Source organism: Enterobacter sp. BNK-14 (genome assembly GCF_047456095.1).
Taxonomy (GTDB): Bacteria; Pseudomonadota; Gammaproteobacteria; order Enterobacterales; family Enterobacteriaceae; genus Enterobacter; species Enterobacter kobei.
Genome location: NZ_CP179897.1, coordinates 3,032,797 through 3,090,467, shown reverse-complemented (window position 1 = coordinate 3,090,467; position 57,671 = coordinate 3,032,797). Strand labels below are relative to the sequence as shown.

At 55.3% G+C, this 57,671-nt stretch carries 47 protein-coding genes, 1 tRNA gene, 3 rRNA genes and 1 riboswitch (1 of these 52 running past the window's edge); of the genes, 15 read left to right on the top strand and 36 right to left on the bottom strand.

The features are described from left to right. Positions 1-41 precede the first annotated feature (41 nt). The 5 genes from ACMGGM_RS14705 to ftsY form a co-directional block, all read right to left on the bottom strand. On the bottom strand, positions 42-1,307 hold the full coding sequence (locus ACMGGM_RS14705) for a 4-aminobutyrate--2-oxoglutarate transaminase (RefSeq protein ID WP_045135384.1): 1,266 nt from the start codon (positions 1,305-1,307) through the stop codon (positions 42-44). A 136-nt stretch (positions 1,308-1,443) separates the two neighbouring features. After that, positions 1,444-2,301, bottom strand: coding sequence for an RNA polymerase sigma factor RpoH (gene rpoH / locus ACMGGM_RS14700; protein WP_014882115.1), 858 nt, complete (start codon positions 2,299-2,301; stop codon positions 1,444-1,446). Between the two features lie 251 nt (positions 2,302-2,552). Further along, positions 2,553-3,608, bottom strand: a complete 1,056-nt coding sequence (gene ftsX, locus ACMGGM_RS14695; protein ID WP_014882114.1) for a permease-like cell division protein FtsX — start codon at positions 3,606-3,608, stop codon at positions 2,553-2,555. Further along, positions 3,595-4,266: a cell division ATP-binding protein FtsE gene (gene ftsE, locus ACMGGM_RS14690; RefSeq protein WP_014882113.1), complete on the bottom strand. Its 672-nt coding sequence runs from the start codon at positions 4,264-4,266 to the stop codon at positions 3,595-3,597. Before ftsE ends, ftsX begins: the two co-directional genes overlap by 14 nt. A 2-nt stretch (positions 4,267-4,268) precedes the next feature. Then, complete coding sequence (ftsY, locus tag ACMGGM_RS14685) at positions 4,269-5,735, bottom strand: signal recognition particle-docking protein FtsY (protein WP_045281837.1); 1,467 nt, start codon at positions 5,733-5,735, stop codon at positions 4,269-4,271. 127 nt (positions 5,736-5,862) lie between these two features. On the opposite strand from ftsY, the gene rsmD reads away from it, so the two are divergent. Together rsmD and ACMGGM_RS14675 are read left to right on the top strand one after the other, a co-directional pair. Next, on the top strand, positions 5,863-6,465 hold the full coding sequence (gene rsmD / locus ACMGGM_RS14680; protein WP_045135381.1) for a 16S rRNA (guanine(966)-N(2))-methyltransferase: 603 nt from the start codon (positions 5,863-5,865) through the stop codon (positions 6,463-6,465). Next, on the top strand, positions 6,449-6,730 hold the full coding sequence (locus ACMGGM_RS14675) for a DUF1145 family protein (RefSeq protein ID WP_014882110.1): 282 nt from the start codon (positions 6,449-6,451) through the stop codon (positions 6,728-6,730). The genes rsmD and ACMGGM_RS14675 overlap by 17 nt, the downstream gene beginning before the upstream one ends. Before the next feature lie 60 nt (positions 6,731-6,790). On the opposite strand, the gene ACMGGM_RS14670 is transcribed toward ACMGGM_RS14675, so the two are convergent. Then, a complete protein-coding gene (locus tag ACMGGM_RS14670; RefSeq protein ID WP_014882109.1) occupies positions 6,791-7,147 on the bottom strand; it encodes a DUF2500 domain-containing protein in 357 nt (118 codons plus the stop codon). Positions 7,148-7,276: 129 nt separating this feature from the next. Between ACMGGM_RS14670 and ACMGGM_RS14665 the strand changes: the two genes are divergently transcribed. Both ACMGGM_RS14665 and zntA read left to right on the top strand, forming a co-directional pair. Continuing rightward, on the top strand, positions 7,277-7,903 hold the full coding sequence (locus tag ACMGGM_RS14665) for a lysoplasmalogenase (protein ID WP_014882108.1): 627 nt from the start codon (positions 7,277-7,279) through the stop codon (positions 7,901-7,903). A gap of 76 nt (positions 7,904-7,979) precedes the next feature. After that, entirely contained in the window at positions 7,980-10,151 is a 2,172-nt protein-coding gene (gene zntA, locus ACMGGM_RS14660) for a Zn(II)/Cd(II)/Pb(II) translocating P-type ATPase ZntA (protein ID WP_045135380.1), read from the top strand. An 88-nt stretch (positions 10,152-10,239) separates the two neighbouring features. On the opposite strand, the gene ubiA is transcribed toward zntA, so the two are convergent. The 5 genes from ubiA to malK all read right to left on the bottom strand — a co-directional run bounded on the left by ubiA (position 10,240) and on the right by malK (position 15,352). Continuing rightward, positions 10,240-11,109 (bottom strand): 4-hydroxybenzoate octaprenyltransferase, encoded by an 870-nt coding sequence (gene ubiA / locus ACMGGM_RS14655; protein WP_014882106.1) that lies wholly within the window; start codon positions 11,107-11,109, stop codon positions 10,240-10,242. A gap of 12 nt (positions 11,110-11,121) precedes the next feature. Further along, the gene (ubiC, locus tag ACMGGM_RS14650; RefSeq protein WP_014882105.1) at positions 11,122-11,619 is read right to left on the bottom strand and encodes a chorismate lyase; all 498 of its coding nucleotides are present in this window, start codon (positions 11,617-11,619) and stop codon (positions 11,122-11,124) included. Positions 11,620-11,799: 180 nt separating this feature from the next. Next, the gene (gene malM, locus ACMGGM_RS14645) at positions 11,800-12,744 is read right to left on the bottom strand and encodes a maltose operon protein MalM (protein ID WP_014882104.1); all 945 of its coding nucleotides are present in this window, start codon (positions 12,742-12,744) and stop codon (positions 11,800-11,802) included. 116 nt (positions 12,745-12,860) lie between these two features. Beyond that, positions 12,861-14,171, bottom strand: a complete 1,311-nt coding sequence (locus ACMGGM_RS14640; RefSeq protein ID WP_014882103.1) for a maltoporin — start codon at positions 14,169-14,171, stop codon at positions 12,861-12,863. Between the two features lie 71 nt (positions 14,172-14,242). Continuing rightward, the gene (gene malK / locus ACMGGM_RS14635) at positions 14,243-15,352 is read right to left on the bottom strand and encodes a maltose/maltodextrin ABC transporter ATP-binding protein MalK (RefSeq protein WP_023331782.1); all 1,110 of its coding nucleotides are present in this window, start codon (positions 15,350-15,352) and stop codon (positions 14,243-14,245) included. Between the two features lie 369 nt (positions 15,353-15,721). Here malK and malE point away from each other — a divergent pair, with 369 nt between their 5' ends. From malE to malG, 3 genes are all read left to right on the top strand, one after another. Further along, positions 15,722-16,912: a maltose/maltodextrin ABC transporter substrate-binding protein MalE gene (gene malE, locus ACMGGM_RS14630; RefSeq protein ID WP_045135379.1), complete on the top strand. Its 1,191-nt coding sequence runs from the start codon at positions 15,722-15,724 to the stop codon at positions 16,910-16,912. A 120-nt stretch (positions 16,913-17,032) separates the two neighbouring features. After that, positions 17,033-18,577 carry a maltose ABC transporter permease MalF gene (malF, locus tag ACMGGM_RS14625; RefSeq protein WP_014882101.1) on the top strand — a complete coding sequence of 515 codons (1,545 nt, stop codon included), beginning with the start codon at positions 17,033-17,035 and terminating at the stop codon, positions 18,575-18,577. Positions 18,578-18,591: 14 nt separating this feature from the next. Then, complete coding sequence (gene malG, locus ACMGGM_RS14620; protein ID WP_003860332.1) at positions 18,592-19,482, top strand: maltose ABC transporter permease MalG; 891 nt, start codon at positions 18,592-18,594, stop codon at positions 19,480-19,482. Between the two features lie 96 nt (positions 19,483-19,578). Here malG and psiE read toward each other — a convergent pair whose 3' ends face one another. The 6 genes from psiE to pgi all read right to left on the bottom strand — a co-directional run bounded on the left by psiE (position 19,579) and on the right by pgi (position 25,959). Further along, positions 19,579-19,989, bottom strand: coding sequence for a phosphate-starvation-inducible protein PsiE (gene psiE / locus ACMGGM_RS14615; protein ID WP_000202963.1), 411 nt, complete (start codon positions 19,987-19,989; stop codon positions 19,579-19,581). Positions 19,990-20,167: 178 nt separating this feature from the next. Then, positions 20,168-22,264: a YjbH domain-containing protein gene (locus ACMGGM_RS14610; RefSeq protein WP_014882099.1), complete on the bottom strand. Its 2,097-nt coding sequence runs from the start codon at positions 22,262-22,264 to the stop codon at positions 20,168-20,170. Further along, complete coding sequence (locus tag ACMGGM_RS14605; protein ID WP_196347746.1) at positions 22,261-23,001, bottom strand: capsule biosynthesis GfcC D2 domain-containing protein; 741 nt, start codon at positions 22,999-23,001, stop codon at positions 22,261-22,263. The genes ACMGGM_RS14610 and ACMGGM_RS14605 overlap by 4 nt, the downstream gene beginning before the upstream one ends. After that, on the bottom strand, positions 22,998-23,636 hold the full coding sequence (locus ACMGGM_RS14600; protein WP_047028145.1) for a YjbF family lipoprotein: 639 nt from the start codon (positions 23,634-23,636) through the stop codon (positions 22,998-23,000). Before ACMGGM_RS14600 ends, ACMGGM_RS14605 begins: the two co-directional genes overlap by 4 nt. 63 nt (positions 23,637-23,699) lie before the next feature. Next, positions 23,700-23,942: an exopolysaccharide production protein YjbE gene (gene yjbE / locus ACMGGM_RS14595; RefSeq protein WP_003860341.1), complete on the bottom strand. Its 243-nt coding sequence runs from the start codon at positions 23,940-23,942 to the stop codon at positions 23,700-23,702. Positions 23,943-24,309: 367 nt separating this feature from the next. After that, positions 24,310-25,959, bottom strand: a complete 1,650-nt coding sequence (gene pgi, locus ACMGGM_RS14590; RefSeq protein WP_014882096.1) for a glucose-6-phosphate isomerase — start codon at positions 25,957-25,959, stop codon at positions 24,310-24,312. A 373-nt stretch (positions 25,960-26,332) separates the two neighbouring features. Between pgi and lysC the strand changes: the two genes are divergently transcribed. The 3 genes from lysC (at position 26,333) to ACMGGM_RS14575 (ending at position 29,034) form a co-directional block, all read left to right on the top strand. Then, positions 26,333-27,682 (top strand): lysine-sensitive aspartokinase 3, encoded by a 1,350-nt coding sequence (gene lysC, locus ACMGGM_RS14585; protein WP_023331779.1) that lies wholly within the window; start codon positions 26,333-26,335, stop codon positions 27,680-27,682. Positions 27,683-27,775: 93 nt separating this feature from the next. Further along, on the top strand, positions 27,776-28,720 hold the full coding sequence (gene panS, locus ACMGGM_RS14580; RefSeq protein ID WP_045135510.1) for a ketopantoate/pantoate/pantothenate transporter PanS: 945 nt from the start codon (positions 27,776-27,778) through the stop codon (positions 28,718-28,720). A gap of 41 nt (positions 28,721-28,761) precedes the next feature. Further along, positions 28,762-29,034, top strand: a complete 273-nt coding sequence (locus tag ACMGGM_RS14575; protein ID WP_045135511.1) for a DUF3811 domain-containing protein — start codon at positions 28,762-28,764, stop codon at positions 29,032-29,034. Here ACMGGM_RS14575 and rluF read toward each other — a convergent pair whose 3' ends face one another. The 5 genes from rluF to metH all read right to left on the bottom strand — a co-directional run bounded on the left by rluF (position 29,035) and on the right by metH (position 36,099). Further along, a complete protein-coding gene (gene rluF, locus ACMGGM_RS14570) occupies positions 29,035-29,907 on the bottom strand; it encodes a 23S rRNA pseudouridine(2604) synthase RluF (protein ID WP_032637776.1) in 873 nt (290 codons plus the stop codon). It abuts the gene before it with no gap. Positions 29,908-29,961: 54 nt separating this feature from the next. Continuing rightward, positions 29,962-30,279, bottom strand: a complete 318-nt coding sequence (locus ACMGGM_RS14565; protein WP_023331776.1) for a CcdB family protein — start codon at positions 30,277-30,279, stop codon at positions 29,962-29,964. Then, on the bottom strand, positions 30,279-30,572 hold the full coding sequence (locus ACMGGM_RS14560) for a type II toxin-antitoxin system CcdA family antitoxin (RefSeq protein ID WP_023331775.1): 294 nt from the start codon (positions 30,570-30,572) through the stop codon (positions 30,279-30,281). The genes ACMGGM_RS14565 and ACMGGM_RS14560 overlap by 1 nt, the downstream gene beginning before the upstream one ends. 95 nt (positions 30,573-30,667) lie before the next feature. Then, positions 30,668-32,299: a Na/Pi cotransporter family protein gene (locus tag ACMGGM_RS14555; RefSeq protein WP_014882089.1), complete on the bottom strand. Its 1,632-nt coding sequence runs from the start codon at positions 32,297-32,299 to the stop codon at positions 30,668-30,670. A gap of 116 nt (positions 32,300-32,415) precedes the next feature. Continuing rightward, positions 32,416-36,099, bottom strand: coding sequence for a methionine synthase (gene metH, locus ACMGGM_RS14550; RefSeq protein WP_045281842.1), 3,684 nt, complete (start codon positions 36,097-36,099; stop codon positions 32,416-32,418). A gap of 193 nt (positions 36,100-36,292) precedes the next feature. On the opposite strand from metH, the gene iclR reads away from it, so the two are divergent. After that, entirely contained in the window at positions 36,293-37,120 is an 828-nt protein-coding gene (iclR, locus tag ACMGGM_RS14545; protein ID WP_014882087.1) for a glyoxylate bypass operon transcriptional repressor IclR, read from the top strand. On the opposite strand, the gene aceK is transcribed toward iclR, so the two are convergent. The 8 genes from aceK to ACMGGM_RS14505 all read right to left on the bottom strand — a co-directional run bounded on the left by aceK (position 37,074) and on the right by ACMGGM_RS14505 (position 48,181). After that, a complete protein-coding gene (gene aceK, locus ACMGGM_RS14540) occupies positions 37,074-38,837 on the bottom strand; it encodes a bifunctional isocitrate dehydrogenase kinase/phosphatase (protein WP_023331773.1) in 1,764 nt (587 codons plus the stop codon). The genes iclR and aceK overlap by 47 nt on opposite strands. A 51-nt stretch (positions 38,838-38,888) precedes the next feature. After that, on the bottom strand, positions 38,889-40,193 hold the full coding sequence (gene aceA / locus ACMGGM_RS14535; RefSeq protein ID WP_014882085.1) for an isocitrate lyase: 1,305 nt from the start codon (positions 40,191-40,193) through the stop codon (positions 38,889-38,891). 31 nt (positions 40,194-40,224) lie between these two features. Next, positions 40,225-41,826, bottom strand: coding sequence for a malate synthase A (gene aceB / locus ACMGGM_RS14530; RefSeq protein ID WP_045281844.1), 1,602 nt, complete (start codon positions 41,824-41,826; stop codon positions 40,225-40,227). Between the two features lie 270 nt (positions 41,827-42,096). After that, positions 42,097-43,026 carry a homoserine O-acetyltransferase MetA gene (gene metA, locus ACMGGM_RS14525; RefSeq protein ID WP_023331771.1) on the bottom strand — a complete coding sequence of 310 codons (930 nt, stop codon included), beginning with the start codon at positions 43,024-43,026 and terminating at the stop codon, positions 42,097-42,099. A 176-nt stretch (positions 43,027-43,202) separates the two neighbouring features. Next, positions 43,203-43,318 (bottom strand): 5S ribosomal RNA (rrf, locus tag ACMGGM_RS14520). Between the two features lie 65 nt (positions 43,319-43,383). Then, positions 43,384-46,288: ribosomal RNA gene (locus tag ACMGGM_RS14515) — 23S ribosomal RNA — on the bottom strand. A gap of 192 nt (positions 46,289-46,480) precedes the next feature. Further along, positions 46,481-46,556 (bottom strand) — tRNA-Glu (locus ACMGGM_RS14510). Positions 46,557-46,641: 85 nt separating this feature from the next. Beyond that, positions 46,642-48,181: ribosomal RNA gene (locus tag ACMGGM_RS14505) — 16S ribosomal RNA — on the bottom strand. The 16S, 23S and 5S rRNA genes sit together here with 1 tRNA gene alongside, the layout of an rRNA operon. A 560-nt stretch (positions 48,182-48,741) precedes the next feature. Here ACMGGM_RS14505 and purH point away from each other — a divergent pair. Together purH and purD are read left to right on the top strand one after the other, a co-directional pair. Beyond that, positions 48,742-50,331 carry a bifunctional phosphoribosylaminoimidazolecarboxamide formyltransferase/IMP cyclohydrolase gene (gene purH, locus ACMGGM_RS14500; protein ID WP_023331770.1) on the top strand — a complete coding sequence of 530 codons (1,590 nt, stop codon included), beginning with the start codon at positions 48,742-48,744 and terminating at the stop codon, positions 50,329-50,331. A gap of 16 nt (positions 50,332-50,347) precedes the next feature. Beyond that, positions 50,348-51,640, top strand: coding sequence for a phosphoribosylamine--glycine ligase (gene purD / locus ACMGGM_RS14495; protein ID WP_047028107.1), 1,293 nt, complete (start codon positions 50,348-50,350; stop codon positions 51,638-51,640). A gap of 87 nt (positions 51,641-51,727) precedes the next feature. On the opposite strand, the gene ACMGGM_RS14490 is transcribed toward purD, so the two are convergent. From ACMGGM_RS14490 to nudC, 6 genes are all read right to left on the bottom strand, one after another. Further along, complete coding sequence (locus ACMGGM_RS14490) at positions 51,728-52,420, bottom strand: DUF1481 domain-containing protein (RefSeq protein ID WP_063944151.1); 693 nt, start codon at positions 52,418-52,420, stop codon at positions 51,728-51,730. An 11-nt stretch (positions 52,421-52,431) separates the two neighbouring features. Then, positions 52,432-52,704, bottom strand: coding sequence for a nucleoid-associated protein HU-alpha (gene hupA / locus ACMGGM_RS14485; RefSeq protein WP_002445246.1), 273 nt, complete (start codon positions 52,702-52,704; stop codon positions 52,432-52,434). 186 nt (positions 52,705-52,890) lie between these two features. Continuing rightward, positions 52,891-53,481, bottom strand: a complete 591-nt coding sequence (locus tag ACMGGM_RS14480; protein WP_014882079.1) for a YjaG family protein — start codon at positions 53,479-53,481, stop codon at positions 52,891-52,893. A gap of 41 nt (positions 53,482-53,522) precedes the next feature. Continuing rightward, positions 53,523-54,194 carry a deoxyribonuclease V gene (gene nfi / locus ACMGGM_RS14475; protein WP_023331768.1) on the bottom strand — a complete coding sequence of 224 codons (672 nt, stop codon included), beginning with the start codon at positions 54,192-54,194 and terminating at the stop codon, positions 53,523-53,525. Positions 54,195-54,203: 9 nt separating this feature from the next. After that, entirely contained in the window at positions 54,204-55,268 is a 1,065-nt protein-coding gene (gene hemE, locus ACMGGM_RS14470) for a uroporphyrinogen decarboxylase (RefSeq protein WP_023336588.1), read from the bottom strand. Positions 55,269-55,306: 38 nt separating this feature from the next. After that, positions 55,307-56,080, bottom strand: a complete 774-nt coding sequence (nudC, locus tag ACMGGM_RS14465) for an NAD(+) diphosphatase (protein ID WP_023338926.1) — start codon at positions 56,078-56,080, stop codon at positions 55,307-55,309. Positions 56,081-56,175: 95 nt separating this feature from the next. On the opposite strand from nudC, the gene ACMGGM_RS14460 reads away from it, so the two are divergent. Next, positions 56,176-56,673, top strand: a complete 498-nt coding sequence (locus ACMGGM_RS14460; RefSeq protein ID WP_063944149.1) for an Rsd/AlgQ family anti-sigma factor — start codon at positions 56,176-56,178, stop codon at positions 56,671-56,673. Positions 56,674-56,727: 54 nt separating this feature from the next. After that, positions 56,728-56,839, top strand: a riboswitch (TPP riboswitch). 79 nt (positions 56,840-56,918) lie between these two features. Beyond that, positions 56,919-57,671: the 5' end (the start) of a phosphomethylpyrimidine synthase ThiC gene (gene thiC / locus ACMGGM_RS14455; protein WP_023331766.1), read on the top strand. Its footprint extends 1,143 nt past the window's final position; 753 of the gene's 1,896 nt are visible here — the first part of the coding sequence; it begins with the start codon at positions 56,919-56,921; its stop codon lies beyond the right edge, outside the window.

The following is a 57,671-nucleotide window of genomic DNA, read 5'->3' as shown; positions in this document are numbered from 1 at the left end:
TATATGATAAGCCCGGCAAAGATTTCACCGGGCGCGCGGCTTTAACGTGTCAGCGAGGCGGAGATAATGTCCAGCGCTTGACGGAACTGCACTTCGGGGATTGTCAGCGGATAAAGGAAACGAATAACGTTGCCGTAAACGCCGCAGCTCAGCAGAAGCAGACCTTCCTGCAGCGCGCGTTCCTGTACCTTGCGGGTGAATTCCGGCGAAGGCTGGCCCGTTTGCGGGTCATTAAACTCTACCGCCACCATCGATCCTTGCGCGCGAATGTCGGCGATATACGGACAGTGTTCCTTCGCTTTGTTCAGCACCTCTACCAGGTGATGACCAAGATGCGCAGAACGTGTACAGAGATCCTCCTCATCAATCACGTCCAGCACCGCATGCGCAGCGGCAATCGCCAGCGGGTTCCCCGCGTAAGTACCGCCCAGCCCGCCCGGCGCAGGTGCGTCCATCACGTCGGCACGGCCCGATACCGCAGAGAGCGGCATCCCACCCGCGAGGCTTTTCGCCATGGTGATCAGATCCGGCTTCACGCAGTGGTGTTCCATCGAGAACAGTTTGCCTGTACGGGCGAAACCACTTTGTACCTCGTCGGCAATCAGCAAAATACCGTGGGTATCACAGAGGGCACGCAGCGCCTGCATAAAATCGGCAGGTGCAATATTGAAACCGCCTTCCCCCTGAACCGGTTCGAGAATAATGGCCGCGACCTGATCCGGTGCGATATCCGCTTTAAAGATGCGCTCCAGGCTTTTTAACGCCTCATTCGTGCTAACGCCGTGCAGATCGTTCGGATACTGCGCGTGATACACCGAGCCAGGGAACGGACCAAAGCCCAGTTTGTACGGCGCAACTTTGCCAGTCAGCGCCATGGTCATAAAAGTACGGCCGTGGAACGCGCCGCCGAAAGTGATGAGGCCAGGACGTCGGGTATAGGCGCGGGCTATTTTAACCGCGTTTTCAACCGCTTCTGCGCCCGTCGAGAAAAAGGCCGTTTTGGCCGGGCCATCAATGGGCACGCGCTGGTTGATACGCTCGGCCAGCGCCACATAGCCTTCATATGGCACAATCTGGTACGCCGTATGGGTAAAGGCGTGGAGTTGTTTTTCAATAGCGGAAATGACTTTGGGATGGCGATGGCCGGTATTCAGCACCGCAATGCCGGCGGCGAAGTCGATATACTCGTTGCCTTCTACGTCCCACACCGTGGCGTTTTCGGCTTTATCGGCATAGAAATTACACATGACGCCGATACCGCGCGGCGTCGCCTGCAAACGCCGGTCGTTCAGTTCGTTATTTTTCACCCTGTCCCCCTGAGAAAATCGCCTGCTTAGCGCATCAGTAAGTGTTTGCCAGGGGGGAGGAATTCGCCAGAGCGGGCGCTAAAAAAACAAAACCCCCGGACTCTCATCCAGGGGTTCTCAGTGTACTTCGCAGAAATTACGCTTCGATAGCGGCGCGAAGTTTTTTCATGGCATTCTTTTCAAGCTGACGCACACGTTCAGCGGAGACGCCGTAGCGGTCGGCCAGTTCCTGCAGCGTGGACTTGTTGTCTTCGTCCAGCCAGCGGGCACGGATAATATCCTGACTACGTTCGTCGAGGCCTTCCATCGCATGGGTGAGCTTATTCGCGGCCTGATCTTCCCAGTTATCCTCTTCAATGCCGTCAGCAAAGTTGGAGGTTTTATCCTGCAGATACAGAACCGGGGCCATTGGCTGGCTGTCAGAGCCGTCGTCGTCGGAGGACATATCAAACGTCATGTCCTGCGCGGCCATACGGGATTCCATCTCACGCACATCTTTGCTGGATACACCCAGCTCGCGCGCCACCATTTCCACTTCATCCTGATTGAACCAGCCCAGACGCTGCTTGGTTTTACGCAGGTTGAAGAACAGTTTACGTTGCGCTTTTGTCGTGGCGACTTTCACGATACGCCAGTTGCGCAGCACGTATTCATGAATTTCTGCTTTGATCCAGTGTACTGCGAAGGAGACCAGTCGCACACCCACTTCCGGGTTAAAGCGACGTACAGCCTTCATCAGACCGATGTTACCTTCCTGAATCAAGTCCGCCTGCGGCAGGCCATAGCCCGCGTAATTACGAGCAATGTGAACAACAAAGCGCAGGTGAGACAGGATCAGCTTTTTCGCTGCTTCCAGATCGCCCTGGTAATGCAGCTTTTCAGCAAGCTCCTTTTCTTCCTCGGCCGTTAACATCGGCCAGGTGTTCGCAGCCCGGATGTAAGATTCCAGGTTACCAACAGGGGCTAAAGCTAAAGTTTGCATTTCTTTGGTCATTCATTCCTCTCAATGTTTCTTCTGGTCCAGGTTGTCCCCGTCAGGCAACAACCATGCCAAAGCGTTTGAGCAACGAGATTAGCATTCACTCTTTTATCAGACAGTGATTTTATCCACAAGTTCCAGGTGCAACAGTGAATAAATTACGCACAAAATGTGACATGGAGATGATAACAGGGGAAGAGACAACAGGGACGCTTTCCCTGCAGAGCGAACATCTCAGTGCAGGGAAAGATTATATCACGCTTTTATTAGTCGGGAGTAAAGTGGCGTAAATGTTGAACGGTCGCCAGCCAGGCTGCCACCCAACCAATCATCGAGCAAACCAGCAGTAATAACAGGCACTCGTCAAAGCCTAAGCCACTGATATCAAACTTAGTTCCGAAAACCTGCGCCACTTCCGTCACGGCCGATGACAAACGCATCACCAAAATTTCTGACAAAATCAGTGAAAGAAATGCCCCGGAAAAACCGAGCAATGCGCCGCCATAGAGGAACGGACGAAGGATGAAGCCATCCGTCGCGCCAATCAGTTTCTGCACGTTAATGGTATCGCGGCGAGCAAAAATGCTCAGGCGCACGCTGTTACCAATGACGAGGAACACCGCGGCCACCATCAGTACGCCGATCATCGCCGACACACGTCCCACCAGCCCGGTCAGCGCGGCAAGACGGGCAAACCAGCTGTCGTCCATGCGCACTTCATCAATTCCGTTAATCCGGGTGATGCGATCGCGTAACGTATTTAGCGAATCGGTCCCCTGGAAATCGAGCTTCGGGATCACCACCGCTACCGCAGGTAACGGGTTCTCTTCGAGCATATCCAGCGCACCGCCAAAACCGGACCAGTTGCGAAACTCGCCCAGCGCTTCTTCACGGGAAAGATAGTTGACCTTCTCCACGCCCTGCTCGGCCTGGATTTGCCCGACCACCTGCGCCGCCGCGTTATCGTCGAGCGCTTTATCCAGATAAACGGTGATCTGCGGCGACGGATAATACTGGGACGCCGCCTGGTTCACGTTCTTATAAACCATGTAGCAGACGCTTGGCAGCGTCAGGGAGATGGCGATGACCATCACCGTCAGGAACGTTGCCAGCGGTTTGCTTTTCAGATCCTGCAACGCGCCGTGGAAAGCGTAGCGCACCTGCTCGTTAAACACGTTGGTTTTGCGCGAAGCCGGCTTTGGCGCCGCTTTCTGGCGCTTAGGTGCGTTACGATTGCCATCACCGCCACCCTGCGGCTTACGGAAACGGTCAAACCGGTTCCCGAACTGCCGAATCTGGTTCATTGCATCACGCTTGTTCACCATGGCCTCCGTGCAAATGTCCATCGCTCAGAGTCAGCATGCGGTACGAACGACGGGAAATCAGCCCGATATCGTGCGTCGCCATCAATACTGTGACCCCAACGCGGTTGAATTCCTCAAACAGACGCAAAATCCCTTCGGAGAGCGCATCATCCAGGTTACCTGTGGGTTCATCCGCCAGCAGTACGGCCGGCTTGTTCACCACCGCACGGGCGATGCCCACACGCTGCTGTTCACCGCCGGAGAGCTGGATCGGGAAGTTCTTCGCTTTGTCCAGCAGCCCAACCTTATCCAGCGCCGCAGAGACGCGACGACGGATATCATCATAGCTGGCACCGGCAATAATCAGCGGGATAGCGACGTTATCGAAAACGGTGCGATCCATCAGCAGATGGTGATCCTGGAAAATCATGCCGATCTGACGACGCAGGAACGGCACTTCACGGTTCTTAAGACGGCTAATATCATGGCCGCTGAACCAGATTTTCCCGGCGCTTGGCCGTTCGATCCCACAGATAAGCTTGAGCAGAGTACTTTTCCCCGCGCCGGAATGGCCGGTCAGGAATGCCATCTCGCCTGGCTGCAGGTGGAATGTGACTCCCTGCAGCGCTTGTCTCCCACCGAGATAGGCCTTGCTGACGTGTTCAAAGCGAATCATTGTTAGTCCTCTCGGGCAAATAGTGCCTCAATAAAGTCGTCCGCTTTAAACGGACGCAAATCCTCAATACGCTCGCCCACACCGATGTAGCGGATAGGAATGCCGAACTGGTCGGCTACGGAGAAGATCACCCCGCCTTTCGCGGTGCCGTCCAGCTTGGTCAGCGCGATCCCGGTCAATCCTACCGCTTCATTGAACAGCTTCGCCTGGCTAACGGCGTTCTGTCCGGTGCTGGCGTCGATAGTCAGCATAATTTCATGCGGTGCATCTTCGTCCAGCTTCTTCATGACGCGGACGATTTTCTTCAACTCTTCCATCAGGTGCGATTTGTTCTGCAAACGCCCTGCGGTGTCAGCAATCAGCACGTCCACGTTACGGGACTTCGCCGCCTGAATGGCATCAAAAATCACGGACGCGGAATCCGCGCCGGTATGCTGGGCAATCACCGGAATGTTGTTCCGCTGGCCCCACACCTGCAGCTGCTCAACCGCCGCCGCACGGAAGGTATCGCCCGCCGCCAGCATCACCGATTTTCCCTGCTGCTCGAACTGACGCGCCAGCTTGCCGATAGTCGTGGTTTTACCCACGCCGTTAACACCCACCATCAGAATAACAAATGGCGTTTTGCCTTCAATATTAAGCGGTTCATCAACTTTTGCGAGAATTTCACCCATCTCGTCTTTCAGCAGGCCGTACAGTGCCTCGGCATCGCGCAGCTGTTTGCGGCTTGCCCCTTCGGTCAGGCTGGCGATGATCTTACGGGTGGTTTCCACCCCCACGTCAGCGATCAGCAGTTGCTCTTCCAGCTCTTCAAAGAGATCGTCGTCGATCTTCTTGCCGCGGAACAGACTGATAAATCCGGAACCCAGATTTTCTTTGGTTTTTAACAGGCTGCGCTTCAGACGGGCAAAGAAACCTTCTTTGGTCGGTTTTTCCTGCTCCTGAACGATCTCTTCTTCAGCCTGCTCCTGCTCTTCCACCGGCACGACGATAACCGCGTCTTCAGCCGCTTCCGCCGCCAGCGCCTGGGCTTCCAGCTCGTCGTCGGTCAGCTCTGGCTCAAGCGCCGCCTCTTCTTCCACCGCCTCAACAATTTCAACGGTTTCCGCTTCGGCCTGCCACTCTTCTGCAGATACCTCTTCGGCTTTAACCTCTTCCGGCAGCGGCAGCTCTTCATGTTCGATAACAGCCTGCGGTGCGTCGGTAACGGCTTCGGGCACAACCAGTTCTGGCTTCTCGCTCTCCTGAACCTGTTCAGTGACTTCAACCACCTCTTCAGCAAACGATTCAATCTCTTCTTTGCTGTGGACAGGTTCTTCCGCTTCGATAACCGCAGCGGTTTCTACAGGCGTTTCAGGCTGTGACTGCTCTTCTACAACCTGTTGTTCTTCGGTTTTCTGTTCTGTTTCTTGCTCTTTTTCACCGAAACCCAACCAGGAAAAGAAGCCACGTTTTTTTTGTTTTGCCATCTGCGACTACACTCCTCGCGGCGCTATATACAGGGAAGCTAAAAAAATGATGAAATAGTCTAACACTTTACTTAATTGACATCACCGCCCGCAATCGCAGGGCAATGGTTAACAGAGCTTTCCAGAGATGAAGAAACCCACCCGCGCCCCGGCCGGTCAAATTCGAATTATCGGCGGTCAGTGGCGAGGCCGGAAATTACCGGTGCCGGACAGCCCCGGTTTACGCCCGACAACCGACCGCGTTCGCGAGACGCTGTTTAACTGGCTCGCCCCGTCAATGGTAGATGCCCACTGCCTGGACTGCTTCGCCGGCAGCGGTGCATTAGGGCTCGAAGCGTTGTCGCGCTACGCCGCCAGCGCCACGCTGCTGGAGATGGAGCGCGGCGTGGCACAGACGCTGCAGCAAAATCTGGCGACGCTCAAAGCGAGTAACGCCAAAGTCGTAAACACCAATACCCTGAGCTTCCTCGCGCAGAAAGGCACGCCGCATCAGGTGGTGTTTGTCGATCCGCCGTTCCGCAAGGGGCTGCTCGAAGAGACGTTATCCCTGCTGGAACAAAACGGCTGGCTGGCGGATGACGCATTAATTTACGTTGAAAGCGAAGTGGAAAACGGTCTTCCGCCAGTGCCCGCGCACTGGGATCTGCACCGCGAAAAGGTTGCCGGTCAGGTCGCTTATCGTCTTTATCACCGTCAGGTACAAGGAGGCTCTGATGCCGGTACTGATTAACCTGGGACGTTTGCTGATGCTGGGCGTCTGGGCATTTTTGATTTTGAATCTGGTGCACCCGTTCCCGCGCCCGTTGAACATCTTCGTTAACGTGGCGCTGATTTTCACCTCGTTCATGCACGCCCTGCAGATGGTAATGCTGAAAAACGGCCTGCCAAAAGATGGCCCGCCGATGACCGGCTGGCAGCAACTGCGGGTATTTATTTTCGGCGTGTTTGAGTTGCTGGTGTGGATGAAGAAGTTTAAGGCGCAGGTGAAGAAGTAGGGTGCGGCCTGATGCCCTCACCCTAACCCTCTCCCACCGGGAGAGGGGACCGATCGCGCATTATTCCGCCCTAAAACCTTCAAAACGTGACCCTTTGTAGCTCAGCATTCCTTTCTCACCCACCGTCAACTGGTGGTACTGCTGCGCCTCCAGGCGGAAAGTCATCTCCAGCCCGCCGGTTTCCGGCTTAAAGCTGGCTTCATAGCGCATCGTCGCGCCTGCAGGCGTAACCTGCTGTTGGCGAGAGCGTCGATCGTTGAGGGCTTTCTCGCGCTTATTGCTCACCACCACCCGCTTTTGCATCAGCGGTGCGGCATCGTTATCCGCCTTTTCCCGGCGCTGCTGCACGAAGCGAAACGAGGCGGCAATGACGATAATCGCTACCACGATAATGAAAAACAGCGGCATCTTGCTCATTGAAACATCCCATCAGATTATGCGGAATTCAGGATACCTCGCCTGCCCCGGCATTGCCAAACGCCCGCCCGCGTCACTACACTGGATCAGAAACTGATTATTCAGCCTTAACAGTTACAGGGAGTTAATATGCTTTGGTCATTTATCGCTGTCTGTTTTTCCGCATGGCTTTATGTTGATGCGTCCTACCGTGGCCCAGCCTGGCAGCGCTGGTTGTTTAAACCCGTCACGCTGTTGCTCCTTCTGCTGCTTGCCTGGCAAGCGCCGATGTTTAACGCCATCAGCTACCTGGTTCTCGCCGGGCTGTGCGCGTCCCTGATTGGCGATGCCCTAACCCTGCTCCCGCGTCAGCGTCTGCTGTATGCCGTTGGGGCGTTTTTCCTGTCGCATCTGCTGTATACCATCTACTTCGCCAGCCAGATGACGCTCTCCTTCTTCTGGCCGCTGCCGCTGGTGCTGCTGGTGATTGGCGCACTGCTGATAGCGGTGATCTGGTCGCGTCTGGAAGAGATGCGTTTGCCGGTCTGTACATTTATCGCCATGACGCTGGTGATGGTGTGGCTCGCTGGCGAGCTCTGGTTCTTCCGCCCGACGTCTCAGGCGATGTCTGCGTTCTTCGGCGCAGCACTGCTCTTACTCGGTAATATCGTCTGGCTGGGCAGCCACTATCGCCGTCGCTTCCGCGCCGACAACGCGATTGCTTCCGCCTGCTACTTTGCCGGGCACTTCCTGATCGTGCGTTCGCTGTATATCTAAATAACGCTTGACTCTGGAGTCGACTCCAGAGTGTATGCTGCGGTTAATGAGAAAATTATCATTACCGGAGACTGCCATGTCGACTCCAGAAGCACCTAAAAAAATCCCACAATTTTCGGCACTTAAGCTCAGCCCGGTTCCGCCAAAAGAGGACTGCTGCTGCGAGGGGAGCTGCGAAACGCAAGCCGACGCGCTGCCCGAAAGCGGTAATCGCTACAGCTGGGCCGTCAACGGTATGGACTGCGCAGCCTGCGCACGTAAAGTGGAAAATGCGGTCAAACAGGTGCCGGGCGTCAGCCACGTTCAGGTGCTTTTTGCGACCGAAAAGCTGTTAGTCAGCGCCGACAAGGATGTCAGTAAGCAGGTTGAAGCCGCCGTCAGCAAGGCGGGATACACCCTGCGCAGCGAAACAGCCCCTGTCGAAAAGACCGCCTCCCTGAAAGAAAATCTGCCGCTCATTACCCTCATCATCATGATGGCCCTGAGCTGGGGTCTGGAACGGATCAACCATCCGTTTGGCAACCTGGCGTTTATCGCCACCACGCTGGTCGGACTGTTTCCGATTGCCCGCCAGGCATTACGTCTGATGAGAAGCGGCAGCTGGTTCGCCATCGAAACGCTGATGAGCGTGGCGGCGATCGGCGCGCTTTTTATCGGCGCGACGGCGGAAGCGGCGATGGTTCTGCTGCTGTTCCTGATCGGCGAACGGCTTGAGGGCTGGGCCGCCAGCCGCGCGCGTAAAGGGGTGAGCGCGTTAATGGCACTGAAGCCGGAAACCGCGACGCGGGTTAACGAAGGCAAACGTGAAACGGTCGCCATCAGCACGCTGCGCCCGGGCGACGTCATTGAAGTCGCCGCAGGGGGGCGCTTGCCTGCCGATGGCGCACTGCTTAGCGCCACCGCAAGCTTTGATGAAAGCGCCCTGACAGGGGAATCCATTCCGGTTGAGCGTGCCGCGGGAGAAAAAGTGCCTGCAGGCGCCACCAGCGTTGACCGCCTGGTGCAGCTTGAGGTGCTCTCCGGGCCCGGCGACAGCGCCATCGACCGTATCCTGAAGCTGATTGAAGAAGCTGAAGAGCGTCGTGCCCCCGTCGAGCGTTTTATCGATCGCTTTAGCCGGATTTACACGCCCGCCATTATGCTGATTGCTCTGCTGGTTACGCTCGTTCCACCGCTGTTCTTTGGCGCGCCCTGGGAGGGCTGGATTTATAAAGGTCTGACCCTGCTGCTGATTGGCTGCCCGTGCGCGCTGGTGATCTCCACGCCAGCGGCGATCACCTCCGGTCTGGCGGCAGCGGCACGTCGCGGGGCGCTGATTAAAGGCGGCGCGGCGCTGGAGCAGCTGAGCCAGGTTCAGCATATCGCCTTCGACAAAACCGGCACGTTAACCGTCGGCAAACCCCAGGTGACCGGCATTTATCCGCAGGATATCGCTGAAGATGAACTGCTTACCTTAGCCGCCGCCGTCGAACAGGGTTCCACCCACCCGCTGGCGCAAGCCATTGTGCGGGAAGCGCAGGCTCGCGGATTACCGATTCCGGCGGCCACCGCCCAGCGCGCGCTGGTCGGGTCTGGGATTGAGGCCAACGTCGACGGTAAAAAGGTCCTGATTGTCGCGGCGGGTCACTCCCCTTCCGCACAGGTTCAGGCGTTAGAGCAGGCCGGGCAAACTGTCGTGGTTGTTATGCAGGACGGCGTGACGAAAGGGATGCTGGCGCTGCGCGATACCCTGCGTGATGACGCGAAGGAAGCCGTAGCGGCGCTGCATCAGCTGGGCGTGCAGGGCGTGATCCTGACCGGGGATAACCCACGTGCGGCGTCAGCCATTGCGGGTGAACTGGGACTGGAATTTAAAGCTGGATTGCTGCCCGCCGATAAGGTCAGTGCGGTAACCGAACTGAACAGCCACGCCCCGCTCGCGATGGTCGGAGACGGCATTAACGATGCACCCGCGATGAAAGCATCCACCATAGGCATTGCGATGGGAAGCGGCACCGACGTGGCGCTGGAGACGGCAGACGCGGCGCTGACGCATAACCGTCTGACCGGGCTGGCAGAGATGATCGGCCTGGCGCGGGCGACGCGAGCCAATATCCGCCAGAACATCGGGATTGCGCTCGGACTGAAGGGGATTTTCCTGGTGACGACGCTGCTCGGCATGACCGGGCTGTGGCTGGCAGTGCTGGCGGATACGGGGGCAACGGTGCTGGTGACGGCGAACGCGCTCAGGCTGTTGCGTCGTCGATAAAAAAACGCCCGGTGGCGCTAACGCTTACCGGGCCTACATGTTCTGCCAGATCGTAGGTCGGGTAAGGCGAAGCCGCCACCCGACTTTTTTATAAGAAATAGCTCATCGCCAGGCCTAAAAACAGCACCAGCCCGACATAGTTATTATTCAAAAACGCTTTAAAGCAGGCTTCACGTTCGCGTTTGGCAATCAGCTTTTGCTGGTAAGCAAACAGCAATCCCGCCACCAGCACCGACCAGTAAAACTCCCAGTTCAGCCCGTTCAGACGGCCAATCGCGACCATCAGTGCCAGTACCGCGACCTGTAAAATGCCGATGATCAGTTTGTCCTGACGTCCAAAGAGAATGGCGGTCGATTTAATACCAATTTTCAGGTCATCGTCGCGGTCTACCATCGCGTATTGCGTGTCATACGCCACGGCCCAGAGAATATTCGCCAGGAACATCAGCCAGCAGCTGAGCGGTAGGGATTCGCTCACCGCCGCAAACGCCATCGGAATTGACCAGCCAAATGCCGCGCCCAACACAACCTGAGGCAGATGGGTATAGCGCTTCATGAACGGATAAACCCAGGCCAGTGCAAGCGCAGCGACGGAAAGCAGAATTGTCATGGTGTTCAGCGTTAACACCAGCAGGAATGAGAGCAGCACCAGTACGAGGAACAGCACGCGGGCTTCTTTTCCGGTCACCTGGCCGCTGGGTAACGGACGGTTGGCTGTCCGTTTTACATGGCCGTCGAATTTACGATCGGCATAGTCATTCACCACGCAGCCCGCCGCGCGCATCAACCAGACACCGGCGACAAATACGCCCAGGATCCATAGCGGCGGTACGCCCGGCGTTGCAACCCACAGCGCCCATAAGGTCGGCCACAGCAGCAGTAACGCGCCAATAGGTTTATCAGTACGCATTAAGCGGTGATACGCCAACAGCTTATTCTGCGTCAGGCTCCACTCCATTTTTTCTTCCTCTTAGTACAACGGTGATGCCGGTAAAAAAAGTTCCGTCAGGATTAACGGCTTACCGCTCAGGCGAAGGCGGGAACGGCGTCCCCACAGTTCGGCATCACGCCCAATCTCAATAAAATCCCGGGTCAGCTCAGATGAGGTAAAAAGATAACGTCCCAGCGGGGTTTTCCCCAGCCGCTGCAGCGCCAGCTCAGGCCCGGAAAGGGTGGACTCGGGCACTACCGTCCGTCCGGCAAGCCAGGGCTCACCATCGGCACAGAGCAAAATTTCGCGCAGCCAGTAGCGTTCCTCTTGCGGCAGCAGCGGCAGCTCGCTGGCGATCTCATCGCCGGAGACAAACCCTTCCTGTATCAGGGTCACCGTGACCGTTTTACCTTGCTGTTCAAAACGTTTCGTCATGGAATCTTCCAGCAGCAACCAGTCCAGTTGCTGCGGATCAAGCGCAGGTATTTGGTCGAAATAGCGCAGCGCACGCAGTTGCGTTAGCGCGGGGTGTGACATGCCAGACTCTCCGATACATAACGTAATGGCATTGTATCGCAGAAACACGGATTGAGGGGGGCCAAACGTTATTTAACGATCACGATCGCAACATGGATGCAACAGCCTGGCGGACACGAAAAAAAGTGCGCCCACTCAGGCGCACTAAACTACTGACAAATCAGCACTGTGGGGAAACGGTTACCCCTTGCCTTTTACACTGCTGATAAAGGTGGAACGGGCAGTTGTTGAACCTAAACGTTCGGCTTCATCAAGCAGTTTCAGCGCTTTATCGACATCGCCGCGCTTCACCGCCTGCTTAATAGCGTTGTTGAAGTATTCTTCGGTGTCGTTCAGTACCGGCTCAGCTTTCTTCGCCGGTGCTGGTGCAGCGGCAGTTGCGGCAGGAGCTGCAGGTGCTGCATAGACTGGGGCAGCGGTATTGCCCACGGTTACCGGACCCGGGCCAGACGAACCAAACAGTGGGCCAACCAGTACGCTGGAAGCACTATTGGTGGAGACTTTTAGTTTGACCAGGCCATCGGTGGTATGGCGAGCAAGCGGGTCAGGAATATCCGGAACAGAGTTTCCGGTGCCTTTCGCATAGGCTTTCGCTGGATCAACCAACTTCGTCGTCTGCTGCAGATCTTTTTCCGTTGTGAAGACCAGGACGTAAATTTTCTGCTGGCCAAGAGCTGGCGTCAGGCGCATAACGCCCTGCAGCCGATCAGCACTCATCACGCCCGGTTCCTGGTAGCTAAAATAATCACTCGGGAAGAAGGCTGATGGCGTCATGTTTTGATCGAGAATCAGCACGTTCGGCGCAAATACGCTGGTTTGTTTATTAACTTCGCTGGTCAACGTCAGGGTCAGCTCGCCGATATTAGCGGGTACGCTGAAAGCGGCAACGGGACCGCTGATGCCGGGAACATTCAGGGATTGACCACCAGCGGAAAGCTGAGTGGTTTGTACTTTCGATTGATCGACCGGTGTCCACACCAGTTGCTGAAGCGCCGCCGGCGGAATTGCAGGCGCAGCGCTGGTATTTTGAGGAACAAAATTGACATCTGCAAAGGTGACCGCCGGAACGCAGGCCAGCAGCCCCGCAGAGAGGCACAGCGCGACGAAACTTTTCTTCATTTTCATTGTTATTACCTCTGATAGCGTGAGCACTGCGGTGGCCAGGCAATAGCGCGCAGCACCCTAAGGATTGAGGGGCCTTACGCCCCTCTTTTTTAGGTCATTACGTCAGGTCTAACGAATTACCACCAGATTTCCATCTGGGCACCGAAGGTCCACTCGTCGTCGTCGCCACGGCTGAAGGTTTTCGCAGAAGTGTCACTGTAAGCCACACCAGAGGTGTAACCCGTATCGCTGTTGTTTGCGTAACCCCATTTCTCATCCCACTTCGCGTATGTTGCGAAGACACGGATAGCCGGACGGGACCAGATGCTGTCGCCAGCCTGCCATTGCTGTGCCAGGGTGATTTTGTACTGACTGTTTTTCTCGTCAGTTTTCTGAGATTTGACGTTGTCGTAGCCCACTTCCAGCAGGGTGCTCATGATTGGCGTCCATTTGAACATCGGACGAACACCCACAGTCCACCACTCGGTACCGTTGTTGTTGTCACGATCGATGTTCTGGTACATACCGACGTACATCAGGTCCCAACGGTCTGCCAGGGTAATTGCACCGTGGTCCAGCACACGCCACATGGAGCCGTCGTTATCAACGCTGCCGCCCTGTGGAATCCCTTTACCGTTGGAGGTCATGGAGTCCGTACCATACTGCAGTACGAACTTGTTGAAACCTTTCAACATGCTCTGGGTGTGCTCAGCAGTGAACAGCCAGCCATCTTTAGAAGCGCCAGGCTGCAGGTAGTAGTCGTCAGGAATGTTGGTGTGACCGTAGTCGACACCTAACTCCAGGGTGCCGCCCGGGTTGGTTTCCAGACCCGCTAAACGAACATCGAAGACATCGTTTGGTACAACGTTGTCGTAAATACGATCGCCGTTCGCATCACGATCGGCGAAGGTTGCAGAACCGCCTGATTCAGAAGAACGGGTTGCAGCCAGAGAGAGCTTACCGAAGCCCAGGTCGATGTTTTCGATACCCGCACCAGGACCCGAAATATCCCAGTAGTAGAAGTCGATCATGTGGACGTCATGACGCTGATAGAAACGCTTACCGGCCCAGATAGTAGAACCTGGCAGCCATTCAATCAGGTTTTTACCCTGCACGTTTGCTTCACGGAAGGCCGGGCTGGTGGATTCCCAGTCATTCTGCTGAGAAACGGAATACGCAACGTTAGTGTCGAAGTAGAAGCTCTTATCGCCCTCTTTCCACACTTCCTGGCCCAGTTTCAGCTCGGCATAGGTTTCACATTCGTTACCAAGACGGTATTTACTTTGTGCACCGGTTGCCTGGAAACATTGTTGTTCACCGCCACTCCCGGTCCAGCCGATGCCGGAACGAGCATAACCTTTAAAGTCCACAGCACCCGCCTGGGCAGACAGGATGCCTGCCGCAACGGCGATTGCCAGAGGGACTTGTTTGCGCAGAGTAATCATCATTCTATCTCCTGAGATCATTGCTTTTCTTTGAACACTTCACCTGTCGGTTTCGTGTCTTCTTTTGGGATTGCTTAAACGCCTGGCTCTTTATGCAACCGACGACATGCAGTGCCATCCTCACGGAACAGATGGCAACGCTCTGGCGGCAAGCCGATAGCGAATGTGGCACCCTCTTCTACCAACACCACGTCATTCTGGCGGTAGACCAGGTTCTGACGAATGGCGGGGATCTGGATATGAATCTGTGTTTCGTGACCAAGCTGTTCAACGACCTGAACCTCACCTTCCAGCGTCACATCGGCAATGTGACTCGGCAGGAGATGCTCAGGACGGATACCGAGGGACATGTTTGCCCCGACCTGTACGTTGGCGCTGTCCACCGGCAGCCAGACTTGCTGGCGGTTTGGTAGCTCCACCTGTACCTGTTCAATGGCCGTTGCAGTCACTTTAACGGGCAGGAAGTTCATCTTTGGCGAGCCAATAAAGCCTGCAACAAAGCGGTCTGCCGGGTAGTGATAGAGCTCCAGCGGTTTGCCCACCTGCGCCACGCGACCGGCATCCAGCACCACGATTTTGTCGGCCAGCGTCATCGCTTCGACCTGATCGTGGGTGACGTAAATCATCGTGCGGCCAAGACGTTTGTGCAGACGGGAGATTTCGATACGCATCTGAACGCGCAGGGCGGCATCCAGGTTAGAAAGGGGTTCGTCGAGCAGGAACACGCGCGGTTCGGCCACCAGCGTACGGCCAATCGCCACACGCTGACGCTGACCGCCGGAAAGCGCTTTCGGTTTACGCTCCAGCAGGTGCGCCAGCTGTAATACTTCCGCCACCTGGGTGACGCGCTGGTTAATCACGTCTTTCTTCGCGCCGGCCAGCTTCAGGCCAAAGGACATGTTCTCGGCAACGGAAAGATGGGGATAAAGTGCATAAGACTGGAACACCATACCGACGCCACGTTCGGCAGGCGGAATGTCGTTCATTCGGGTATCACCGATCAGCAGGTCGCCGCTGGTGATGGTTTCAAGACCGGCAATCATACGCAGCAGAGTAGATTTACCACAGCCTGATGGGCCGACAAACACCACAAACTCACCTTCAGTGATGTCCAGATTGATGTCTTTTGACACCACTACGTCGCCCCAGGCTTTCGTTACATTACGCAGCTGTACGCTCGCCATGCCCTTCTCCCTTCGTTACAACCTGTCACCGACAGAAACATTCAACATAAGTTCACTATGGGGTATCCATAACTTTCACGAATCCTCCACCCCCCGGCTTTTTTATGGGGGAGGAGGCGGGAGGATGAGAGAGCAGGCTCTGCGACCGCAGCCGGGGGGCTGAGGTGAAATTCGTGAAGCCGCCTGCAAAATTCGGTGGGTTTTTATGTGCGCCAGCACTCATAACTTAAATTTATGCAACGGAGATCACACAAACGGGGGGTGGGGCGTAGGGGTTGGGAGGATGGAAAGAGGATGTCAAATAAGGAGACTGATTCACGTTGAACCACTGAAGTCATACTACGAGACATCACCAAAAGGATGGCAGATATGAATATCAAGACTGGCGCACGCGTTTTCGCATTGTCCGCCCTTGCAGCAATGATGGTTTCCGCACCGGCGCTCGCCAAAATTGAAGAAGGCAAGCTGGTTATCTGGATTAACGGCGACAAAGGCTATAACGGCCTGGCCGAAGTGGGCAAAAAATTCGAGAAAGACACCGGTATCAAAGTTACCGTAGAACATCCGGACAAACTGGAAGAGAAATTCCCGCAGGTTGCAGCAACCGGCGACGGCCCGGACATCATCTTCTGGGCGCATGACCGTTTCGGCGGCTACGCGCAGTCTGGCCTGCTGGCTGAAATCACCCCAGACAAAGCGTTCCAGGACAAACTCTTCCCGTTCACCTGGGATGCCGTTCGCTACAACGGCAAGCTGATCGCTTACCCTATCGCGGTTGAAGCCCTGTCTCTGATTTACAACAAAGACCTGGTACCAAACCCACCGAAAACCTGGGAAGAGATCCCGAAACTGGATAAAGAGCTGAAGGCGAAAGGTAAATCCGCTCTGATGTTCAACCTGCAAGAGCCGTACTTCACCTGGCCGCTGATTGCTGCCGACGGCGGTTACGCGTTCAAGTTTGAAAACGGCAAATATGACGTGAAAGACGTGGGCGTGGATAACGCAGGCGCGAAAAAAGGCCTGACCTTCCTGGTTGACCTGATCAAGAACAAACACATGAACGCGGATACCGATTACTCCATCGCGGAAGCGGCGTTCAACAAAGGCGAAACCGCGATGACCATCAACGGTCCGTGGGCCTGGACCAACATCGATAAGAGCAAAATCAACTACGGCGTAACGCTGCTGCCAACCTTTAACGGCAAGCCGTCTAAACCGTTCGTTGGCGTGCTGAGTGCGGGTATCAACGCCGCCAGCCCGAACAAAGAGCTGGCGAAAGAGTTCCTGGAAAACTACCTGCTGACCGATCAGGGTCTGGATGAAGTGAACAAGGATAAACCGCTGGGCGCCGTGGCGCTGAAATCCTTCCAGGATCAGCTGGCGAAAGATCCACGCATCGCGGCCACTATGGATAACGCCCAGAAAGGCGAAATCATGCCGAACATCCCACAGATGGCAGCGTTCTGGTACGCCACCCGTACTGCAGTCATCAACGCAGCAAGCGGTCGTCAGACTGTTGATGCCGCGCTGAAGGATGCGCAGGGTCGTATTACTAAGTAAGCAGAAAAACGGCGGGTGGCGCGTGCGCTTACCCGCCCTACGACTACGGCACGATCCGTAGGTCAGGTAAGCGCCGCGCCACCTGACGAAAAGTTTCCACCGTTGTAGAGGAAGAACCCCATGGATGTCATTAAAAAGAAGCACTGGTGGCAAAGCGACGCGCTGAAATGGTCAGTGATAGGTCTGCTGTGTCTGCTGGTGGGTTACCTTGTTGTTTTAATGTACGTACAAGGGGAATATCTCTTTGCCATCATGACGCTGATCTTAAGCTCTGCTGGCCTGTATATTTTCGCCAACCGTAAAGCCTATGCCTGGCGCTATGTTTACCCTGGCGTAGCCGGGATGGGGCTGTTTGTCCTGTTCCCACTGATCTGTACCATCGCCATTGCATTCACCAACTACAGCAGCACCAACCAGCTTGCGCAGGAACGCGCCCAACAGGTGCTTCTGGACCGTTCCTATCAGGCGGGAAAAACCTTTAATTTCGGCCTGTATCCTGCGGGTGACGAATGGAAGTTAGCGCTCACTGACGGTGAGAGCGGCAAAAACTATATTTCCGACGCGTTTAAATTTGGCGGCGAGCAGAAGCTGGCCTTAAAAGAGGCTGCGGCCCTGCCGGAAGGTGAACGTGCTAACCTGCGTATCATTACCCAGAATCGCCAGGCGTTGACCCAGCTCACCGCCGTGCTGCCAGATGAAAGCAAAGTGACCATGAGCTCGCTGCGCCAGTTCTCCGGCACTCAGCCGCTCTATACCCTGGCAAAAGACGGCACGCTGACTAACAATCAGAGCGGCGTGAAGTATCGCCCGAACAACGACATTGGTTTCTATCAGTCCATTACTGCCGACGGCAAATGGGGTGATGACAAACTCAGCCCGGGTTATACCGTTACCATCGGCTGGGATAACTTTACCCGCGTGTTCACCGACGAAGGCATCCAGAAACCGTTCTTCGCCATCTTCGTCTGGACGGTGATTTTCTCGGTGCTCACCGTGATCCTGACCGTGGCCGTGGGCATGGTGCTGGCCTGTCTCGTGCAGTGGGAATCCCTGAAAGGCAAAGCGATTTACCGCGTGCTGCTGATTCTGCCGTATGCCGTGCCGTCGTTTATCTCGATTCTGATTTTCAAAGGGCTCTTTAACCAGAGCTTCGGTGAAATCAACATGATGCTGAGCGCGCTGTTCGGTATCAAACCGGCCTGGTTCAGCGACCCAACCACCGCCCGCTCGATGATTATTATCGTGAACACCTGGCTGGGCTACCCGTATATGATGATCCTGTGCATGGGCCTGCTGAAGGCTATCCCGGACGATCTGTACGAAGCTTCAGCGATGGACGGCGCGGGTCCGTTCCAGAACTTCTTTAAAATTACGCTGCCGCTGCTCATTAAACCGCTGACCCCGCTGATGATTGCCAGCTTTGCCTTTAACTTTAACAACTTCGTGCTGATTCAGCTGTTGACCAACGGTGGCCCGGACCGTCTCGGCACCACCACGCCGGCAGGCTATACCGACCTGCTTGTGAGCTACACCTACCGTATCGCCTTCGAAGGCGGCGGCGGACAGGACTTCGGTCTGGCAGCAGCCATTGCCACCCTGATCTTCCTGCTGGTTGGTGCCCTGGCGATTGTGAACCTGAAAGCCACACGTATGAAATTTGACTAAGGAGGGCATCGATCATGGCTATGGTACAACCCAAATCTCAGAAATTGCGCCTCCTGGCGACACACTTAGGCCTGCTGATTTTCATCGCGGCAATCATGTTCCCGCTGCTGATGGTTATCGCTATCTCCCTGCGTTCGGGTAACTTCGCGACCGGGAGTCTCATCCCGGACGAAATCTCCTGGGAGCACTGGAAGCTGGCGCTGGGCTTCAGCGTGGAGCATGCGGATGGACGCGTGACTCCTCCGCCGTTCCCGGTGCTGCTGTGGCTGTGGAACTCGGTGAAAGTGGCGACCATTACCGCAATCGGTATTGTCACGCTCTCCACCACCTGTGCTTACGCCTTCGCCCGTATGCGTTTCCCGGGCAAAGCGACGCTGCTGAAAGGCATGCTCATTTTCCAGATGTTCCCGGCCGTGCTGTCACTGGTCGCGTTGTATGCCCTGTTTGACCGTCTGGGTCAGTACGTGCCGTTTATCGGCCTGAACACCCACGGCGGCGTGATCTTCGCCTATCTTGGCGGTATCGCCCTGCATGTGTGGACCATCAAAGGGTATTTCGAAACCATCGACGGTTCGCTGGAAGAGGCGGCCGCGCTGGATGGCGCTACTCCGTGGCAGGCCTTCCGTCTGGTGCTGCTGCCGCTGTCGGTACCTATCCTGGCGGTGGTGTTTATCCTGTCGTTTATCGCTGCGATCACCGAAGTACCGGTCGCCTCTCTGTTACTGCGCGACGTGAACAGTTACACCCTGGCCGTGGGTATGCAGCAATACCTCAACCCGCAAAACTACCTGTGGGGCGACTTTGCTGCGGCGGCCGTACTCTCTGCCATCCCGATTACCGTGGTATTCCTGCTGGCCCAGCGCTGGCTGGTTAACGGCCTGACGGCGGGCGGTGTGAAAGGTTAAGTTTCATTTGTTATGCCACTGCAACCCTCAACTTTAGACGTATTGTATTGACCCAACTTGTGACTGTTGTTAGGCGCTCTTCGGAGCGCCATTTTTTTATTCCCGTTTCAGCCGCTTCGAGTTACACAGCCAGAGGGTGATCACCAGCAGCAGGATCGCCGCCGAGTAGATCAGCACGTCGAGGGGGGATTTATGATCGACGATGATCAGCCGCACAATCGCGGTGATCCCAATGTAGACAAAATAGCGCAGCGGGAAGTGAAAGCCCGACTGAAAGTACTTCACAATCAGGGCAATAAACTCGAAGTAGAGAAAGTAGACCACCAGGCCTTCCACCAGCGCATATTTGCTGGTTTGTTCAGGGGCGAACAGCACATCCGCCAGATGCACCGTCTCTTTGCCAAGGAAGACGACCAGAATCAGGCCAAGGCTTAGCAGACCGAGGTTTAGCACGGTCTGGAGGATCGTTGAGATAAACTCAACGCGCGGGCGAGTCAGGGATGTCATACAGCACCTCATTCTCCAGGGCGAGGTTCCTGTATAACGCAAAAATGTGACGGGGATCTATATTTTTTGTTTATGTTTTGTCCGCATTAGCATTCTTGCCGGTCGGCACTGCGTTTGCCCGGCCTACAAAAACACTCTCGTAGGCCCGGTAAGCGCAGCGCCACCGGGCAAACAAGCATCAGCGGAAGTTTACGTTCTTATCGCTGGTCATGTCATACAGCTGGAACTTACGCCCAAGCTGCTGGCCCCCGTCGCGGGTCAGCGGTGTCCAGCCCACTGCCGCACGGCTGCGGGTTGGGCCTGACGAGAAGAGATCCAGCGGAATGGACACATAGACCCCTTTAGTAAAGTCCCCTTCCCCGTACTCGTCCGGCGAGACGTTGGTGATGGTGGCATAACCGCCCACCACGACGCCGCTGTCGAAGTGTTTGGAGATATCCAGCGTGCCCCCCTTGTCGCCCGCCAGATACTGGCCGACGCTGGCTTTCACCAGTACGTCCTGTGCGAATGATGGTGTCCAGTAGGCGGTCAGATGGCCCGTTTTGACGCTGTAGTCGGTGAACTTCATCATGTCCTGCGCGCTGCGCCAGTCACGCTGTTTCACGTAGTTAGCATCAATCCCAAATGCCCAGTTGCTGTCGACAGGACGGTAAAGCACCTCTGCCCCTGCGCCACCGAACATGGTTTCCAGATATCCGCCGTACACCTGGCCGTAGAAACCGTTGCCGAAGTACTGGAAGTAGTTGGCCTGCAGGTTATTCACGTAGACATCGTTCTGCACGTATTCACGAACGCGAGTTCTTACACGCGGCAGTTTTGAATCGTTCGGCGGGTTGGTGTAGTTAAATTTGTCGTAGTTGTTGGCGATATTGCCGAACAGGCTACCGGTAGTCAGCAGATGGTCGGTGACCCACAGATCTGCCGTCGCCATTGCGCCCAGCTGATACATGTAGAAGTTTTCCGGTCCGCCAACGGACTGGTTCAGCACCGGATCGATATGGAAATCAAAGCGCGACTTGTCGATATACCAGCCTTGCTCGGTGGTGTCTGGCACGACCGGCTCAACGCGTTTTTGCACCAGCTCGGTTTCATGCCCGAGCGGCTCGCCTTCGAGATGGCGCTTGAGGCTGGCAACGTCCGTTTCCGTCGTCACCTGCGGCAGGTTCAGGCGGTTCTCGGTCACGCGGATCGTGCGGATCCCGTCCGGGAGATCGTTCATGACGATCCGGTTGGCGCGCTCGATCCCTTCCCGCGAGTCGCGGTATTTCACCTGCTCGCCGGTGACGTAAAGCGTGTCGCCCTTGGTCTGAATCTTCGGATCCGCCAGACCGGCATTGTATTTCAGCAGCGTCAGCTGATTTGCCACCACGGAGTGCTGCAGAATCGCATCCTGCGGCTCCGGCTGGTAGGCTGGCCGCGCGTTATCATTGTAGTGTGGCCGCATGTCGTTAAAGTTGGTGCGCAGCGTGAAACCAAACATCACGGTATTACCGCGCTCGTAGCTGAGGTTAACGTCGGCCCAGTCGGTGACGCGATAAATGGCGCCGACGTTAAACTTGCTCTTCTGCTCAATCTTCCCGGCGAAATCCTGCGAGTAGTCGTTTCCTTCGTACTCCAGCTTCAGGCGCAATGGCTGCCAGGGGGTCTGGTATTCCACGCCACCGAACAGCGAGGCCGGGCCATGGAACATCTGGTCGCCGTTGATGGAACCCGCTTTCTGGTAACTGTTATCGCGGTAGCAATATTTATCGCTGTAGGTGCAGAACGGGTTTTTGACGTTACCGCTGGTACCGAGATAGCCCCATCCCAGGCCAAGCGAGAAGTCGAACGGCCCCCAGGCCTTGCTGGCCACAATGTATTCCGCATCAAACAGGCCGGTCCCGCCAATATCTTTGGCCCCCACGGACACCTGCGGCATCCAGTAGCTCTCTTCCCACAGGCGCAGCTTGAGGTCGAAGGCTTTATCTTTGTAAGTCTGGTCGCCAGAGAACGCCTCGACGCTGCTGTACTGTTTCGTTCGCACATCGGTGTAGCGCAGCGTGGTTTCAAGCCACGGGAAAAGCTGTACCGAGGCGGAATAGTAGCGGTACTGGTCGTTATCGCGGTAGTTCAGACTGATTTCCCCTTCACGCGCCATGCGCGCGGTGGGCGTTTGCAGTAAACCGACGCCGCCGAAATCTGACTGAGACGGGCCAATGGGTGCCGGATACGTTTCTGCATGACAGGCGGCGCTTACACAGAGCGCCAGCATGCTGTAGAGATAGGTTTTTTTCATTCTTCCGGTATCCGCTGTGTCAGGGAGTGAAGGATATCGGCGTTAAGCCCGTCATATGCCTTCGTCCAGAAATGGTCGGCAAAACCGACAAAAATGATGCTGCCAGGCATGGGCTCGATATGGCGTTTATTCCAGTAAGCTATCGGCGCTTTTTGCGTGTGCCCGTCAGGGTAAACGACCCAGGCGTAGCTGTTATCGGCACCGCTCAGCAGGCTTTGCTCGTCGAGATAGCTCACCACGTCGCGACCTGGCGTAAAGGGCTTTTTACCCGGGCTGCTGACAAGCCCCATCACGGTCACCGTCGTCGGTTTTACGGGCAGCCAGAGGGTGTACTCCCCTTCAAGGGTTGGGTTGCCCTTTTCCGTGACGCGCACTTCATCGGGATCAAGATTCACCTTCTGGCGGCCAGTCACCTTCAGCGCCTGAAGCTGCTGGCGAATGCTATTGATTGCTGCGGCATCGTCACCGTCTTCCTGCGCCGCCAGACCTGTCAGACGGGCAAGCAGTGCAAGATGTTCTTGCTCTGCCTTAATCGTTGCCTGACGCTCGCCGATCACCGCCCCCGGCCACCAGCTGTTGGCAAGCCTCGGCTGCCCGACGAGATCGAGCAGATGTTCAGCGTTGGTTAACGTTTTGGGTTTCTCGTTGTCCGCCGTGTAGACCTTCACCGTTCCTGCAGACCATGCCGCAGGGGTTGCAAGGCTCGCAATTAGCGCAACGCGGATAATTGTTTTCATGATTTTGCGGCCTTGATCAGCGTGGTTTTCACCGGGAAGAAACCGGCACCGAGATACTGCAGGGACTGACGGATTTGCCCTTCCTCGTCGATCCAGAAGCGGTTATGCCAGGTGGCCTGGTCGGTTGTTACCTCTTCATCCAGCACGCGTACCTGGGTTTCATCGCTCCCCACTTTCACACTGTCGGTGCCAACCCAGCGGAAGGTGGAGTGCGCCGTGGCGTAACGCACCTGCTTGTGTTCAGTCCAGCCCATCGTGCGCGTCCAGCCAGCGCCGTCGGTAATCTGGTTCGGCTTGATCAGCGGATCGGCCGCGATATTGTTCACCTCAAGCAGGTTGTCGCCCCCGAGCAGGGTTTTCACGATACGGCCATGCTGCGTCACGATGGTGGCCTGATCCTGCGTCACCCATTTCTGCTGCCCGTTTTCATCGAAAGCGAGCACCACAAACAGTTGCGGGCCATCATTAAGCTGCATGTACTGGCTGGCGTAAGGCATGTTCTGAAGTTCGTCATCGGTCAATTGCACGCCCGGCGTACCGAACAGGCTGTCCCACAGTGAATGACCCAGCCCTTTGGTGGTGGCTGAGCACGCCTGCAACAGCAGGCAAATCAGAATGATTGCAGGTCGCTTCACGACTCTTCTCCGAAGGGGCGAAATAACCACACCGAAGTGTGGTTATGATTAAAACACCCGGTCTTACTGGGTGCTGGTTGTCGTAGTGGTCGTGGTTCCGGTATTGGAGCCATCACCGCCACCGGTTGCCGCCAGCGCGACACCCACGGCTGAACTTACGGCGCTGGTGCTGGCTGCGGTAGAGCTTCCCGCAGACGCAGACGTCGCTGCCGACCCTGCTGCTTCCCCGACCTGGACCGGAGCTGCATAGACAGATGTCGCCGCAAGTGCAGATATGGCAAAAATGCCATACAGTACTTTCTTCATAACAATTTCCCTTCAATGAATGAATGGAGATTTGCCCGAAAAGAAATTCAGGCGGAATCGAGTATACACAACTAAAGCAGCGGGATTACCGTGAGGGGAAATAGGGAAGGGGTTTTCGGACTAATGGATAAAATCGAAATGAAAAGCAAATAATTAAAATATATAATAGCTAAAAATCAATAATTTATAATATAAACCCATTATCTTACTTCTACGTATTTTCTTAAAATAAACCGCAGCAATTAACGGGTTAACCGTCTTTTTCGGATTAAACTCACATCCAGAATTTGAGTTAACTAACAGGCATCAGGAATTATCCGATAAAAAAATGCCGGCATTTCGCCGGCACATTTTCATGATGTTTTAATTACGCGCGCCAGGCTTTATAGCGGTTAATCAAACCATTGGTCGAGCTGTCGTGGCTGGTGATTGCTTTATCGTCACCCAGCTCTGGCAGAATGCGGTTTGCCAGCTGTTTGCCCAGCTCAACGCCCCACTGGTCAAAGGTGAAGATGTTCAGGATGGCACCCTGAGTAAAGATCTTGTGCTCGTACAGGGCAATCAGCGCACCCAGGCTGAACGGGGTGATTTCACGCAGCAGGATGGAGTTGGTTGGGCGGTTGCCTTCAAACACTTTGAACGGCACAACGTGGTCCAGCGTGGCCGGATCTTTACCCTGATCGCGATACTCCTGCTCAACCACCTCGCGGGATTTACCGAACGCCAGCGCTTCAGTCTGGGCGAAGAAGTTAGACAGCAGTTTTGGATGGTGGTCAGACAGCGGGTTATGGGTAATAGCCGGGGCGATGAAATCGCACGGTACCATTTTGGTTCCCTGGTGGATCAGCTGGTAAAACGCGTGCTGGCCGTTAGTGCCCGGCTCACCCCAGATGATTGGACCCGTCTGGTAATCCACCGCGTTGCCGTTACGGTCAACGTACTTACCGTTGGATTCCATATTGCCCTGCTGGAAGTAGGCCGCAAAGCGATGCATGTACTGGTCGTACGGCAGGATCGCTTCGGTTTCAGCGCCAAAGAAGTTGTTGTACCAGATACCAATCAGCGCCAGCAGCACCGGCAGGTTTTTCTCAGGTGCGGTGGTGGAGAAGTGTTTATCCATCGCGTGCGCGCCGGAGAGCAGTTCAACGAAGTTATCGAAGCCTACGGACAGAATGATGGACAAACCGATGGCAGACCACAGAGAGTAACGGCCGCCAACCCAGTCCCAGAACTCGAACATGTTCGCGGTGTCGATACCGAACTCGCCAACCGCTTTACCATTGGTGGACAGCGCCGCAAAGTGTTTCGCCACGTGCTTGTTGTCGCCCGCGGTTTTCAGGAACCAGTCACGCGCGCTGTGGGCGTTGGTCATGGTTTCCTGGGTGGTGAAGGTTTTAGACGCCACCAGGAACAGGGTGGTTTCCGGGTTCACGTTCTTCAGCACTTCCGCGATGTGAGTACCATCGACGTTAGACACGAAATGCATGTTGAGGTGGTTTTTGTACGGACGCAGCGCTTCGGTCACCATGAACGGACCCAGATCAGAACCGCCGATGCCGATGTTTACCACGTCGGTGATCGCTTTACCGGTATAGCCTTTCCAGCTACCGGAGATGATCGCTTCGGAGAAAGCTTTCATCTTTTCCAGCACCGCGTTCACTTCCGGCATAACATCTTTGCCGTCAACGATGATTGGCGTATTGCTACGGTTACGCAGGGCCACGTGCAGCACAGCACGGTCTTCGGTGCGGTTGATTTTCTCGCCGGAGAACATGGACTTGATAGCGTCGGCAAGCTGAGTCTCTTTTGCCAGATCCTGCAGCTTTGCCAGCGTCTCTTCGGTAATGCGGTTTTTGGAAAAATCCACCAGCATCAGGTCGTCGAAGGTCGCGGAGAACTTAGCGAAACGATCGGCATCTTTCGCGAACAGATCCGCGATGGTGACGTCTTTCATTTCATCAAAATGTTTCTGGAGTGCCTGCCAGGCAGCGGTCTGCGTTGGGTTGATGTTTTTCATTAGCAATACTCTTCTGATTTGAGAATTGTGACTGCGGTCGATTGTAGCGCCTGCAAATAAAAATTGTGATGGTTTTTATGCCATTGCCCTGGCCTGCATCAAACACAGGTGAAAAGACCCGAAAAGTATAGCTGCTGAAGTGCCCTCCCGGGCGGCGAATTGTCGGTCAAAAGGGGGTAAAACGGAGCATAAAATATGGCCCTGTTATAAGTCCTGTTTCTCAGGGGTACCCCCCCATAAAAAATCCGCATAATCCCAGCATTGACAGGACCTCCCCCGCATTTTATTTATAGGGCCGTATTTTGCGCCTGCACCTGTTTTCGTTTCACTCTTGTGCCAAGGTCGCTTATTCATTCCCTGACACGAGGTTGTTATGACGAGTTTTGTGGTCGCCAAGTTTGGCGGCACCAGTGTGGCCGACTACGATGCCATGAACCGCAGCGCCGATGTGGTGCTGGCCGATCCGAATACCCGCCTGGTGGTGCTCTCCGCATCCGCTGGCGTGACGAACCTGCTGGTTTCTCTGTCTGAAGGACTGGAAGCGACAGAACGTTTCGTGAAGCTGGATGCACTGCGCAAAATTCAGTTCGACATCCTTGAGCGTCTGCAAAATCCAAACGTGATCCGCGAAGAAGTGGAACGCCTGCTGGAAAATATCACCACCCTGGCAGAAGCAGCGTCTCTGGCCACCTCCACCGCCCTGACCGATGAACTGGTCAGCCACGGTGAATTGATGTCTACCCTGCTGTTCGTTGAAATCATGCGCGAACGTAACGTTCAGGCGCAGTGGTTTGACGTGCGTAAAGTGATGCGCACCAGTGACCGTTTTGGCCGCGCTGAACCGGACGTTGAGATGCTGGCTGAGCTCACCAACCAGCAACTGGCCCCGCGCCTGGCTGAAGGCATGGTGGTCACCCAGGGCTTTATCGGCAGCGAAGCCAAAGGTCGCACGACGACGCTGGGCCGTGGCGGCAGCGACTATACCGCGGCTCTGCTGGGTGAAGCTCTGCATGCCACCCGTGTGGATATCTGGACTGACGTGCCGGGTATCTACACCACCGACCCGCGCGTGGTTTCCGCGGCGAAACGTATTGATGTGATCGCGTTTGAAGAAGCGGCGGAAATGGCCACCTTCGGCGCGAAGGTGCTACACCCGGCAACGCTGCTGCCTGCCGTGCGCAGCGATATTCCGGTCTTCGTGGGCTCCAGTAAAGATCCTAAAGCGGGCGGCACGCTGGTTTGCAAGAAAACGGAAAACCCACCGCTGTTCCGTGCATTGGCCCTGCGCCGTCGCCAGACGCTGGTGACGCTGCATAGCCACAATATGCTCCACTCCCGCGGTTTCCTGGCAGAGGTGTTTGGCATTCTGGCGCGTCACAATATCTCCGTAGACCTCATCACCACCTCTGAAGTGAGCATTGCGCTGACGCTGGACACCACCGGCTCGACCTCCACCGGCGATACCCTGCTGACGCAGTCGCTGCTGATTGAGTTGTCCGAGCTGTGCCGCGTGGAAGTGGAAGAAAACCTGGCGCTGGTGGCCATCATTGGCAACAAGCTGTCGCGCGCCTGCGGCGTGGGCAAAGAGGTGTTTGGTGTGCTCGACCCGTTCAACATCCGCATGATTTGCTACGGTGCCTCCAGCTACAACCTTTGTTTCCTGGTCCCTGCCGATCAGGCTGAGCAGGTCGTGCAGAAACTTCATCAGAATTTGTTTGAATAAAATTCGTTAGCACGTTAAACAATATCGATAAGCCGGGCACAGACCCGGCTTTTTCATAACAAAACAACACGACAATACTGCAAGGAATTCACTATGTTATCCGTTATCACCCGGCTGTTCCCCTTATGGGCGCTGCTGCTCTCTGTCCTCGCGTATTACACGCCCGCCACGTTCACCGGTATTGGTCCATGGGTCGCCACGCTGCTGATGCTGATTATGTTCGGCATGGGCGTGCATTTAAAAATCGATGATTTCAAACGCGTGCTGTCGCGCCCGGCTCCGGTTGCTGCGGGTATCTTCCTGCATTACCTGGTGATGCCGCTCGCGGCGTGGCTGCTGGCGATGGCCTTTAAGATGCCGCCGGATCTCTCTGCCGGAATGGTGCTGGTGGGCAGCGTCGCCAGCGGTACGGCGTCTAACGTCATGATCTATCTGGCGAAAGGGGATGTAGCCCTCTCCGTTACCATTTCATCCGTTTCCACGCTGGTGGGCGTGATTGCCACGCCGCTGTTAACCCGCCTGTACGTGGACGCGCATATTCAGGTGGACGTGATGGGGATGCTGCTCAGCATTCTGCAGATTGTGGTGATCCCGATTGCACTGGGGCTGGTCATTCACCATTTGTTCCCGCGCGTGGTGAAAGCCGTTGAGCCCTACCTGCCTGCGTTTTCGATGGTCTGCATTCTGGCCATCATCAGCGCCGTGGTGGCGGGTTCTGCCTCGCACATTGCTTCCGTCGGTTTTGTGGTGATCGTCGCAGTCGTGCTGCATAACACCATCGGCCTGCTGGGAGGATACTGGGGCGGGAAGCTGTTTGGTTTCGACGAATCCACCTGCCGCACGCTGGCGATTGAAGTCGGGATGCAGAACTCCGGTCTGGCGGCGGCGCTTGGCAAAATTTACTTCTCGCCGCTGGCGGCCCTGCCGGGTGCCCTGTTCTCGGTGTGGCACAATCTTTCAGGTTCGCTGCTGGCGGGCTACTGGTCCGGCAAACCGATTAATGCACAAACGAAAAAAGAAGCGGTGAAACAGGATTGAATTGCTTTACACTGAAGCCTCACCCTCAGGAGGCTTCAGCAATGGCTACACCACGTTTGACCCAGAAAGACATGACGGAAGCCGAGCAGCGCGAACTGAAAACGCTTCTCGACCGCGCCCGCATTGCACATGGCCGCACGCTGACGAACGCCGAAACCAATCAGGTGAAAAAAGAGTACATCGACAAGCTGATGGCGGAACGTGACGCTGCGGCGAAGAAAGCCCGCAAACTGAAAAAAGAGCAGGCTTATAAACCGGATGCAGAGGCGACCTTCTCCTGGTCCGCCAGCACGTCAATCCGTGGAAGGCGCTAATCAGCGCCCTTTCTTTTTACGACCCGGCTGGGTAAATCGCTTACCGTTACCCGGCTTGCCTCGCCCTTTCTCTTCCGCCTGCGGCGCCTTCACCACCGGGCGTTTAATCGCCTGGGTTTTCGGCTTCGCCTTAGCCTTCGGCTTCGCTTCTGACGACGAGTTTTCGATAAGCCTGAACAGCTCAATCAGCTCGTCATCCGTCAAGTCACGCCACTCGCCCAGCGGGATCCCGGACAGGCTAACGTTCATGATGCGCGTACGTTCAAGCTTCGTCACTTCATAACCGAAGTACTCGCACATGCGGCGGATCTGGCGGTTTAAGCCCTGTACCAGGGTAATTCGGAACGCGAAAGGCGCTTCTTTCTTGACCTTACACTTCTTCGTCACCGTGCCCAGGATCGGCACGCCTGCGCTCATCCCGCGGATAAACTCGTCCGTTACCAGTTTGTTTACCGTAACGATGTACTCTTTCTCATGGTCGTTACCGGCTCGCAGGATTTTGTTCACCAGATCGCCATGGTTGGTGAGGAAAATCAGCCCCTGCGAATCTTTATCCAGACGGCCAATCGGGAAGATGCGGCTGCTGTGGTTCACGAAATCAACGATGTTGTCTCGCTCACCGTCTTCCGTGGTGCTGACAATCCCAACCGGTTTATTCAACGCGATAAACACCAGGTCTTCTGCATCACGCGGTTCAATGACCTGACCATTCACTTTGACCACGTCGCCAGGCACCACCTGATCGCCGATGGTGGCGCGTTTGCCGTTAAGAAACACGTTACCTTGTTCAATGTAACGGTCAGCCTCGCGACGTGAGCAGATCCCGCTCTCGCTAATGTATTTGTTTAATCGGGTTGATTGAGTTGGCAGCATAGTTTCTCCTGTGAAGGGCGAAATATACCTTACCTTGCGGCTGACAAAAAAGTGTTAGTAACCGTTGATCAAAAAATCGAGTGCATCCCGCAATGAGGCCCGGTCTTGAGTAAGATCGGCGACACGCTCGCCTAACTCTTTTGGCGATATGCCTGCCATCATGTGCATCATAACCACGCAGGGCTTACCCGCTATCTCAACGACAGGGCACACTTTCGCAGGCGGCTGAATGCCTCCCAGGTGGCTAAGCTCAACTGCGGGGGCGACCAGAACATGCTTCATCACATTGGCCACGGGATGCTGCATATTGATTAGCCAGGGATAGGCAGTTTTCCCCTTACCTTCATTCTCATAAGCAAAATATTGCTCCATCAGAACGACCTCTGAAAGTCACTAAAGGAGCCGTTTTCATCAACCCACTGGTTAATAGCCTCGATAGACGCTTTATTTTCTTCTAACCACTCTGCACGCTGATGTGCACGAAACTGCTCCTGCAATGCAGCCGTAAGTACAGCAGAGAGATTAAGTTTAAGCCGTCGCGCCTCTTCAAGGATTTCTGGTGCTAACGACACATTGACTGATTTTTTGATGCCATGAGTAGTGCGCATGAGAACCCCCATCGGTATGCGCATGAATTGGCGAAGTGTAGCGTAATAAACGAGCATTTTCTATTCCCTTAAAAATGTAAGGTCTGCAGCGTAAATGGCGCTTTATAAGGTGTCACGCCTCGCAAAACGGTTTTGCGAGGCGCTTTCAGAGATTAATACTCGTCCCGCTCGTCATCTTCATCCGGCTGTTCCATCACGCTATAGGCCACCGCGCAGAACAACGAGTTGAGACGCTTCATGTCCCCCAGCAGCCCCAGGTGCAGGGAGCTGGTCTCGATACTCTGCACGTTTTGCTGGTGAAGACGCTCAACGTGGGCGTGCGAGTAGCGACGGTTGAGGATGCGGAAGCGATGCTTGTTACGACGCAGGCGGCGCGCGCTCGGCACGTCGCTGGAGAAGAAGACCAGCATCGCCAGCTTCAGGTTGCTCAACAGCTGTTCGTGGAGCGCCTCCAGCTCCTTCAGGCCCTCAATGGAGAATGCCCGACGTGCTGCCAGTGACTTATCTGCAATCTCACTCCCCATACGCTCCACGATATCGGAGGCTTGCTCCAGGTTGAGCGACATCTCGATGATTTCTGCCCAGCGGCGAGACTCCTCTTCCGCCAGTTCATCCTGCGGAATACGCGCCAGATAGAGCTTAATGGCGGTATAAAGCACGTTGATATCGTCCGCCAGCCTGCGCAACTCTTTCTCTTCGCGCGGTTCGCCGTGCATCACCTTCTGCAGCCCTTCGAGCATGGTTTCCATCGCATCACCCATGCGTAGCGTCTCGCGGGCGGCATTCGCCAGCGCCAGCGCCGGGGTATCCAGCGCGGAGGTATCCAGATGCTTCGGTTTCAGGCGCGCATCCAGCTCCGGTTCATCCTGAATGAGTCGTTCGCAAAAGCGGGCCATCGGCCCCGCAAAAGGCACCATCGCCAGGCAGCGCACCAGGTTATAGAAAACGTGGAAATAGATCACCAGCTCCGCTTTCGGCAGCGAGAGGTTATCCATCAGGTTCGCCAGCGGGTGCACAAACGGCAGGATAATCAGGCTACCCACCAGCTTAAACAGCAGGCTGCCGAGCGCCACGCGGCGAGCCGCAGCGTTGGCGGCACTGTTGTTGAGCATTGCCAGCAGGCCAGACCCCAGGTTCGCACCAATCACCAGACATAGCGCCACCGGGAAGGAGATCGCCCCGGCAGCGGTGAGCGTGGCCGTCAGCAATACGGCTGCCAGGCTTGAATAGCTGACGATGGCAAACACCGCGCCAATCAGCGCGTCCAGCATGATGTCACCGGTCAGAGAGGCGAAGATGACCTGAACGCCGTTGGCCTCGGTGATGGGGGTGACCGCCTGCACAATCAGCTCCAGCGCCAGCAGGATCAGCCCCAGGCCAATCCCCACGCGCCCAAGCTGCCCGGCACGCGTCTGTTTGCGCCCGAGGAAGAAGATGACGCCAATGAAAATCAGCAGCGGCGACAGCCAGGAGAGATCGAACGTCAGAATACGCGCCATCAGCGCGGTACCCACGTCGGCCCCCAGCACGATCACCAGTGCCGGCGCGAGCGCCACCAGATCCTGTGCCACAAAGGAGGTGACAAGAAGGGTGGTGGCATTACTGCTCTGAACCAGCGCCGTGACGCCTATCCCCGCACAAAAGGCGAGCGGCTTCTTCTCAACGCTGCTGCTGAGAACGGTGCGTAAACGAGCACCAAAGACGCGCATCACGCCGGTACGGACGATATGGGTCCCCCAAACGAGCAGTGCGACTGCGGAGAGCAGATGTAACAGGGTCAGCACGGAAGGTTTTCCTCCTTATCGTTATTCATTTTCCTTAGGTTCAGTATAAGGGTTTAAACGTAAGAAAGAGACAGGGCGCCCCATGAGCGCCCTGTTTGTTGTAAGGAAAAGTGATTTTAGTCGGCGTCGTAGCCGAGATTAGGCGCCAGCCAGCGCTCGACTTCTGACACGCTCATGCCTTTGCGCAGGGCGTAATCTTCGATCTGATCACGCTGTAGCTGCGCCACGGCAAAGTACTTGCTGTCCGGGTGGCTGAAATACCAGCCGGAAACAGAGGCACCTGGCCACATGGCAAACGACTCGGTGAGTTTCATCCCCGTATGGGCCTCAACATCGAGAAGTTTCCAGATGGTGCCTTTTTCGGTGTGCTCCGGGCAGGCCGGATAGCCCGGCGCCGGGCGAATGCCCTGGTAGTTTTCGCGGATCAGCTCCTCGTTGCTGAGGTTTTCATTGGCCGCGTAGCCCCAGTACACCTTACGTACGCGCTCATGCAGATACTCAGCGAAGGCTTCCGCCAGGCGGTCGGCAATCGCTTTGACCATGATTTTGTTGTAATCATCATGCTGCGCTTCGTATGCCTCCGCCAGCGCATCTTCTTCCAGGCCGCCGGTTACCGCAAAGGCGCCGATATAGTCGGCTTTGCCACTCAGTTTCGGTGCGACGAAATCCGCCAGACAGTAGTTGGCGAAGCCAACTTTCTCCGTTTGCTGACGCAGGTGATGGCTCACGGTCAGCACATGCGTGCGGGTTTCATCGCGGTAGATTTCCACATCGTCACCCACGCGGTTCGCCGGGAACAGCCCCACCACGCCGCGCGGATTGAGGGATTTCTCTGCACTCAGCGTGTCGAGCATGTCATTGGCATCTTTAAACAACCGCTTCGCCTCTTCACCAACCACCTCATCCTCGAGGATGCGCGGATATTTGCCCGCCAGCGACCAGGTCATGAAGAACGGCGTCCAGTCAATGTAGTTACGCAGCGTTTCGATGCTGGCGGTGACGTCCTGCACGCCCAGACGATGCGCAACCGGCGGGGTATAGCTCGACCAGTCAAACGCCAGATCGTTATCGCGCGCCGCCTGAAGTGAAACCGGCGGCGTGCGCGGTTTCTTACGACCGTGCTGGATGCGGACGGTTTCGTACTCTTTGCGGGTGCGCGCCACGAAGTCATCGCGCTGGGTGTCGGAGAGCAGCGCGGACACCACGCCTACGGTGCGCGAGGCGTTCTGCACATAGACCGTCGGGCCGCTGTAGTTCTGTTCGATTTTTACCGCCGTATGCGCTTTCGACGTGGTTGCCCCGCCAATCAATAACGGAATAGTGAAGCCCTGACGCTCCATCTCTTTCGCCACGTTGACCATCTCGTCCAGCGACGGCGTGATCAGCCCGGAAAGGCCAATCAGGTCGGCATTCACCTCACGCGCGGTTTTGAGGATTTTATCCGCCGGAACCATTACCCCGAGGTCGATAATTTCGTAGTTATTGCACTGCAGCACCACGCCGACGATATTCTTGCCGATGTCGTGCACGTCGCCCTTCACGGTGGCGATGACCATCTTGCCGTTGCTGGAGCCTTTCTCTTTGCTGGCCTCGATAAACGGCTCCAGATAGGCCACGGCCTGCTTCATCACGCGGGCAGATTTCACCACCTGCGGCAGGAACATTTTTCCCTCGCCGAACAGATCGCCGACCACGTTCATGCCGTCCATCAGCGGGCCTTCGATCACCTCAATCGGGCGGGCTGCCTGCTGGCGCGCTTCTTCGGTGTCCTGCTCAATAAACTCGGTGATGCCTTTCACCAGCGAATATTCCAGACGCTTTTTCACGTCCCAGGAACGCCACTCGGCCTGCTGAACGTTGGCCGATTCATCCGTTTTGCTGCCGCGGTATTTCTCCGCGAGGTCCAGCATGCGCTCGGTGGCGTCGTCGCGACGGTTAAGGATGACATCTTCTACCGCGTCGCGAAGCTCGGCAGGGAGGTCATCGTAAATCGCCAGCTGGCCGGCATTAACGATCCCCATGTCCATCCCGTTGCGGATGGCGTAGTAGAGGAACACGGCGTGGATCGCTTCACGCACCGGGTCGTTGCCGCGGAACGAGAACGACACGTTCGACACGCCGCCGGAGATTAACGCATGCGGCAATTCACGTTTAATGTCTTCACATGCGCCGATAAAGTCCTGGGCATAGTTGTTATGCTCTTCAATCCCGGTCGCGACGGCGAAAATGTTCGGGTCGAAGATGATGTCTTCCGGCGGGAAACCCACCTCTTCGGTCAAAATCTTGTACGCGCGGCGGCATATCTCAATTTTACGCTCGCGGGTATCCGCCTGGCCCACTTCGTCAAAGGCCATGACCACCACGGCGGCACCGTAGCGGCGGACCATCTTCGCGTGGTGGATAAAGATATCAACGCCCTCTTTCATCGAGATAGAGTTGACGATGCCTTTACCCTGAATGCACTTCAGCCCTTTTTCGATGACTTCCCATTTGGAAGAGTCGATCATGATCGGCACGCGGGCAATGTCCGGCTCGCCGGCAATCAGGTTGAGGAAACGCACCATCGCCGCTTCGGCGTCGAGCATCCCCTCGTCCATGTTGATATCAATAATCTGTGCGCCGCTTTCCACCTGCTGGCGGGCGACGTCCAGCGCTTCGCTGTACTTCTCTTCTTTGATCAGCCGTTTGAACTTCGCGGAACCGGTAACGTTAGTCCGCTCCCCCACGTTCACAAACAGGCTGTCGTCGCCAATGGTCAACGGCTCGAGACCAGAAAGACGACAGGCAACGGGAATCTCAGGCAGCTTACGCGGCGGAAGCCCGGCCACGGCGTTGCTCATGGCGGCAATGTGTTCCGGCGTGGTGCCGCAGCAGCCGCCAACAATGTTCAGGAAGCCAGATTCAGCCCACTCGCGGATTTGCGCCGCCATGGTGTCGGCATCCAGATCGTATTCACCAAAGGCATTGGGCAGACCGGCGTTCGGGTGCGCGGTGACATAGCATTCTGCGATGCGCGATAACTCCTGCACGTACTGGCGCAGTTCATCTGGCCCCAGGGCACAGTTCAGGCCAAAGGAGAGCGCTTCCGCGTGGCGCAGGGAGTTATAAAACGCTTCGGTGGTCTGGCCGGACAGGGTACGGCCGGAGGCGTCGGTAATGGTGCCGGAAATCATGATCGGCAGGTCAACGCCCAGTGCCTCGAACTCCTCTTTCACCGCGTAAATCGCGGCTTTGGCGTTGAGGGTGTCGAAAACCGTTTCAATCAGGATCAGGTCGGAACCGCCTTCCACCAGCGCTTTGGTCGATTCACGGTAGGCAGCGACCAGCTGGTCAAAGGTGATATTACGAAATGCCGGGTCGTTGACGTCCGGTGAGATTGATGCGGTGCGGTTGGTTGGGCCAAGCACCCCGGCAACGTAGCGCGGTTTGTCCGGCGTGCGGGCAGTCCATTCATCTGCGCAGGCACGAGCCAGTTTAGCCGCCTCAAAGTTGATCTCCGCCGACAGGGATTCCATCTGGTAATCCGCCATAGCGATGGTTGTCGAGTTAAAGGTGTTGGTTTCAACGATATCCGCCCCTGCCTCGAAGTAGGCATTGTGGATATCCTTAATGACGGACGGCTTGCTGAGCACCAGCAGGTCGTTGTTACCTTTCAGATCGCAAGGCCAGTCAGCGAAGCGTTCGCCGCGGAAATCGTCTTCACTCAGACGATAGCCCTGGATCATCGTGCCCATGCCGCCGTCCAGCACCAGAATTCGTTCATTTAACTGCGCACGCAGTTGCTCTACTTTGCTGCTCACACTTGCTCCCGACAACGCTCAACAAGGCCAAAAGGCTGCGTTCCATACTGGCACAATCTCGCAGGGTGGAAAAGTCACACAGCGGTAACATGAGACATGTTCACCATCACTCCTCCGATCAGTCAGGATAACGGTTGCAAAATCACCAAATAAAACGAAAATGATTTCCACGATACAGAAAAAGGAGATCGTCATGGTCGCGACCGTTCCCGCCAAACGCGGCAGAAAACCTGCTGCCACCCCCGCTGCACAACCGAGCGGACAGGTTCAATCGCTCACGCGCGGTCTGAAGCTGCTGGAGTGGATAGCCGAGTCGCACAGCAGCGTGGCCCTGACGGAGCTGGCCCAGCAGGCTGGCCTGCCGAACTCCACCACGCACCGCCTGCTGACCACTATGCAGCAGCTGGGCTTTGTCCGCCAGGTCGGCGAGCTGGGACACTGGGCGGTGGGCGCACATGCCTTTATCGTTGGCAGCAGCTTCCTGCAAAGCCGCAATCTGCTGGCGATTGTCCATCCGATTCTGCGCAAGCTGATGGAAGATTCCGGCGAGACGGTAAACCTGGCGGTGCTTGATCAGAGCGATCATCAGGCAATCATTATCGATCAGGTGCAGTGCACGCAGCTGATGCGTATGTCCGCGCCGATTGGCGGTAAGCTGCCGATGCATGCGTCCGGGGCAGGAAAAGCGTTTCTGTCTCAGCTCAGCGAAGATCAGGTGACAGGGCTGCTGCATCGTAAAGGGCTGCACGCCTATACCCATGCCACGCTGGTTTCGCCGGTGCATCTGAAAGAGGATCTGGCGTTAACCCGCAAGCGTGGCTATTCATTTGATGATGAAGAACATGCTTTGGGTCTGCGCTGTATCGCGGCCTGTATCTTTGATGAGCACCGCGAGCCGTTTGCCGCCATCTCTATCTCCGGGCCAATTTCGCGCATGACCGACGACCGCGTCACCGAGTTAGGTGCGCTGGTGATTAAGGCGGCGAAAGAGGTGACGCTGGCGTATGGTGGGATTCGTTAAACCGGATGCAAAACCGCTGCTTGCGGCGGTAAGCGTACACATCTTCCACATGCCCGTTTTTGATCCGCGTTTGCAGCCCACGCCAGTAGCTGGCACGAAAAAGGTCGGCGTGCATCTCTTCAAATAGCGGCCCGATGCGCGGGTCGGCGCACAGCCAGTGGCGAAACTCTTCGGGAAAGACATCGCCCGGCGAAACGCTGTACCACGGTTCACCAGACAGTTCATCTTCCGGGTAACGGGGCGGCGGGATATCGCGGAAATTCACTTCGGTCATGTAGCAAATCTCGTCGTAATCATAAAACACCACTCGCCCGTGGCGCGTGACACCGAAGTTTTTAAACAGCATATCGCCCGGAAAAATATTGGCCGCGGCAAGCTGGCGAATCGCGTTACCGTATTCTTCTATAGCATCGCGCAGCACCTGACCCTCGGACTGCTCCAGCCAGATGTTCAGCGGCACCATGCGGCGCTCGATGTAAAGATGGCTAATCACGATTTTGTCGCCAAGATCGGTGATTTTCCCGGATGCTTCCTTGAGCAAAAGCGCCATCAGCGCCGGGTCGATCTGTTGCTTATCCAGCACAAAGTTTTCGAATTCCTGAGTATCCGCCATACGTCCGACACGGTCATGCTCTTTGACCAGCTGATAGCAGGCGCGGACGTGCGCGGCGGTCATCTCTTTTTGCGGCGCGAAGCGGTCTTTAATGACCTTAAATACGCGGTCGAACCCCGGAAGCGTAAACACCAGCATCACCATGCCGCGAATGCCAGGCGCTTCGATAAACTGTTCATCTGCGGTGGTGACATAACGCAGGTATTCCCGATAGCTTTCCGTTTTAGCGTGCTTCTGACAGCCAATCGCCATATACAGCTCGGCGGTGGTTTTGCCCGGCAGGATCTCCCGCAGCCATTCCACCAGCGCGGCAGGCAACGGTGCGTACACCATGAAATAGGAGCGGGCGAAGCCAAATACAATGCTGGCCTCGGCGCTGGTGGTCAGGCAGGTATCGACAAACAGTTCCCCGTCATCTGTGCGATGGATGGGGAGCAGAAACGGTACGATGGCCGATGGCGTGACCAGTTTTCCTACCAGCCAGGCGGCTTTATTGCGATAGAAAAGCTCGTTGGCAACCTGCAAGTGGCTGCGGCCGAGCAACGCCTCGCCGAAGGTTTCGCGCAGGTGGGTGTGGATATAACCTATATCCCGGGTTTTATTCTCCCAGGGCAAACGCAGCGGCAAATCGGTTAGCACACGGTGCAAAAGCTTCTCCCACCCGCGTTCCGGGAAGAAATCTTTCGCCAGCGGACGTGGGATAGCACGAAATCGTCGTTCAGGCTGAGAGCTGAAGATAAATAACCGCTCAGGAGATAATGAGCGGTGGTCAAATAACCGGCAATAGACGGAGTTGAAAAAGCTCTCCGCAATCTCGAAGCGCGGATAGTCAGGTAATAAATGGGTGTAGTGCTCTTTCACGCGCAGTAAAAAGTCCGCATCCGGGCTTTTACCATCGGTAATACAGCGCAACTGCTCCACCACCAGACCCACGTGGTGGTCATAAAGGTGAATACGCTGCTTCATGGCCTGCTGAACCGCATGCCAGTCTGCATGTTCGAAGCGCTGTTGCGCACCGGATGTCACTTCAAGAAAACGACCATACTGGGCATCGAAGCCCTGCAAAATAGTTTGAGCAATCAGTAATTCCAGGCCACGCGACATATATTCCCCCTCACCCCAACCCTCTCCCCGAGGGGGGAGAGGGGGAAACGATTAGAACTGTGCTTCTTCGGTTGATCCCGTTAAGGCGGTGACGGAGGAGGCACCGCCCTGAATGATAGTGGTCACGTTGTCGAAGTAGCCCGTTCCCACTTCCTGCTGGTGAGAAACGAAGGTATAACCCTCTTTTCCGGCGGCGAATTCTGGCTGCTGAACCTTCTCGACGTAGTGTTTCATGCCTTCACCCTGCGCATAAGCATGTGCAAGGTCGAACATGTTGAACCACATGCTGTGGATACCCGCCAGGGTAATGAACTGGTACTTGTAGCCCATGTCAGAAAGCTGCTGCTGGAAGCTGGCGATGGTTTTATCATCCAGATTCTTCTGCCAGTTGAAGGACGGCGAGCAGTTATAGGCCAGCAGTTTGCCCGGATATTTCGCATGAATGGCATCGGCAAAACGTTTTGCCAGCGCCAGATCCGGCGTGGAGGTTTCACACCAGACCAGGTCGGCGTAAGGGGCATACGCCAGGCCACGGCTGATCGCCTGTTCGATGCCTGCATGGGTACGATAGAACCCTTCACTGGTGCGCTCACCGGTGATGAACTCGCTGTCGTACGGATCGCAGTCAGAGGTGATCAGGTCAGCCGCATCCGCATCGGTACGGGCAATGACCAGCGTCGGCACGCCGAGCACGTCTGCCGCCAGACGCGCGGCAACCAGCTTCTGAATCGCTTCCTGGGTCGGAACCAGCACCTTACCGCCCATGTGTCCGCACTTCTTCACCGATGCCAGCTGATCTTCGAAGTGAACGGCCGCTGCACCGGCCTCAATCATTGATTTCATCAGCTCGAACGCGTTCAGCACGCCGCCGAAACCCGCTTCCGCATCCGCGACGATCGGCAGGAAGTAGTCAATAAAGCGCGGATCGTTGGGTTCGATGCCTGCCGCCCACTGGATCTGATCCGCACGGCGGAAGGTGTTGTTGATTCGATCAACCACCGACGGCACGGAGTTCGCCGGGTAGAGGGACTGATCCGGATACATACTGGATGCCAGGTTGGCATCCGCCGCAACCTGCCAGCCGGAAAGATAGACAGCCTCAATACCGGCCTTCGCCTGCTGCAGTGCCTGACCGCCGGTCAACGCCCCGAGGCTATTGATATAACCCTTTTTGGAACCACCGTGCAGCAGCTTCCACATTTTCGCCGCGCCATTTTGCGCCAGCGTGCATTCCGGATTGACCGAGCCGCGTAATTTCACCACTTCTTCCGCGCTGTACGGACGACGAATGCCTTCCCAGCGCGGTTGTGTCCATTCTTTCTTCAGTTCTTCGATTTGTTGGGTACGGGTTTTCATGTGCAGATGCTCCATATTGTTATGTGGTGAGTTACGCCAGGAAGCGGTAGCCCGGCAGGGTCAGGAAGTCGATTAAGTCATCTGAGGTGGTGATTTGTTCCATCAGGCGTGCAGCATCATCAAAACGTCCGCTGCTGAAGCGGTGTTCGCCCAACTCGTCCTGGATCACCCGCATTTCTTCGGCCAGCATCTGGCGGAACAGGGCTTTGGTCACCGGCTTGCCGTTGCTGAGCGTTTTTTGATGATGGATCCATTGCCAGATAGAGGTGCGGGAGATTTCCGCCGTGGCGGCATCTTCCATCAGGCCGTAGATCGGCACGCAGCCGTTGCCAGAGATCCAGGCTTCGATGTACTGCACCGCAACGCGAATGTTGGCGCGCATGCCCTCTTCCGTACGTTCACCTGCACACGGTGCCAGCAGCTGTTCTTCAGCCGTTGGCGCATCCTCTTCGCGCGTAACAAAGAGCTGATTTTTATTGTCACCGAGTACGCGGTTAAAGACTTCCATTGCCGTGTCTGCGAGGCCCGGATGGGCGATCCACGTTCCGTCATGACCGTTACGCGCTTCAAGCTCTTTATCGGCCTTCACTTTGTTGAGCACCTGATTGTTACGCTCCGCGTCTTTGCTCGGAATAAATGCCGCCATGCCGCCCATCGCAAAGGCACCGCGCTTGTGGCAGGTTTTGATCAGCAGGCGCGAGTAGGCGCTCAGGAACGGCTTATCCATAGTGACGACCTGACGATCGGGCAGTACACGATCGGGATAATTTTTCAGGGTTTTGATATAGCTGAAGATATAGTCCCAACGCCCACAGTTCAGGCCGACGATGTGGTCACGCAGGGCATGCAGAATTTCGTTCATCTGGAAAACCGCAGGCAGCGTTTCAATCAACAGGGTGGCTTTGATGGTGCCACGTGGCAGGTTGAAACGATCTTCTGCATAACTGAACACCTCACTCCACCACGCCGCTTCCTGCCAGGCCTGCGTTTTTGGCAGATAGAAATAGGGGCCGCTGCCTTTTGCCAGCAGGTTTTTGTGGTTGTGGAAGAAATAGAGCGCGAAATCAAACAGGCTGCCGGGAATGGCTTCCCCACGCCAGGTGACGTGTTTTTCAGGCAGATGGAGACCGCGTACGCGACAGATCAGCACCGCCGGATTCGGTTTAAGTTGATAGATTTTCCCGGCTTCGTTGGTATAGCTGATGGTGCCGTTCACGGCGTCGCGCAGGTTGATTTGCCCCTCGATAACCTTACGCCAGTCCGGTGCCAACGAGTCTTCAAAATCAGCCATAAAGACTTTAACGTTCGCGTTCATGGCGTTGATCACCATTTTGCGTTCTACCGGACCGGTGATCTCAACGCGGCGATCCTGTAAATCTTCAGGAATACCACGAATTTTCCACTCACCACGGCGAATGGAAGCGGTTTCCGAAATAAACCCAGGCAACTTGCCATCGTCAATTTCCTGCTGCTGGTGAATGCGTGCTGCCAGCAGCTTATTGCGCTGCGGCGTAAAGCGGGTCACCAGTTCAGTCAGAAATTCGACCGCCTCTGCCGTCAATATTTGCTGTTCTTGCTCACCATGCGGCTGGGTAAAGGCCAGTTCGTCGACCGTCGTTGCCTGTTGAGTCATTACTCTGCTCCTCATCAAAGATCCAAAATCACGCCCCCGATGCGAACGAAAGATCGTTGTGTAGTTTTCGCTCAGCAGAATTAAGACTATCTCTATTCTTTCCAAAATCAAAAACAATTTCCATTTTATTTTATTTATAACGTTAACTCCTTGATCAGTATGAAATTAAAGTTTTTCTCAATGTTGAGTAGAATTTCGGAAATAAAAAAGGCACCCGAAGGTGCCTGATGCGAACAGCTGAAACGCTTTAGGATCGTTTAATGCAGAAGATTACTCTAGCGTCGGATTCATGTGTCGCAGATCGTATGGCGTGATTTGGTAGACGTAATAGTTGAGCCAGTTAGTAAAAAGCAAATTCCCGTGGCTGCGCCAGGTTGCTCTCGGTTTGTTTTGTGGATCGTTTTTCGGGAAATAGTTGTACGGCACATCCGGATTAAGACCCGCTTCGACATCACGGAAATACTCTGACGCAAGGGTATGCGGATCGTATTCAGGATGCCCGGTTACAAAGGCAATGCGCTTATCTTTGCTGGCAAACAGGTATGCATCCCCCTCTTCCGTTTCGGCCAGGATCTCCAGATCGGTGTAATCACGGATCAGCTGCGCCGGGAAATCGGCATAGCGCGAATGCGGCGCCAGAAACGAATCATCAAACCCGCGCGTCAGCAGAGCATGTGGATGAAGAATGTGGTGTTCGTATACGCCGGAGAGCTTTTCAGTGCGGGTTTGTTTAGGGATACCATAAAGAATATTCAGTGCCGCCTGTACCGCCCAACAAACAAACAAGGTGGACGTGACGTGATCTTTTGCCCACTCCAGGACCTGTTTGATCTGCGGCCAGTAGGCAACATCGTTAAATTCAACCAGACCGAGCGGTGCGCCGGTCACAATCAGGCCGTCGAAGTTTTCCCCCTGAATGTCATCGAAGTTACAGTAAAAGTTGTTCAGGTGCTCAGAAGGCGTGTTGCGTGACTCGCGCGCATCGATCCGCAGCAGCTGAATATCGACCTGCAGCGGAGAGTTTGAAAGCAGACGCAGGAACTGATTCTCTGTTTCAATCTTTTTCGGCATCAGGTTGAGAATAAGAACCTTCAGCGGGCGAATTTCCTGAACTGTTGCGCGTGAAGCCGTCATCACAAAGACGTTCTCTTCACGTAAGAAATTGACGGCTGGTAGCTCGTCCTGCACCCGAATCGGCATATCGTTGAATCCTCAAAGCATACGTATAAACGTTTAGACATCCAGACAGCTAACAATACCGAGATCCGGCCTGAATGTCGAGTCTGCAAGAGGAAGGTGAGAAAGTTTCAAGGAGAGGAATAACGCCCAAAGCAAAAAACCCCGCACCTTACGGTACGGGGTTCCTCTTGATTGATGCCTGGCAGTTCCCTACTCTCACATGGGGAGACCCCACACTACCATCGGCGCTACGGCGTTTCACTTCTGAGTTCGGCATGGGGTCAGGTGGGACCACCGCGCTAAAGCCGCCAGGCAAATTCTGTTATCTGTATCAGGCTGAAAATCGTCTCTCTCACGCCAAAACAGCTTCGGCGTTGTAAGGTTAAGCCTCACGGTTCATTAGTATCGGTTAGCTCAACGCATCGCTGCGCTTACACACCCGACCTATCAACGTCGTCGTCTTCAACGTTCCTTCAGGAGACTTAAAGTCTCAGGGAGAACTCATCTCGGGGCAAGTTTCGTGCTTAGATGCTTTCAGCACTTATCTCTTCCGCATTTAGCTACCGGGCAGTGCCATTGGCATGACAACCCGAACACCAGTGATGCGTCCACTCCGGTCCTCTCGTACTAGGAGCAGCCCCCCTCAATTCTCCAGCGCCCACGGCAGATAGGGACCGAACTGTCTCACGACGTTCTAAACCCAGCTCGCGTACCACTTTAAATGGCGAACAGCCATACCCTTGGGACCTACTTCAGCCCCAGGATGTGATGAGCCGACATCGAGGTGCCAAACACCGCCGTCGATATGAACTCTTGGGCGGTATCAGCCTGTTATCCCCGGAGTACCTTTTATCCGTTGAGCGATGGCCCTTCCATTCAGAACCACCGGATCACTATGACCTGCTTTCGCACCTGCTCGAGCCGTCACTCTCGCAGTCAAGCTAGCTTATGCCATTGCACTAACCTCCTGATGTCCGACCAGGATTAGCTAACCTTCGTGCTCCTCCGTTACTCTTTGGGAGGAGACCGCCCCAGTCAAACTACCCACCAGACACTGTCCGCAACCCGGATCACGGGTCTACGTTAGAACACCAGCCATTAAAGGGTGGTATTTCAAGGTCGGCTCCACGCAGACTGGCGTCAACGCTTCAAAGCCTCCCACCTATCCTACACATCAAGGACCAGTGTTCAGTGTCAAGCTATAGTAAAGGTTCACGGGGTCTTTCCGTCTTGCCGCGGGTACACTGCATCTTCACAGCGAGTTCAATTTCACTGAGTCTCGGGTGGAGACAGCCTGGCCATCATTACGCCATTCGTGCAGGTCGGAACTTACCCGACAAGGAATTTCGCTACCTTAGGACCGTTATAGTTACGGCCGCCGTTTACCGGGGCTTCGATCAAGAGCTTCGCGTTGCCGCTAACCCCATCAATTAACCTTCCGGCACCGGGCAGGCGTCACACCGTATACGTCCACTTTCGTGTTTGCACAGTGCTGTGTTTTTAATAAACAGTTGCAGCCAGCTGGTATCTTCGACTGATTTCAGCTCCACCCGCAGGGGCTTCACCTACATATCAGCGTGCCTTCTCCCGAAGTTACGGCACCATTTTGCCTAGTTCCTTCACCCGAGTTCTCTCAAGCGCCTTGGTATTCTCTACCTGACCACCTGTGTCGGTTTGGGGTACGATTTCGTGTTACCTGATGCTTAGAGGCTTTTCCTGGAAGCAGGGCATTTGTTACTTCAGCACCGTAGTGCCTCGTCATCACACCTCAGCGTTAATAAGGTACCGGATTTACCTGGAACCTCCGCCTACATGCTTAAACCGGGACAACCGTCGCCCGGCTAACATAGCCTTCTCCGTCCCCCCTTCGCAGTAACACCAAGTACAGGAATATTAACCTGTTTCCCATCGACTACGCCTTTCGGCCTCGCCTTAGGGGTCGACTCACCCTGCCCCGATTAACGTTGGACAGGAACCCTTGGTCTTCCGGCGAGCGGGCTTTTCACCCGCTTTATCGTTACTTATGTCAGCATTCGCACTTCTGATACCTCCAGCAACCCTCACAGGCCACCTTCAACGGCTTACAGAACGCTCCCCTACCCAACAACACATAGTGTCGCTGCCGCAGCTTCGGTGCATGGTTTAGCCCCGTTACATCTTCCGCGCAGGCCGACTCGACCAGTGAGCTATTACGCTTTCTTTAAATGATGGCTGCTTCTAAGCCAACATCCTGGCTGTCTGTGCCTTCCCACATCGTTTCCCACTTAACCATGACTTTGGGACCTTAGCTGGCGGTCTGGGTTGTTTCCCTCTTCACGACGGACGTTAGCACCCGCCGTGTGTCTCCCGTGATAACATTCTTCGGTATTCGTAGTTTGCATCGGGTTGGTAAGCCGGGATGGCCCCCTAGCCGAAACAGTGCTCTACCCCCGAAGATGAATTCACGAGGCGCTACCTAAATAGCTTTCGGGGAGAACCAGCTATCTCCCGGTTTGATTGGCCTTTCACCCCCAGCCACAGGTCATCCGCTAATTTTTCAACATTAGTCGGTTCGGTCCTCCAGTTAGTGTTACCCAACCTTCAACCTGCCCATGGCTAGATCACCGGGTTTCGGGTCTATACCCTGCAACTTAACGCCCAGTTAAGACTCGGTTTCCCTTCGGCTCCCCTATACGGTTAACCTTGCTACAGAATATAAGTCGCTGACCCATTATACAAAAGGTACGCAGTCACCTAACAAGTAGGCTCCCACTGCTTGTACGTACACGGTTTCAGGTTCTTTTTCACTCCCCTCGCCGGGGTTCTTTTCGCCTTTCCCTCACGGTACTGGTTCACTATCGGTCAGTCAGGAGTATTTAGCCTTGGAGGATGGTCCCCCCATATTCAGACAGGATACCACGTGTCCCGCCCTACTCTTCGAGTTCACAACCTGTGCATTTTCGTGTACGGGACTATCACCCTGTACCGTCGGACTTTCCAGACCGTTCCACTAACACACAAGCTGATTCAGACTCCGGGCTGCTCCCCGTTCGCTCGCCGCTACTGGGGGAATCTCGGTTGATTTCTTTTCCTCGGGGTACTTAGATGTTTCAGTTCCCCCGGTTCGCCTCGTTAACCTATGTATTCAGTTAACGATAGTGTGACGAATCACACTGGGTTTCCCCATTCGGACATCGCCGGGTCAAAGGTTCATATCACCTCGCCGGCGCTTTTCGCAGATTAGCACGTCCTTCATCGCCTCTGACTGCCAGGGCATCCACCGTGTACGCTTAGTCGCTTAACCTCACAACCCGAAGATGTTTCTTTCGATTCATCATCGGTTTGCGAAAATTTGAGAGACTCGAACACACATAACATGTGTGTCGTTTCAATTTTCAGCTTGATCCAGATTTTTAAAGAGCAAATATCTCAAACATGACTCGCAAGTCAGTTTTGAGATATGACGGCAGGTGACTTTCACTCACGAACCAGCAAGTGGCGTCCCCTAGGGGATTCGAACCCCTGTTACCGCCGTGAAAGGGCGGTGTCCTGGGCCTCTAGACGAAGGGGACACTGAAGTCTCAATCGCAAGACGCCTTGCTATTTACTTTTCATCAGACAATCTGTGTGAGCACTACAAAGGCAGGTTCTTTAAGGTAAGGAGGTGATCCAACCGCAGGTTCCCCTACGGTTACCTTGTTACGACTTCACCCCAGTCATGAATCACAAAGTGGTAAGCGCCCTCCCGAAGGTTAAGCTACCTACTTCTTTTGCAACCCACTCCCATGGTGTGACGGGCGGTGTGTACAAGGCCCGGGAACGTATTCACCGTAGCATTCTGATCTACGATTACTAGCGATTCCGACTTCATGGAGTCGAGTTGCAGACTCCAATCCGGACTACGACGCACTTTATGAGGTCCGCTTGCTCTCGCGAGGTCGCTTCTCTTTGTATGCGCCATTGTAGCACGTGTGTAGCCCTACTCGTAAGGGCCATGATGACTTGACGTCATCCCCACCTTCCTCCAGTTTATCACTGGCAGTCTCCTTTGAGTTCCCGGCCTAACCGCTGGCAACAAAGGATAAGGGTTGCGCTCGTTGCGGGACTTAACCCAACATTTCACAACACGAGCTGACGACAGCCATGCAGCACCTGTCTCAGAGTTCCCGAAGGCACCAATCCATCTCTGGAAAGTTCTCTGGATGTCAAGAGTAGGTAAGGTTCTTCGCGTTGCATCGAATTAAACCACATGCTCCACCGCTTGTGCGGGCCCCCGTCAATTCATTTGAGTTTTAACCTTGCGGCCGTACTCCCCAGGCGGTCGACTTAACGCGTTAGCTCCGGAAGCCACGCCTCAAGGGCACAACCTCCAAGTCGACATCGTTTACGGCGTGGACTACCAGGGTATCTAATCCTGTTTGCTCCCCACGCTTTCGCACCTGAGCGTCAGTCTTTGTCCAGGGGGCCGCCTTCGCCACCGGTATTCCTCCAGATCTCTACGCATTTCACCGCTACACCTGGAATTCTACCCCCCTCTACAAGACTCTAGCCTGCCAGTTTCGAATGCAGTTCCCAGGTTGAGCCCGGGGATTTCACATCCGACTTGACAGACCGCCTGCGTGCGCTTTACGCCCAGTAATTCCGATTAACGCTTGCACCCTCCGTATTACCGCGGCTGCTGGCACGGAGTTAGCCGGTGCTTCTTCTGCGGGTAACGTCAATTGCTGCGGTTATTAACCACAACACCTTCCTCCCCGCTGAAAGTACTTTACAACCCGAAGGCCTTCTTCATACACGCGGCATGGCTGCATCAGGCTTGCGCCCATTGTGCAATATTCCCCACTGCTGCCTCCCGTAGGAGTCTGGACCGTGTCTCAGTTCCAGTGTGGCTGGTCATCCTCTCAGACCAGCTAGGGATCGTCGCCTAGGTGAGCCGTTACCCCACCTACTAGCTAATCCCATCTGGGCACATCTGATGGCAAGAGGCCCGAAGGTCCCCCTCTTTGGTCTTGCGACGTTATGCGGTATTAGCTACCGTTTCCAGTAGTTATCCCCCTCCATCAGGCAGTTTCCCAGACATTACTCACCCGTCCGCCACTCGTCACCCGAGAGCAAGCTCTCTGTGCTACCGTTCGACTTGCATGTGTTAGGCCTGCCGCCAGCGTTCAATCTGAGCCATGATCAAACTCTTCAATTTAAGTTTGATGCTCGTGAATTAAACTTCGTAATGAATTACGTATGTTCACTCAGAGACTTGGTATTCATTTTTCGTCTTGCGACGTTAAGAATCCATGTCACTTTGAGTGCCCACACAGATTGTCTGATAAATTGTTAAAGAGCAGTGCAACGCGGCTTTCGCTCACCGTTGCGAGGTGGCGTATATTACGCTTTCCTCTTTCAGAGTCAACCCGTTATTTCAGGATTTTTTCTCTTCAACCGACCGGGTTGTCTGTGAAGTGATTCACATCTGCCGTGTCGATGGAGGCGCATTATAGGGAGTTCTCCGCAGGCCGCAACCGCTAAATGACAGAAAAATGACTGACTGCTGCATTCCACAGCAAAACCCCGTCTTATACCCTTTTACACACAGACTTATCCACAATGATACGAAAAAGTAAAAATGTGCGAGCGTTGCGCAAACGTTTTCGTTAAAATGCTCGCGCTTCACAAGGATGCCTCGTCAGGTGTGTTAGATGAGTTTTTCGCAGGAAAATTCATCTAACGCTCTCTGTAATCGTGAAATCCAGGGGATTTACCATGCAACAACGTCGTCCAGTCCGCCGCGCTCTGCTCAGTGTTTCTGATAAAGCCGGTATCGTCGAATTCGCTCAGGCACTTTCTGCACGCGGTGTGGAGCTGCTTTCTACAGGCGGCACCGCACGCCTGTTAGCAGATAAAGGTCTGCCGGTAACCGAAGTGTCCGATTACACCGGTTTCCCGGAGATGATGGATGGACGCGTCAAAACTCTGCATCCGAAAGTGCACGGCGGTATTCTTGGCCGTCGCGGCCAGGACGATGCCATTATGGAAAAGCATGATATCGCGCCAATCGACATGGTTGTCGTTAACCTCTACCCGTTTGCCCAGACCGTTGCCCGCGAAGGCTGCTCTCTGGAAGATGCGGTAGAAAATATTGATATCGGCGGCCCGACCATGGTGCGCTCTGCAGCCAAGAACCATAAAGATGTGGCCATCGTGGTGAAGAGCAGCGATTACAACACCATTATTAGCGAGATGGATGCCAACGAAGGGTCACTGACGCTCGACACGCGTTTCGACCTCGCTATCAAAGCCTTCGAACACACCGCTGCATACGACAGCATGATCGCCAACTACTTCGGTAGCCTGGTGCCGGCTTACCACGGTGAAAGCAACGATCCTTCTGGCCGCTTCCCGCGCACGCTGAACCTGAACTTCATCAAGAAGCAGGATATGCGTTACGGCGAGAACAGCCACCAGCAGGCTGCCTTCTATATAGAAGAAGAGATCAAAGAAGCCTCGGTTGCCACCGCTCAGCAGGTTCAGGGCAAGGCGCTCTCCTACAACAATATTGCTGACACCGACGCTGCGCTGGAATGCGTGAAAGAGTTCAGCGAGCCAGCCTGCGTTATCGTCAAGCACGCCAACCCTTGCGGTGTGGCGGTGAGCACCTCTATTCTGGACGCTTACGACCGTGCTTACAAAACCGACCCGACCTCCGCGTTTGGGGGCATTATCGCCTTCAACCGCGAGCTGGATGCCCAAACCGCGCAGGCCATCATCTCCCGTCAGTTTGTTGAAGTGATTATTGCACCATCGGCATCCGAAGAAGCGCTGAAAATCACCGCGGCAAAACAGAATGTGCGCGTACTGATTTGCGGCCAGTGGGCAAATCGCGTGCCGGGTCTGGACTTCAAACGCGTGAACGGCGGCCTTCTGGTTCAGGATCGCGATCTGGGTATGGTGACAGAAGCTGACCTGCGCGTAGTGACCAAACGCCAGCCGAGCGAGCAGGAGCTGCGTGACGCGCTGTTCTGCTGGAAAGTGGCGAAGTTCGTCAAGTCCAACGCCATCGTCTACGCCAAAGAGAACATGACCATCGGAATAGGCGCAGGCCAGATGAGTCGTGTCTATTCTGCGAAAATTGCCGGGATCAAAGCAGGTGATGAAGGGCTGGAAGTGAAAGGTTCCGCCATGGCCTCTGATGCCTTCTTCCCGTTCCGTGACGGTATCGATGCGGCAGCCGCTGTAGGCATTACCTGCGTGATCCAGCCTGGTGGTTCTATCCGCGACGACGAAGTGATTGCCGCCGCCGACGAGCACGGTATCGCGATGATCTTCACCGACATGCGCCACTTCCGCCATTAATTCCCGGAGCAGAAAAATGAAAGTATTAGTGATTGGTAACGGCGGACGCGAGCACGCCCTGGCGTGGAAAGCGGCGCAGTCTCCGCGGGTGAAAACGGTCTTCGTGGCACCGGGTAATGCCGGTACTGCCCTGGAACCCGCTTTGCAGAACGTCGCCATCGGTGTGACCGATATCCCGGCCCTGCTGAACTTTGCCCAGAATGAGAAAATCGATCTGACCATTGTCGGCCCGGAAGCGCCGCTGGTGATTGGCGTAGTTGACGCGTTCCGCGCTGCTGGCCTGAAAATCTTCGGACCAACGGAAGGTGCTGCCCAACTGGAAGGGTCTAAAGCCTTCACCAAAGATTTCCTGGCACGTCACAACATCCCGACGGCGGAATATCAGAACTTCACCGAAGTGGAGCCAGCTCTGGCTTACCTGCGTGAAAAAGGCGCGCCGATCGTTATTAAAGCCGACGGTCTGGCCGCCGGTAAAGGCGTTATCGTTGCGATGACCCTCGAAGAAGCGGAAGCCGCGGTTCAGGATATGCTGGCTGGCAATGCCTTTGGCGATGCAGGCCACCGTATCGTGATTGAAGAGTTCCTCGACGGCGAAGAAGCGAGCTTCATTGTCATGGTCGACGGCGAGCACGTTCTGCCGATGGCCACCAGCCAGGATCATAAACGCGTGGGTAATGGCGATACCGGTCCTAATACCGGCGGGATGGGCGCCTACTCCCCTGCCCCGGTGGTGACGGATGAAGTACATCAGCGCACCATGGACCGCATTATCTGGCCTACCGTGAAAGGCATGGCGGCGGAAGGGAATACCTACACCGGTTTCCTTTACGCGGGTCTGATGATCGACAAGCAGGGCAACCCTAAGGTTATCGAGTTCAACTGCCGCTTTGGCGATCCGGAAACTCAACCGATAATGCTGCGCATGAAATCGGACCTGGTCGATCTGTGTCTGGCGGCTTGCGAAGGCAAGCTGGACGAAAAAACCTCAGAGTGGGACGAACGTGCGTCTCTGGGCGTAGTGATTGCTGCGGGCGGTTATCCGGGTAACTACAAAACCGGTGATGAAATCCACGGCCTGCCGCTGGAAGAGATTGACGGCGCGAAGGTATTCCACGCGGGTACGAAACTGTCTGACGACGAGCGCGTACTGACCAACGGCGGCCGCGTCCTGTGTGCTACCGCACTGGGTCATACCGTTGCAGAAGCGCAGAAGCGTGCCTATGCGCTGATGGCGGATATTCACTGGAACGGTAGCTTTAGCCGTCAGGATATTGGTTATCGTGCGATTGCGCGCGAGCAGGGCGAGTAATTTCAGACCCTCACCCTCTTCCTAAGGGAGAGGGGATCGTTCGTAGGCCGGATAAGCGTTAGCGCCATCCGGCTTAATCCACAGAATTCAAAAACTCTTCTCTGTCGGCTGCCACGTGCAGAAATCTTCGTTCGCCACCAGCAACAGCTGGGAGCCTTCCGGCGCCTCAAGCCACGCGACACTCACTTCCATTGATGAATGACGCTGACGGCGTTGAATATGTTCGGTCGCCCAGGATTCAAGCTCAGGCTTCACCGTCTGCCCTTCGCAGGTGGTTACCGTGCCATCGTTATGCCAGCGCCCCTGACGCAGCACCACACGTCCAAGACGAAGCGCATCGCTGGTCTGGCGGATTTGTTCAGCACGATAGCGGTAGAGGGCAATCTGATCGCTGGAAAGCTGCTGTTTTTGACCACTCACTTCACGCTGCATAAAGCTCAGCTCTCCATGGTCGTCAAAACGCACTTTCACATGTTCGGGGGTTTTACTGTAGACGTTCAGTTCAATCAGCGACAGGTAATCACCCTGCCAGCGATACTCCGCGGTCGACGTATTGCCGTTATGCCACGGACTGAAAGCAGAGAGCAGATGCACTTCGCCGCCGGAATCTTTGCGCCATATCCTCACCGCACCCTGATTGTCAGCGTACCCGCTGGCGGTAAACGGTGGCAGAGAGGTGTCGTGGCTGCAGGCAGACAGCAGAAGCACGCCTGCCAGCGCGAGCGTTCCACGCCAGAATGACAAAAGGGGCGTTACCGCCCCTTCGCTAAAACTGTTCACTGCCACGCGTCTTACTTAACAGCGTCTTTCAGTGCTTTACCAGAAACAAATGCCGGCACGTTAGCTGCGGCGATTTTGATTTCTTTACCGGTCTGCGGGTTGCGGCCAGTACGCTCAGCGCGGTGGTTCACTTTGAAGGTACCGAAACCAACCAGTTGTACAGCATCGCCTTCTTTCAGAGACTCAGTAATAGCAGCCAGGGTAGATTCCAGAGCAGCTTTAGCCTGCACTTTAGACAGATCAGCCTTGTCCGCAATTACATCAATCAGTTGAGTCTTGTTCATAAGTTATCCTTTCAATGTGTTTATCGCTTGCTAAGCATCGAGTGCGACGAAAATGCCAAAAAAGCACTCTCCTGCATACACGCACCGATAGCCACTTTTTTTCGCCCCCCAAATGTAGACCAGACGGGGGGCAGAAGGGAAGAGTCGAGGTGCGACAAAACAGGCGTTAAATCACGTTTTGTTGTCTCATTGGTTAAAAATTATACCAATATTGCTCTCACCCGACTCACGTAAGTCCGCACGCAGCCCTTTGATCAGCTCAATGTCACGTTCTTCACACTCTGCCAGCAGGCGGAAAATTTCCCACTGGATATCCCATTCCTGCTCAACCGCCGGGTTAGCTCGCAGCTCTTCGTCGGTCATTTCACGGCCTTCCTGGGTCATTTCGAGCATCGCAACGGTCGTAATGGATGCCTTACTGACTTCGATAGCATGCTCCAGGGTTTCGCCACTCAGACGGGAGTGGATCAGCTCACTTAATGCCACGCAGGCATCAATGGCCGGATAGACACCGTACAGATCAAAATCATCCGCGGCCGGGATCGCCTCTTCCAGCTTCTCCAGTTGGGAGTCGAAATTCACCTTTGCGTCTTTGACCGTCAGCGTTTCCCAGATCAAATCCAGAATGCGGCGGTAGATATGACCATCACCAAAGCCCGTCTGCTTACAGAACGCGGCATAGTTGGGATACATGCGCTCGCACAGGCAAGCCATAAAGGTGACGTGCTGCCAGCTTTCCAGCTTCTCAAGGCGCAGATGAATCGGGTTTTGTAACATGATGATGTCTCGAATCGAAAATTAGCCGCAGTTTACCTGAATCACGGCTGAATTTCCTGCCAACGAACAAAAGCCGGACGCGAGGAAGCGACGGCGTCCGCCCAACGGGTTGGCTCCGGTAAACGGTAGCCCTTCATACAGCGCTGAACCCACGCCAGTGCGCTGTCCATACTCACCCGGTGACCGGTCGCGATAAACAGCGGATTACAGCGCGCTTTGCTGCGCCAGACCCACGCCAGCTGCTCGCCTTTATGGATAAGCGGCGCCAGCGCACCCGGCTCGGGGGAAAGTGGTTCAAACGCGCCACACAGGCGTTTTTTGGCAACGCCAATGGTCGGCACATCCACCAGCAGCCCAAAATGGCTGGCCACGCCTAAACGGCGCGGATGTGAGATACCGTGTCCATCCACAAACAGCAGGTCAGGTTTTTGCGAGAGCTGCTCCCATGCTGCCAGCAGCGCGGGATACTCGCGAAAGGAGAGGAAACCCGGAATGTACGGCATAGTGGTGGCGATACGCGCCACCTTGTACTCAACCAGCTCCAGCGAAGGGTATTTCAGAACCACCATCGCCGCTCGCGTCACTTCACCACCCTGCTCGAATCCGACGTCCGCTCCGCCAATGTACTGCGGGGGATCCTTATCCAGGCGATCCTCGCGGATCACCGATGAAGCCAGTTCAATTTGCTGAGCGCGTAGCGACGCGAGATCCATAACCACTCCTTACTGGTGATACTGGGCAGAAAGCCGATGCACCGCCTCCACAAATACGCCTGCATGCTCTGGCGGAACATCCTGATGAATGCCGTGGCCGAGGTTAAAGACGTGGCCTTCCCCCTGGCCGAAACCAGAGAGTATAGTCGACACTTCTTCTTCAATGCGGGCTGGCGGTGCATAGAGCATGGACGGGTCCATATTGCCCTGCAGCGCCACTTTGTCGCCCACGCGACGGCGAGCATCAGCGATATCGGTCGTCCAGTCGAGACCCAATGCATCGCAGCCGGTCGCCGCCATCGCTTCCAGCCACTGACCGCCACCTTTGGTAAACAGCGTCACCGGCACGCGGCGGCCTTCGTTTTCACGCAGCAGGCCATCAACGATTTTGTGCATGTAATACAGGGAGAACTGCTGATAATCGCGCCCCGTCAGTACGCCACCCCAGGTATCGAAAATCATCACTGACTGCGCGCCCGCTTTAATCTGCGCGTTGAGATAGAGCGTGACGCTCTTCGCCAGCTTGTCCAGCAGCGCATGCAGAGCCATCGGCTCGGCGTACATCATTTTTTTGATCACGGTAAAAGCTTTGCTGCTGCCACCTTCAACCATGTAAGTTGCCAGCGTCCACGGGCTACCGGAGAAGCCTATCAGCGGCACTTCGCCTTTCAGCTCACGGCGAATGGTGCGCACGGCGTTCATCACATAGCCCAGTTCGCCTTCCGGATCGGGGATCGGCAGCTTATCCACGTCGGCTTTGCTTTTGATCGGGGAGGTAAAACGCGGGCCTTCGCCGGTTTCAAAGTACAGGCCAAGGCCCATTGCATCCGGAATGGTCAGAATGTCCGAAAAGAGAATGGCGGCATCCAGCGGGAAGCGGCGCAGCGGCTGGAGCGTCACTTCACACGCCAGCTCAGCGTTTTTGCACAGCGACATAAAATCACCTGCCTGCGCACGCGTGGCTTTGTACTCTGGCAGATAGCGTCCTGCCTGGCGCATCATCCACACCGGGGTGACATCAACGGGCTGGCGCAGCAGCGCACGCAGATAACGATCGTTCTTCAGTTCGGTCATTTTTGCAGTTCCTTAAGCGTCATGGCCTCAGTGTAACACTACTCATACTCGGCCCGACACATCGCCACGGTATCTTCTATCAGCCGACGCGCCACGGTGCCGGGTGGCGGTAACAGAGGCAAATCGTCATAACGATACCAGTTCGCGTCCAGCAGCTCTTTCTGATCGATAACGATCTCACCGCTGTCGTATTCCGCCATAAACGCCGTCATCAGGGACATCGGGAATGGCCACGGCTGAGACGTTACGTAGCGCAGGTTTTTCACCTTGATCCCGCTCTCTTCCATCACTTCACGCGCTACCGCCTGCTCCAGCGTTTCACCCACTTCGACGAAACCGGCAAGAACGGTATAAATGCCGTTGCGATGGCGGGTATGCTGCGCCAGCAGGATAGTATCCTCACGGCGAATGGCGACGATAATGCAGGGTGCAATCTGCGGATAGTAACGTTCACGGCAGTGGCCGCAGAGCATTGCCCACTCGGTTTTGCTCGGGTGCATGGTATGGCCGCAGTAGCCGCAGTATTTATGCGAGCGGTAAAACTCCGCCAGCTGGACGCCGCGCCCCGCCAGCTGGAACAGGCCAACATCCTGATCCAGCACCTGACGAACCGATCCCATCTCCTGACGGCGAGGCTGTTGGATCAACCACACTGCATCCCCCTGCCATTCACCAATCTTCAGTGCTGGCTGGCCAACAAGATCGAACGCCTCTGCTGCGCCATAAGGGATCTCCCCGGCAGGAAGCCATAGTTTTTGTTCGTGACTGACGATCCACCAACCCAGATCTGATTTTTCAATAATACGATCCATATCTATTGCACTACCTTCGCTTCACTGACATGTTGTTAGCATTGTGGTTACATTTTGGATAAGCAGATTCAATTCTCAACCTTGCGGAGTCAACCATGTTAAACCAGCTAGAAAGCCTGACTGAGCGCGTTAGAGGAAGTAACAAACTGGTGGATCGCTGGCTACATGTACGCAAGCATCTACTCGTGGCTTATTACAATCTGGTCGGTATTAAGCCTGGCAAAGAATCGTTTATGCGGCTGAATGAAAAAGCGCTGGATGATTTTTGTCAGAGCCTGGTCGACTACCTGTCCGACGGACATTTCAATATTTATGAACGTATTATCCGCGAAATGGAAGGGACAACGCCGTATTTAGCGGCCAGTAAACTCTATCCGTTGCTGGAAGCCAACACCCAGCAGATCATGGATTACTACGATTCCACGCTCGAAAATGCCATCGATCACGACAATTATCTTGAGTTCCAGCAGGCGCTTTCCGATCTTGGCGAAGCGCTGGAAGAGCGATTCACGCTGGAAGACAGGCTGATCGCCCTCGTCCTGAATAACGGCCTGGATGTGAGTAACGAAGATAACATCGCGCGCCCTGCTTGAGTTCTTAATCGTTAACGAGTAATTTACAACCATTCGCCCCTCTGCGGAGGGGGATTTTTCTTGTCGGAGTGCCCAGCGCTTAAACGCGCGGGCTGAGACCGTTAATTCGGGATCCGCGGAACCTGATCAGGTTAATACCTGCGAAGGGAACAAGAGTCACACTGCTGTTGTATCGCCCCTGAGGCGATCTTCTCTTGCTTCATCCGTCGTCTGACAAGCCATGTCCTTCACTTCTGGAATGAGCTATGTCTACCACTAAACTGACCCGTCGCGAACAGCGCGAACACGCCCAACACTTCATCGATACCCTGGAAGGTACCGCTTTCCCGAACTCGAAGCGCATATACATCACCGGTTCACAGGCCGACATTCGCGTGCCGATGCGCGAAATCCAGCTTAGCCCGACGCTTATCGGCGGCAGCAAAGATAACCCGCAATATGAAGATAACGAAGCCGTCCCGGTGTATGACACCTCCGGCCCGTATGGCGATCCCTCTGTTGCCATCAATGTTCAGCGGGGTCTGGCAAAGCTGCGCCAGCCGTGGATTGACGCACGTAACGACTGTGAAGAACTCAACGAACAAAGCTCGTCGTACACCAAAGCGCGCCTGGCCGACGACGGTCTGGACGAATTGCGTTTCACCGGTCTGCTGACGCCAAAACGCGCCAGAGCGGGCAAACGCGTGACCCAGCTGCACTATGCGCGCCAGGGAATCGTCACGCCGGAGATGGAGTTCATCGCCATTCGTGAAAACATGGGCCGCGAGCGTATCCGTAGCGAAGTGCTGCGCCACCAGCATCCAGGTGAAGGGTTTGGCGCTCGCCTGCCGGAAAACATCACGCCGGAGTTTGTGCGTGACGAAGTGGCCGCTGGCCGCGCGATTATCCCTGCCAACATCAACCACCCGGAATCCGAACCGATGATTATCGGCCGCAATTTCCTGGTGAAGGTCAATGCCAATATCGGTAACTCTGCCGTCACTTCCTCCATCGAAGAG

Bases quoted from the DNA above. Each gene is read 5' to 3' on its own strand.
- ACMGGM_RS14665 (WP_014882108.1), top strand. From the start codon at position 7,277: ATGCTTTGGTCATTTATCGCTGTCTGTTTTTCCGCATGGCTTTATGTT.
- purH (WP_023331770.1), top strand. From the start codon at position 48,742: ATGCAACAACGTCGTCCAGTCCGCCGCGCTCTGCTCAGTGTTTCTGAT.
- aceA (WP_014882085.1), bottom strand. From the start codon at position 40,193: ATGAAAACCCGTACCCAACAAATCGAAGAACTGAAGAAAGAATGGACA.
- pgi (WP_014882096.1), bottom strand. From the start codon at position 25,959: ATGAAAAACATCAACCCAACGCAGACCGCTGCCTGGCAGGCACTCCAG.
- ACMGGM_RS14675 (WP_014882110.1), top strand. From the start codon at position 6,449: ATGCCGGTACTGATTAACCTGGGACGTTTGCTGATGCTGGGCGTCTGG.
- nudC (WP_023338926.1), bottom strand. From the start codon at position 56,080: ATGGATCGTATTATTGAAAAATCAGATCTGGGTTGGTGGATCGTCAGT.
- ACMGGM_RS14460 (WP_063944149.1), top strand. From the start codon at position 56,176: ATGTTAAACCAGCTAGAAAGCCTGACTGAGCGCGTTAGAGGAAGTAAC.
- panS (WP_045135510.1), top strand. From the start codon at position 27,776: ATGTTATCCGTTATCACCCGGCTGTTCCCCTTATGGGCGCTGCTGCTC.
- malM (WP_014882104.1), bottom strand. From the start codon at position 12,744: ATGAAAATGAAGAAAAGTTTCGTCGCGCTGTGCCTCTCTGCGGGGCTG.
- ACMGGM_RS14480 (WP_014882079.1), bottom strand. From the start codon at position 53,481: ATGTTACAAAACCCGATTCATCTGCGCCTTGAGAAGCTGGAAAGCTGG.
- aceB (WP_045281844.1), bottom strand. From the start codon at position 41,826: ATGACTCAACAGGCAACGACGGTCGACGAACTGGCCTTTACCCAGCCG.
- aceK (WP_023331773.1), bottom strand. From the start codon at position 38,837: ATGTCGCGTGGCCTGGAATTACTGATTGCTCAAACTATTTTGCAGGGC.
- yjbE (WP_003860341.1), bottom strand. From the start codon at position 23,942: ATGAAGAAAGTACTGTATGGCATTTTTGCCATATCTGCACTTGCGGCG.
- ACMGGM_RS14565 (WP_023331776.1), bottom strand. From the start codon at position 30,279: ATGGAGCAATATTTTGCTTATGAGAATGAAGGTAAGGGGAAAACTGCC.
- ftsE (WP_014882113.1), bottom strand. From the start codon at position 4,266: ATGATTCGCTTTGAACACGTCAGCAAGGCCTATCTCGGTGGGAGACAA.
- ACMGGM_RS14670 (WP_014882109.1), bottom strand. From the start codon at position 7,147: ATGAGCAAGATGCCGCTGTTTTTCATTATCGTGGTAGCGATTATCGTC.
- rsmD (WP_045135381.1), top strand. From the start codon at position 5,863: ATGAAGAAACCCACCCGCGCCCCGGCCGGTCAAATTCGAATTATCGGC.
- ubiC (WP_014882105.1), bottom strand. From the start codon at position 11,619: ATGTCACACCCCGCGCTAACGCAACTGCGTGCGCTGCGCTATTTCGAC.
- metA (WP_023331771.1), bottom strand. From the start codon at position 43,026: ATGCCGATTCGGGTGCAGGACGAGCTACCAGCCGTCAATTTCTTACGT.
- ACMGGM_RS14640 (WP_014882103.1), bottom strand. From the start codon at position 14,171: ATGATGATTACTCTGCGCAAACAAGTCCCTCTGGCAATCGCCGTTGCG.
- lysC (WP_023331779.1), top strand. From the start codon at position 26,333: ATGACGAGTTTTGTGGTCGCCAAGTTTGGCGGCACCAGTGTGGCCGAC.
- ACMGGM_RS14610 (WP_014882099.1), bottom strand. From the start codon at position 22,264: ATGAAAAAAACCTATCTCTACAGCATGCTGGCGCTCTGTGTAAGCGCC.
- psiE (WP_000202963.1), bottom strand. From the start codon at position 19,989: ATGACATCCCTGACTCGCCCGCGCGTTGAGTTTATCTCAACGATCCTC.
- rluF (WP_032637776.1), bottom strand. From the start codon at position 29,907: ATGCTGCCAACTCAATCAACCCGATTAAACAAATACATTAGCGAGAGC.
- ACMGGM_RS14560 (WP_023331775.1), bottom strand. From the start codon at position 30,572: ATGCTCGTTTATTACGCTACACTTCGCCAATTCATGCGCATACCGATG.
- iclR (WP_014882087.1), top strand. From the start codon at position 36,293: ATGGTCGCGACCGTTCCCGCCAAACGCGGCAGAAAACCTGCTGCCACC.
- malK (WP_023331782.1), bottom strand. From the start codon at position 15,352: ATGGCGAGCGTACAGCTGCGTAATGTAACGAAAGCCTGGGGCGACGTA.
- hupA (WP_002445246.1), bottom strand. From the start codon at position 52,704: ATGAACAAGACTCAACTGATTGATGTAATTGCGGACAAGGCTGATCTG.
- ACMGGM_RS14575 (WP_045135511.1), top strand. From the start codon at position 28,762: ATGGCTACACCACGTTTGACCCAGAAAGACATGACGGAAGCCGAGCAG.
- ftsY (WP_045281837.1), bottom strand. From the start codon at position 5,735: ATGGCAAAACAAAAAAAACGTGGCTTCTTTTCCTGGTTGGGTTTCGGT.
- nfi (WP_023331768.1), bottom strand. From the start codon at position 54,194: ATGGATCTCGCGTCGCTACGCGCTCAGCAAATTGAACTGGCTTCATCG.
- hemE (WP_023336588.1), bottom strand. From the start codon at position 55,268: ATGACCGAACTGAAGAACGATCGTTATCTGCGTGCGCTGCTGCGCCAG.
- rpoH (WP_014882115.1), bottom strand. From the start codon at position 2,301: ATGACCAAAGAAATGCAAACTTTAGCTTTAGCCCCTGTTGGTAACCTG.
- ACMGGM_RS14605 (WP_196347746.1), bottom strand. From the start codon at position 23,001: ATGAAAACAATTATCCGCGTTGCGCTAATTGCGAGCCTTGCAACCCCT.
- ubiA (WP_014882106.1), bottom strand. From the start codon at position 11,109: ATGGAGTGGAGCCTGACGCAGAATAAGCTGTTGGCGTATCACCGCTTA.
- malG (WP_003860332.1), top strand. From the start codon at position 18,592: ATGGCTATGGTACAACCCAAATCTCAGAAATTGCGCCTCCTGGCGACA.
- malF (WP_014882101.1), top strand. From the start codon at position 17,033: ATGGATGTCATTAAAAAGAAGCACTGGTGGCAAAGCGACGCGCTGAAA.
- purD (WP_047028107.1), top strand. From the start codon at position 50,348: ATGAAAGTATTAGTGATTGGTAACGGCGGACGCGAGCACGCCCTGGCG.
- zntA (WP_045135380.1), top strand. From the start codon at position 7,980: ATGTCGACTCCAGAAGCACCTAAAAAAATCCCACAATTTTCGGCACTT.
- malE (WP_045135379.1), top strand. From the start codon at position 15,722: ATGAATATCAAGACTGGCGCACGCGTTTTCGCATTGTCCGCCCTTGCA.